General features: G+C 56.4%; 53 protein-coding genes and 2 pseudogenes (1 of these 55 only partly in view). 17 read left to right on the top strand and 38 right to left on the bottom strand.

Annotation, left to right across the window (positions count from 1 at the left end; genetic code table 11):
* From B9A24_RS05930 to B9A24_RS22010, 8 genes are all read right to left on the bottom strand, one after another.
* Positions 1-263, bottom strand: the start of a protein-coding gene (locus tag B9A24_RS05930) for an alpha/beta fold hydrolase (RefSeq protein ID WP_159451958.1). The gene continues 538 nt to the left of window position 1, outside the view; 263 of the gene's 801 nt are visible here — the first part of the coding sequence; the start codon lies at positions 261-263; the stop codon falls past the left edge of the window.
* 155 nt (positions 264-418) lie between these two features.
* Positions 419-967: a DUF502 domain-containing protein gene (locus B9A24_RS05925; RefSeq protein ID WP_084444256.1), complete on the bottom strand. Its 549-nt coding sequence runs from the start codon at positions 965-967 to the stop codon at positions 419-421.
* 82 nt (positions 968-1,049) lie between these two features.
* Complete coding sequence (locus B9A24_RS05920; protein ID WP_084444255.1) at positions 1,050-1,934, bottom strand: 4-hydroxy-3-methylbut-2-enyl diphosphate reductase; 885 nt, start codon at positions 1,932-1,934, stop codon at positions 1,050-1,052.
* Positions 1,935-2,189: 255 nt separating this feature from the next.
* Positions 2,190-2,888 carry a (d)CMP kinase gene (cmk, locus tag B9A24_RS05915; protein WP_084444254.1) on the bottom strand — a complete coding sequence of 233 codons (699 nt, stop codon included), beginning with the start codon at positions 2,886-2,888 and terminating at the stop codon, positions 2,190-2,192.
* Positions 2,885-3,295: a hypothetical protein gene (locus B9A24_RS21520; protein ID WP_143434786.1), complete on the bottom strand. Its 411-nt coding sequence runs from the start codon at positions 3,293-3,295 to the stop codon at positions 2,885-2,887. The genes cmk and B9A24_RS21520 overlap by 4 nt, the downstream gene beginning before the upstream one ends.
* A 120-nt stretch (positions 3,296-3,415) precedes the next feature.
* Complete coding sequence (locus B9A24_RS05905; RefSeq protein WP_084444252.1) at positions 3,416-3,808, bottom strand: hypothetical protein; 393 nt, start codon at positions 3,806-3,808, stop codon at positions 3,416-3,418.
* A 254-nt stretch (positions 3,809-4,062) separates the two neighbouring features.
* Positions 4,063-4,671, bottom strand: a complete 609-nt coding sequence (locus B9A24_RS05900; protein WP_143434785.1) for a hypothetical protein — start codon at positions 4,669-4,671, stop codon at positions 4,063-4,065.
* A gap of 38 nt (positions 4,672-4,709) precedes the next feature.
* A complete protein-coding gene (locus tag B9A24_RS22010; protein WP_159451957.1) occupies positions 4,710-4,862 on the bottom strand; it encodes a hypothetical protein in 153 nt (50 codons plus the stop codon).
* 105 nt (positions 4,863-4,967) lie between these two features.
* On the opposite strand from B9A24_RS22010, the gene ade reads away from it, so the two are divergent.
* Complete coding sequence (gene ade, locus B9A24_RS05895) at positions 4,968-6,635, top strand: adenine deaminase (RefSeq protein WP_084444250.1); 1,668 nt, start codon at positions 4,968-4,970, stop codon at positions 6,633-6,635.
* A gap of 195 nt (positions 6,636-6,830) precedes the next feature.
* On the opposite strand, the gene B9A24_RS05890 is transcribed toward ade, so the two are convergent.
* Both B9A24_RS05890 and B9A24_RS05885 read right to left on the bottom strand, forming a co-directional pair.
* On the bottom strand, positions 6,831-7,262 hold the full coding sequence (locus tag B9A24_RS05890; RefSeq protein ID WP_084444249.1) for a response regulator: 432 nt from the start codon (positions 7,260-7,262) through the stop codon (positions 6,831-6,833).
* A 66-nt stretch (positions 7,263-7,328) separates the two neighbouring features.
* Positions 7,329-8,303: pseudogene (locus B9A24_RS05885) on the bottom strand (PLP-dependent cysteine synthase family protein); the annotation flags it as partial.
* A gap of 257 nt (positions 8,304-8,560) precedes the next feature.
* On the opposite strand from B9A24_RS05885, the gene sucD reads away from it, so the two are divergent.
* On the top strand, positions 8,561-9,454 hold the full coding sequence (gene sucD, locus B9A24_RS05880) for a succinate--CoA ligase subunit alpha (protein ID WP_084444247.1): 894 nt from the start codon (positions 8,561-8,563) through the stop codon (positions 9,452-9,454).
* Positions 9,455-9,538: 84 nt separating this feature from the next.
* Here sucD and B9A24_RS05875 read toward each other — a convergent pair whose 3' ends face one another.
* Positions 9,539-9,820: an Imm27 family immunity protein gene (locus B9A24_RS05875; RefSeq protein WP_084444246.1), complete on the bottom strand. Its 282-nt coding sequence runs from the start codon at positions 9,818-9,820 to the stop codon at positions 9,539-9,541.
* Entirely contained in the window at positions 9,821-10,717 is an 897-nt protein-coding gene (locus tag B9A24_RS05870) for a hypothetical protein (protein WP_084444245.1), read from the bottom strand.
* A gap of 3 nt (positions 10,718-10,720) precedes the next feature.
* Between B9A24_RS05870 and B9A24_RS05865 the strand changes: the two genes are divergently transcribed.
* Positions 10,721-12,118, top strand: coding sequence for a mercuric reductase (locus B9A24_RS05865; RefSeq protein ID WP_084444244.1), 1,398 nt, complete (start codon positions 10,721-10,723; stop codon positions 12,116-12,118).
* 40 nt (positions 12,119-12,158) lie between these two features.
* On the opposite strand, the gene B9A24_RS05860 is transcribed toward B9A24_RS05865, so the two are convergent.
* The 8 genes and pseudogenes from B9A24_RS05860 to allB all read right to left on the bottom strand — a co-directional run bounded on the left by B9A24_RS05860 (position 12,159) and on the right by allB (position 21,383).
* The gene (locus B9A24_RS05860) at positions 12,159-12,857 is read right to left on the bottom strand and encodes a hypothetical protein (RefSeq protein ID WP_084444243.1); all 699 of its coding nucleotides are present in this window, start codon (positions 12,855-12,857) and stop codon (positions 12,159-12,161) included.
* 187 nt (positions 12,858-13,044) lie between these two features.
* Positions 13,045-14,913: pseudogene (locus tag B9A24_RS22590) on the bottom strand (ATP-binding protein).
* A 585-nt stretch (positions 14,914-15,498) separates the two neighbouring features.
* Complete coding sequence (locus tag B9A24_RS05850) at positions 15,499-16,938, bottom strand: DUF6986 family protein (protein ID WP_084444242.1); 1,440 nt, start codon at positions 16,936-16,938, stop codon at positions 15,499-15,501.
* Positions 16,939-16,989: 51 nt separating this feature from the next.
* Positions 16,990-17,328, bottom strand: a complete 339-nt coding sequence (gene uraH, locus B9A24_RS05845; protein WP_084444241.1) for a hydroxyisourate hydrolase — start codon at positions 17,326-17,328, stop codon at positions 16,990-16,992.
* The gene (uraD, locus tag B9A24_RS05840; protein WP_084444240.1) at positions 17,325-17,831 is read right to left on the bottom strand and encodes a 2-oxo-4-hydroxy-4-carboxy-5-ureidoimidazoline decarboxylase; all 507 of its coding nucleotides are present in this window, start codon (positions 17,829-17,831) and stop codon (positions 17,325-17,327) included. Before uraD ends, uraH begins: the two co-directional genes overlap by 4 nt.
* 173 nt (positions 17,832-18,004) lie before the next feature.
* A complete protein-coding gene (gene allE, locus B9A24_RS05835; RefSeq protein WP_084444239.1) occupies positions 18,005-18,751 on the bottom strand; it encodes a (S)-ureidoglycine aminohydrolase in 747 nt (248 codons plus the stop codon).
* A gap of 6 nt (positions 18,752-18,757) precedes the next feature.
* On the bottom strand, positions 18,758-20,002 hold the full coding sequence (locus tag B9A24_RS05830; protein ID WP_084444238.1) for a Zn-dependent hydrolase: 1,245 nt from the start codon (positions 20,000-20,002) through the stop codon (positions 18,758-18,760).
* Between the two features lie 4 nt (positions 20,003-20,006).
* Entirely contained in the window at positions 20,007-21,383 is a 1,377-nt protein-coding gene (gene allB / locus B9A24_RS05825; protein ID WP_234997017.1) for an allantoinase AllB, read from the bottom strand.
* A 57-nt stretch (positions 21,384-21,440) separates the two neighbouring features.
* Between allB and pucL the strand changes: the two genes are divergently transcribed.
* The gene (gene pucL, locus B9A24_RS05820) at positions 21,441-22,286 is read left to right on the top strand and encodes a factor-independent urate hydroxylase (protein ID WP_084444236.1); all 846 of its coding nucleotides are present in this window, start codon (positions 21,441-21,443) and stop codon (positions 22,284-22,286) included.
* 155 nt (positions 22,287-22,441) lie between these two features.
* Here pucL and B9A24_RS05815 read toward each other — a convergent pair whose 3' ends face one another.
* From B9A24_RS05815 to B9A24_RS05805, 3 genes are all read right to left on the bottom strand, one after another.
* Positions 22,442-23,368, bottom strand: coding sequence for an XdhC family protein (locus tag B9A24_RS05815; RefSeq protein WP_234997015.1), 927 nt, complete (start codon positions 23,366-23,368; stop codon positions 22,442-22,444).
* A gap of 7 nt (positions 23,369-23,375) precedes the next feature.
* Positions 23,376-25,682, bottom strand: a complete 2,307-nt coding sequence (locus B9A24_RS05810) for a xanthine dehydrogenase molybdopterin binding subunit (protein ID WP_084444234.1) — start codon at positions 25,680-25,682, stop codon at positions 23,376-23,378.
* Between the two features lie 140 nt (positions 25,683-25,822).
* On the bottom strand, positions 25,823-27,247 hold the full coding sequence (locus B9A24_RS05805; protein ID WP_084444233.1) for an FAD binding domain-containing protein: 1,425 nt from the start codon (positions 27,245-27,247) through the stop codon (positions 25,823-25,825).
* A 234-nt stretch (positions 27,248-27,481) separates the two neighbouring features.
* Here B9A24_RS05805 and bamE point away from each other — a divergent pair, with 234 nt between their 5' ends.
* Positions 27,482-27,838, top strand: coding sequence for an outer membrane protein assembly factor BamE domain-containing protein (gene bamE / locus B9A24_RS23190; protein ID WP_143434784.1), 357 nt, complete (start codon positions 27,482-27,484; stop codon positions 27,836-27,838).
* A gap of 158 nt (positions 27,839-27,996) precedes the next feature.
* Here bamE and rny read toward each other — a convergent pair whose 3' ends face one another.
* From rny to pheT, 4 genes are all read right to left on the bottom strand, one after another.
* On the bottom strand, positions 27,997-29,664 hold the full coding sequence (rny, locus tag B9A24_RS05795; protein ID WP_084444231.1) for a ribonuclease Y: 1,668 nt from the start codon (positions 29,662-29,664) through the stop codon (positions 27,997-27,999).
* A 111-nt stretch (positions 29,665-29,775) separates the two neighbouring features.
* Positions 29,776-30,066: a cell division protein ZapA gene (locus B9A24_RS05790; RefSeq protein ID WP_084444230.1), complete on the bottom strand. Its 291-nt coding sequence runs from the start codon at positions 30,064-30,066 to the stop codon at positions 29,776-29,778.
* A 28-nt stretch (positions 30,067-30,094) separates the two neighbouring features.
* The gene (locus B9A24_RS05785; protein ID WP_084444229.1) at positions 30,095-30,391 is read right to left on the bottom strand and encodes a hypothetical protein; all 297 of its coding nucleotides are present in this window, start codon (positions 30,389-30,391) and stop codon (positions 30,095-30,097) included.
* Between the two features lie 132 nt (positions 30,392-30,523).
* Positions 30,524-32,944, bottom strand: coding sequence for a phenylalanine--tRNA ligase subunit beta (pheT, locus tag B9A24_RS05780; protein ID WP_084444228.1), 2,421 nt, complete (start codon positions 32,942-32,944; stop codon positions 30,524-30,526).
* Between the two features lie 142 nt (positions 32,945-33,086).
* Here pheT and B9A24_RS05775 point away from each other — a divergent pair, with 142 nt between their 5' ends.
* Positions 33,087-33,695 (top strand): Uma2 family endonuclease, encoded by a 609-nt coding sequence (locus B9A24_RS05775; RefSeq protein ID WP_084444227.1) that lies wholly within the window; start codon positions 33,087-33,089, stop codon positions 33,693-33,695.
* Here the strand turns inward: B9A24_RS05775 and B9A24_RS05770 are convergent, their stop codons facing one another.
* Positions 33,696-34,316 carry a DUF1684 domain-containing protein gene (locus B9A24_RS05770; protein ID WP_084444226.1) on the bottom strand — a complete coding sequence of 207 codons (621 nt, stop codon included), beginning with the start codon at positions 34,314-34,316 and terminating at the stop codon, positions 33,696-33,698. It abuts the gene before it with no gap.
* Positions 34,317-34,536: 220 nt separating this feature from the next.
* Entirely contained in the window at positions 34,537-35,280 is a 744-nt protein-coding gene (radC, locus tag B9A24_RS05765; protein ID WP_084444225.1) for a RadC family protein, read from the bottom strand.
* Positions 35,281-35,404: 124 nt separating this feature from the next.
* Between radC and B9A24_RS05760 the strand changes: the two genes are divergently transcribed.
* From B9A24_RS05760 to B9A24_RS05735, 6 genes are all read left to right on the top strand, one after another.
* Positions 35,405-36,643 carry a metallophosphoesterase gene (locus B9A24_RS05760; RefSeq protein ID WP_084444224.1) on the top strand — a complete coding sequence of 413 codons (1,239 nt, stop codon included), beginning with the start codon at positions 35,405-35,407 and terminating at the stop codon, positions 36,641-36,643.
* A gap of 160 nt (positions 36,644-36,803) precedes the next feature.
* The gene (locus B9A24_RS05755; protein ID WP_084444223.1) at positions 36,804-37,412 is read left to right on the top strand and encodes a hypothetical protein; all 609 of its coding nucleotides are present in this window, start codon (positions 36,804-36,806) and stop codon (positions 37,410-37,412) included.
* A gap of 111 nt (positions 37,413-37,523) precedes the next feature.
* Complete coding sequence (locus B9A24_RS05750; RefSeq protein ID WP_084444222.1) at positions 37,524-38,204, top strand: carboxypeptidase-like regulatory domain-containing protein; 681 nt, start codon at positions 37,524-37,526, stop codon at positions 38,202-38,204.
* 186 nt (positions 38,205-38,390) lie between these two features.
* Positions 38,391-39,350 carry a cation diffusion facilitator family transporter gene (locus B9A24_RS05745; RefSeq protein ID WP_084444221.1) on the top strand — a complete coding sequence of 320 codons (960 nt, stop codon included), beginning with the start codon at positions 38,391-38,393 and terminating at the stop codon, positions 39,348-39,350.
* A 49-nt stretch (positions 39,351-39,399) separates the two neighbouring features.
* Positions 39,400-40,317, top strand: a complete 918-nt coding sequence (gene uvsE, locus B9A24_RS05740; RefSeq protein WP_084444220.1) for a UV DNA damage repair endonuclease UvsE — start codon at positions 39,400-39,402, stop codon at positions 40,315-40,317.
* 27 nt (positions 40,318-40,344) lie between these two features.
* On the top strand, positions 40,345-40,701 hold the full coding sequence (locus B9A24_RS05735) for a hypothetical protein (protein WP_084444219.1): 357 nt from the start codon (positions 40,345-40,347) through the stop codon (positions 40,699-40,701).
* An 87-nt stretch (positions 40,702-40,788) separates the two neighbouring features.
* On the opposite strand, the gene B9A24_RS05730 is transcribed toward B9A24_RS05735, so the two are convergent.
* The 6 genes from B9A24_RS05730 to B9A24_RS05700 form a co-directional block, all read right to left on the bottom strand.
* Positions 40,789-41,103, bottom strand: a complete 315-nt coding sequence (locus B9A24_RS05730) for a hypothetical protein (RefSeq protein WP_143434783.1) — start codon at positions 41,101-41,103, stop codon at positions 40,789-40,791.
* A gap of 233 nt (positions 41,104-41,336) precedes the next feature.
* Entirely contained in the window at positions 41,337-41,663 is a 327-nt protein-coding gene (locus B9A24_RS05725) for a hypothetical protein (protein ID WP_084444217.1), read from the bottom strand.
* Between the two features lie 369 nt (positions 41,664-42,032).
* The gene (locus tag B9A24_RS05720) at positions 42,033-42,749 is read right to left on the bottom strand and encodes a DUF4097 family beta strand repeat-containing protein (protein ID WP_084444216.1); all 717 of its coding nucleotides are present in this window, start codon (positions 42,747-42,749) and stop codon (positions 42,033-42,035) included.
* Between the two features lie 86 nt (positions 42,750-42,835).
* Complete coding sequence (locus tag B9A24_RS05715) at positions 42,836-43,612, bottom strand: DUF4097 family beta strand repeat-containing protein (RefSeq protein WP_084444215.1); 777 nt, start codon at positions 43,610-43,612, stop codon at positions 42,836-42,838.
* Between the two features lie 292 nt (positions 43,613-43,904).
* Entirely contained in the window at positions 43,905-44,753 is an 849-nt protein-coding gene (locus tag B9A24_RS05710) for a HEAT repeat domain-containing protein (RefSeq protein ID WP_159451955.1), read from the bottom strand.
* Between the two features lie 5 nt (positions 44,754-44,758).
* Positions 44,759-45,298, bottom strand: a complete 540-nt coding sequence (locus B9A24_RS05700) for an RNA polymerase sigma factor (protein WP_159451954.1) — start codon at positions 45,296-45,298, stop codon at positions 44,759-44,761.
* Between the two features lie 333 nt (positions 45,299-45,631).
* On the opposite strand from B9A24_RS05700, the gene B9A24_RS05695 reads away from it, so the two are divergent.
* Positions 45,632-47,770, top strand: a complete 2,139-nt coding sequence (locus B9A24_RS05695) for a carboxy terminal-processing peptidase (protein WP_084444213.1) — start codon at positions 45,632-45,634, stop codon at positions 47,768-47,770.
* A gap of 223 nt (positions 47,771-47,993) precedes the next feature.
* Here B9A24_RS05695 and B9A24_RS05690 read toward each other — a convergent pair whose 3' ends face one another.
* Positions 47,994-49,478 (bottom strand): sensor histidine kinase, encoded by a 1,485-nt coding sequence (locus tag B9A24_RS05690; RefSeq protein ID WP_084444212.1) that lies wholly within the window; start codon positions 49,476-49,478, stop codon positions 47,994-47,996.
* A 453-nt stretch (positions 49,479-49,931) separates the two neighbouring features.
* Between B9A24_RS05690 and B9A24_RS05685 the strand changes: the two genes are divergently transcribed.
* Genes B9A24_RS05685 through B9A24_RS05675 form a run of 3 tightly spaced genes read left to right on the top strand, consistent with a single transcriptional unit; the run spans position 49,932 to position 53,498 of the window.
* Complete coding sequence (locus B9A24_RS05685; protein ID WP_143434781.1) at positions 49,932-52,055, top strand: sensor histidine kinase; 2,124 nt, start codon at positions 49,932-49,934, stop codon at positions 52,053-52,055.
* On the top strand, positions 52,052-52,441 hold the full coding sequence (locus B9A24_RS05680) for a response regulator (protein WP_084444210.1): 390 nt from the start codon (positions 52,052-52,054) through the stop codon (positions 52,439-52,441). Before B9A24_RS05685 ends, B9A24_RS05680 begins: the two co-directional genes overlap by 4 nt.
* 10 nt (positions 52,442-52,451) lie before the next feature.
* Complete coding sequence (locus B9A24_RS05675) at positions 52,452-53,498, top strand: adenylate/guanylate cyclase domain-containing protein (RefSeq protein WP_084444209.1); 1,047 nt, start codon at positions 52,452-52,454, stop codon at positions 53,496-53,498.
* A 326-nt stretch (positions 53,499-53,824) separates the two neighbouring features.
* Here the strand turns inward: B9A24_RS05675 and B9A24_RS05670 are convergent, their stop codons facing one another.
* Positions 53,825-54,265 (bottom strand): hypothetical protein, encoded by a 441-nt coding sequence (locus B9A24_RS05670; RefSeq protein ID WP_084444208.1) that lies wholly within the window; start codon positions 54,263-54,265, stop codon positions 53,825-53,827.
* Between the two features lie 270 nt (positions 54,266-54,535).
* Between B9A24_RS05670 and B9A24_RS05665 the strand changes: the two genes are divergently transcribed.
* Entirely contained in the window at positions 54,536-55,444 is a 909-nt protein-coding gene (locus B9A24_RS05665) for an alpha/beta fold hydrolase (protein WP_084444207.1), read from the top strand.
* Between the two features lie 14 nt (positions 55,445-55,458).
* On the opposite strand, the gene B9A24_RS22250 is transcribed toward B9A24_RS05665, so the two are convergent.
* Positions 55,459-56,205 (bottom strand): LuxR C-terminal-related transcriptional regulator, encoded by a 747-nt coding sequence (locus tag B9A24_RS22250; protein WP_084444206.1) that lies wholly within the window; start codon positions 56,203-56,205, stop codon positions 55,459-55,461.
* Positions 56,206-56,396 lie beyond the last annotated feature (191 nt).

The following is a 56,396-nucleotide window of genomic DNA, read 5'->3' as shown; positions in this document are numbered from 1 at the left end:
GCGAGCAGGCTAAATTTTTCTATCTGATTTTCGGCAAGAAACTGCTCCAGCAACTCTCCAAGGCGCGTTTTGGTGAGCGGAGCATCAATCTTGGCAAGCCGGCTACTACCGTGATGAAACAGATCGAATGAGTAGAGGGTAGTTCTGTCGCCCAGCACGGCAGCAATGCTACGCCAGTGGCCTTCGCTTTGCCCGTAGCCGTGAAAAGCCAATACTATCCGCGGGCCGGTGCCGTAGGTCCGATAGTGCAAGGTCGTTTTCAATGGCAAATGTGAGGGCCTTTGTTAAGTCATCATGCGCCCAGCATGTAGAGACGCATACTTGCGTCTAATCGTTGCGGTTGTAATCTAGTAGCGTGCGGTTCCGGTCGTTCAATTCCAAGACGCAAATACGCATCTCTACTAGGCGTATGCTGTACTTACAGCCGCGACACGCCCCCCGATACTACGAACTTCATGACCTCGCTGCTGGGCAGTTCCAAGAAGGTAACATTCTCCTTCGGCACTAAGAATAGCTCGCCAGAAAAGTTGTAGGAGTGGGGGCAGTACACGGCCACCAGGTCGGGACGGTTGGCGGGCTCCATGGTTTCCTGCGTGACAAAGCCCATTTTGAAAATTTTGGCTTCCGGATTAATACATATGACGACGGGGCAATTAAACTTCTGATTATCACCAACGAAGGCATCGAACAGGTCCTTGAGGCTGGAGTAAATAATGCTCACCAGCGGCGTACGGTGCAGTACTCGCTCGGCGATAATCAGGAAGGGGCGCACCATAAACGATTTGGCCACGAAGCCTACAAACGTGAGCAGCACTATAGCCGTCAGCAAGCCGATGCCGGGGGGCACATTGTCCATGCGAAACAGGCTGTCCAGCCACCGGATAGTGGTGAACAGGATGTAGATGGTAAGGCCAACCGGTGCCACGATCAGGAAACCGTTGAGGAAGTAATTGAAGAGTTTGCGCATACTGCAGCAGGAGTAAACAAAAATGCCCGACCAGAAACCGGCCGGGCAAATAACGTGATGTTAAACAGAAATTCGTGCGGCGCTACGCTGCCTCTAGGGCTACCTGCTCGATGCGGTCGGCGACGCGCTGCATCAGCCACATGGGCGTGCTGGTAGCGCCACAAATGCCGACAGAACTGGCCCCCACAAACCACTCATCGTTGATGTCCTGGTCGTTTTCGACGAAGTAGCTGCGCGCATTGGTTTGGTTGACCACCGAAAACAGGGCCTTGCCATTGGAGCTTTTGCGCCCACTTACAAACACCACGACATCGTGCTCCACGGCGAACTTAGCCAGGGCCGGCTCGCGGTTGCTGACCTGCCGGCAGATACTGTCGTTGGCGTCAAAGCTGTCCAGGCTACCCCCGGCAGCGGCAATACGGTCCGCAATCAGCTGCTTCATACGGTAAAAGCCGGCGGTGCTTTTCGTCGTCTGGCTAAACAGCGTGACGGGGCGGGCAAAGTCGATCTGGTCGAGGTCAGCTTCGGTCATCACGATGAGGGCACGGTTACCGGTTTGGCCCGCCAGGCCGGTCACTTCGGCATGGCCGGGCTGCCCGTAAATGACAATCTGACCCTCGTGGCGGCGGCTGACATCATAGGCATGCTTCACGCGGTTTTGCAGCTTGAGCACTACCGGACATGAGGCATCAATCAGCTCCAGATTATTGCGCAGCGCCAGCTCATAGGTTTCTGGCGGCTCGCCGTGGGCGCGGATCAGTACTTTGCTGTCGTGTAGCTGTTGAAGCTGTTCGCGGTCGATGATGCGCAGGCCGCGCTGATGCAGACGCTCCACTTCCATACGGTTGTGCACAATATCGCCCAGGCAGTATAGGGTAGACTCGTTCTCCAACTCATCCTCAGCCATTTGAATGGCGAACTCAACGCCAAAACAATAGCCGGAATTTTTATCAATCGTGATATTCATGACAGGGGAAATATTTCGGCAGCCGTAGCTGCAACTTTAGTGCCCTAACTGGCTGTCAATGATGCCAGACCTTGTTCATTTTTTTGGCATTTACCCGTGTAACCCTCTGCGTAATACGAAGATTAGCCGAAAAAAATGCCCCCCAACAACAAGATAGCCTCCCCCGACCCGCACTCAAGGCCCCGTAGGCATTATAAACCCAACTACTTTTAGGTATGATGCATCGTGGGGGCATTTTTCGTCGTTTGGCCCTGCTTAGCCGCCAATGGCAGCCAAAGAAAACAGCGTAGCCGACACGCGCTCTAGCACGAAATCCACCTGCTCATCGATGGTAATATGCGTGGTATCGAGGAGCACGGCATCGGCGGCGCGGCGCAAGGGACTTTCGGTGCGCGTCGAGTCGATGTGGTCGCGCTTGGTGAGGTTGTCGATGATAGCTTCCACTTCTACGTGCTCGCCGTTCACAGCCAGCTCCTCCTGCCGACGCAGCGCCCGCACGCGGGTTTCGGCGGTCATAAACACTTTTACCTCCGCATCCGGGAATACGGTAGTGCCAATATCGCGGCCGTCCATTACGACGCCGCGCTTGCGGCCCATGCGCTGCTGCTGGCTGACCATGGCGTGGCGCACGGCCGGAATTACGGACACCTCGCTGACCGAGTTGGAGATGTACATCTGGCGAATCTCGTCCTCGCGGATTTCACCGTCCAGACACAACTCATTTCGCCCCGTGCGGCGGTTGCGCTTAAACGAGATGTGCAGCTCATGCAAGGCCTGCTCGATACGGGGCAGATTATCGAAAGCAATTTTGTGTTCGAGCAAATACAGGGTCACGGCCCGGTACATGGCGCCCGTGTCAATGTAGGCATACCCTAACTCGGCGGCTACGGCTTTGGCGGTGGTGCTTTTACCGCACGAAGAGTAGCCGTCGATGGCAATGACGATTTTTCTCATGAGGAAGTCGTTCGGCGCGAGGGGACGGGAATCCAGGTTCGGCGACGCGGTACGGCAGCCGCTGCTAAGCGGGTGGGCAAAGAGAGGAAGAGTACCATTACGGACTCCGCCGCGCCATGCACCAGTTGCCGCTCCACGTAGCTGAACGGATTGGTAAAGGTATAACCAGCTATTTGTACGCCGACCAGCCCGGAGGCGTCGCGGTGCCAGTGGCCGCCAAAGCTACGGATTATGCACTCTCCCAAAAAGCACCCCAGCGCATTTATTACCACGGGCCGGGCTTCATGATTCACACTAGCTCGCTCACGATCAATGAATTCGGTAAGCTTTGATACCGCTCCTCCGTTAAGAGAAGGAATGTTTAAATTTTGCTGCACGGCTTCGGCGGCGCTTCGTAGCTCTTTCATAGTAGAAAAAACGCAGCATCCGGTAACTGACGCAGGTAAGGTTCAAAATGAAAACTACCGGATTAGTTAAGTTTTAAATCTACCACAGAATAAAATAATATTTTAGGAGAAAAATAGTAATTAAATCCAATTCTTACGAGGAGCTTCAGCGGCCAATCGAGCGGGAATCCGCGTGAAAAAAGTCACCACCGATTCGGCCGTACCTTGGGTTAGTTGCTGCTCAATGCGATAAAAAGGATTGAAAAACAGTTTGTTGCGCAAGCCTACGCCCGTCGTGCCATCTGGTCCGGTGGCCCACTCGCCTTGGTAGGTTTGCACTAAGCACTCGCCCAGAAAGCAGCCCAAGGCACTTATCACACCTTCGCGGCTCGTGGCAGGCAGCCCGGCCCGTTCGGCCTCAATAAAATCGGAGAGGCGCTGCACACCGGTGGCGTCAAACGCATTAACCTGCAACTGTTGGCGCACGGCATCAGCGGCGGCGCGGAGGGATGGAAGGGGCGACTCGGGGGGCATTTTTTGGCAGGATATAGCTATTGGAGTAGATTATTTGGCGCGGCGCGGAAATTCAATTCACTACGTAGAGACGCGTATTAGCTACGCCGACCTTCGGTTCGCGTCTAATCGTTGAGTGACCGGGCCGTTCAACCAAACAACGTCAGCAATGGCCAGACGTAAATATGCGTCTCTACATGGCCCCGGCAACAATTGCTAGGATGTATTATCAACCTCTACGCGACAGCGAACAGAGGTAATCTCAGTAGGACAATCTACTTTGATAAGCCATTTTGCGTCAACACATACGTCGTCAGAATATCCGCCGCATCGGGCCACGCTCGAAACTTATTCGAGCGGAGCTGCCGCGCCAATTCCGGGTTATCGCCAACCACGGCCAGCATGGCTTTATTGAACTTGCGCCGGCCGGTGGGCAGGCGGCGGGGCAGCTCAGTATGCACACGCAAAAGCAGCTGTTGCGTCGTCCAGCCCAGGAAGGCGGATGGGTTATTGCTTTTTTGAAAGTCAAACAGCGTGTAGCCACCCGCGTTAAACAACTCTCTGGCAAAGCCCTGCGGCAGCGCACTGTAGATTTCGCTGTCGGCTGTAAAGCGGATTATTTGCTCTGGTGAATACGCCCGCGAAACACCAGTACCTACTGTGCCCAGATGTACCCGGTCGCGCTTTATCTCATACACCAGGGCCTCATGCCAGGTGCTATCGGGCAGTTGGTAGCGGCCTCCGGTTCCGTTGTCGGCCCCTTCCCGGCGTACGGTGAGGTCGTTGGGAGGCAATGGTGTGGTGGGAATCAGGAAGTTCGCGGGCTGCCGCCGTTGCGCTATTGCCGTGGCCGCGGAAGCGGTGATCAGCAAGAATACAAGCACGAATCGCCAGCTACCTATTTGCATAGCTACGGCCAGCATTAGCAGTCGTGGGTGGGGCAGGGCATGCGGCCGCCTTTGCTCTGGCGCTTGAAGGCTTTGGTTTTCTTCTGCTGGGCCGTACGCTGGGCGCAGCCGGCCATGGGGGCCAGGGTAGAGCCTGCCAGCACTGCGGCCAGCAACAAGGTCATCATCTTTCTCACGGGGCAAATTTGGCAGGGATAATTAACCAAATATAAGGTTCTTTGCCCGCCCGCTGGTCTGGGGGGCAAATTTTCAATCCTGTTCTCTCCTGCCCTATGTCTGCCGAATTTAGCCTGCGCGCCAACGTCATCAACCTGTTCTCTAACACCATAACTCCCGCTACTATTTACGTGGCCGGGGGGCAAATTCAGCGGCTCAAACCCCTACCCTCTTCCGCTCCTGATCCAGCGTTACCGTATGCGCTGCCGGGCTTCGTGGATGCCCACGTACACGTCGAAAGCTCTTTGCTGGTGCCCGCCGAGTTTGCCCGTTTGGCCGTGGTGCATGGCACGGTGGCTACCGTCTCTGATCCGCACGAAATCGGGAACGTACTGGGCACGGCGGGCGTGGAGTACATGTTGGCCAGTGGGCGCACAGTGCCGTTTAAGTTTTGCTTCGGCGCTCCTTCCTGCGTGCCGGCCACACCTTTCGAAACGGCCGGGGCAGTTATATCGGTGCAGGACATTGAGCAGCTATTTCAGAATCCCGAAATCGGCTACCTGGCCGAGATGATGAACTGGCCCGGCGTGCTCCACAACGACCCCGATGTAGCAGCCAAAATTGGGCTGGCCCAGCGCTACGGCCGCCCCGTGGATGGGCACGCGCCCGGTTTGCGTGGCGAGGCTGCCCAGCGCTACGCCGCCGCCGGCATCAGCACCGACCACGAGTGCTTCACCGCTGACGAGGCCCGCGACAAGCTGGCCGTGGGCATGAAAATCCTTATTCGAGAAGGCTCGGCGGCCCGCAATTTTGAGGCGCTGATCGACCTACTACCCGAGCACTACGAGAACATGATGTTCTGCTCCGACGACAAGCACCCGGATACGCTGGTCCTGGGCCACATCAATCAGTTGGTACAGCGGGCTGTGGCTCGCGGTCAGGACATATTAAAAGTGTTGCGCGTGGCCTGTCTGAACCCCGTGCTGCACTATAGCCTGCCCGTAGGCTTGCTGCGCGAAGGCGACTCCGCCGATTTTATCGTGGTAGATGACTTAACTGATTTCCGGGTGCGCCAAACCTACGTGGGGGGCGAATTGGTCGCTGAAAGCGGCCAAACGCTTATTCCGCCTGCTCCCGTAAGTGTGGTCAATAATTTCCACGCTCAGCCCGTAAGCCCCAAAGATTTTCAACTTTCAGTTCCGCAAAAAGCCCCCCAGACATACCAAACTGAAATCCGCGTCATCGAGTGTTTCGACGGCCAGCTCATCACCGCCCGCCACGACTTCCCAGCTAGCGTAGAAAATGGCCTCGTCGTGCCCGATGTAGCCCGCGACATATTGAAGCTCACGGTAGTTAATCGCTACCAAACCGCCCGGCCAGCCGTAGCATTTATCACCGGCTTCGGTCTGAAGCGCGGCGCGCTAGCCTCCAGTGTAGGCCATGATTCGCATAACATCACTGCCGTCGGTACTGATGATGAGAGCATCGCCAGGGCCGTAAACCTGGTTATTGCAGCGAAAGGCGGCTTGGCGGCTGTGGGGGGCAAAAACGAGGAGATTCTGCTCCCCTTGCCCGTTGCCGGTCTAATGTCCGATCAGGATGGCTACCGCGTAGCCGACGCGTACGCCGCCGTGGATGCGCTGGCCAAAGAGCTAGGCTCGCCCTTAGCCGCGCCGTTTATGACGTTGTCCTTTATGGCTCTGCTCGTGATTCCGAGCCTGAAGCTCAGCGACAAAGGCCTGTTTGACGGTGAAACATTTCAGTTCGTTGAGGCTGTAGTGTAGAAGGCCGTAAGTATGTGGTACTACGAATCGCCCAGCGGGCTTCGTAGTACCACTATCGTTGTACGACTGAGTATGGCAAACATCAACGACGATAGTGGTTACGACGAAAAAAGTCGTAGTACTACATCTTGCCTTTGTAAAAACAGAAAAGCCGCTGACATGCAGCGGCTTTTCTGTTTTAATAATAATCTAGATTTAAACCTCCGCGAAGCGCTTACTCATCAGCTTATTTAGCTTCTCCTCGGTAAGTGGCTTGGCCAGATACTCTACATCAGGATACTGCGCCACGCGGGCGGTGTCGGCGGCATGCATGGAGGTAGTGAGCACCGTCAGCACCGTGCGCGCCTTTACCTCCGCGGGCAACGCACTGTAGCGTTGCAAAAACTCAAAGCCATCCATACCCGGCATCTTCAGATCAACAAATACCAGAGCTGGAGTCTCGCTGAGCATTGGATCAACGAGGTTGCGACCTTCGCCCCAGAAAAAATCGTAAGCCTGCTGGGCACGAGTAAAAACCAGCACGTTATCGGCCACATCGAGGCGGCTGAGCAAGCGGTTATTCAGAAAACAGGTGGTTTCGTTATCATCCACCAGCACGATATTGCGCAGCTTTTTAGTCACGGTCATAGGTCTTTATATTTCGATAAGGAGAATACTAAACCGGAAGCCGGCGATAAAGATATTTTTTCTTTACAGCCAGCCTTGCTCACGCATCCAGTCGTCGTTGTAAATTTTTCCCAAGTAGCGAGTCCCATGGTCGGGCAGGATAATAACCATCGTATCATCTTCCTGCAAATGCTCACGGGCGTATTCCAGTGCTCCGTATACCGCCGATCCGCAGGACCAACCCACGAATAAGCCTTCCTCTTTGGCCAACCGGCGCGTCATCACGGCCGCGTCCTGGTCGGTTACTTTAATGAAAAGATCAATCAAGTCGAAGTCGACATTTTTGGGCAGAATATCCTCCCCGATGCCTTCGGTTTTGTAGGGATAAATCTCATTTTCATCGAAAATACCCGTCTCCTTATACTTCTTAAACACCGAGCCGTAGGTATCCAAGCCCACAGACACCAGATTCGGGTTTTGCTCCTTCAGATACTTACTGGTGCCGCAGATGGTGCCACCCGTGCCCACACCGCAGGCAAAGTGCGTGATTTTTCCATCCGTCTGGGCCCACAGCTCCGGGCCGGTGCTTTCGTAGTGCGCGGCAGTATTGGAGAGGTTGTCGTACTGATTGGGATAGAAAGAGTTGGGCGTTTCGGCCGTCAGGCGCCGCGCCACCGAGTAGTAGGAGCGCGGATCATCGGGAGCCACATCTACGGGGCAGATAACTACCTCTGCGCCCACGGCTCGCAGAATGTCCTGCTTTTCCTTGCTCTGCTTGTCGCTCATCACGAAGATGCACTTATAGCCTTTTTGAATGGCGGCCAACGCCAGGCCCATGCCGGTATTGCCGCTGGTACCCTCAATAATGGTACCGCCTGGCTTGAGTAGGCCGGCTTTTTCCGCGTCTTCTACCATGCGCACGGCCATGCGGTCCTTCACGGAGTTGCCCGGATTAAAATATTCAACCTTGGCCAGCACCGTGCCTTTGATGCCGTCAGTTACTTTATTGAGTTTGACCAAGGGAGTATTGCCGATGGCTTCAACTATGTTATTCAGATACATACAGTTGGGTACGCGGAGTAGTTGGGTGGACCGCAAAGGTACGAAATTCACCATTCGGCGCGGGCTACTATTCGCCAACTTCGGTTATGGCTAAGCTGAATTGGCAACTTAACGCGCTGGGTGGCAGCAAGGGGCTAAGGTGTAATGGGTTCTTGCCCCGGCCCTAAAAAAGCCTACTTTTGCGGACCGGTAGCCCCAACTACTATAAGAGCCGCCGTACCACCCCAACTCGTATTTTCCTCCTAACCCTTCTCCTAATGAGTGTTCTGGTCAATAAGGATTCCAAAGTGATTGTGCAGGGCTTTACGGGCTCCGAAGGCTCGTTTCATGCCCAGCAGATGATTGAGTACGGCACCAACGTGGTGGGTGGCGTGACGCCCGGCAAAGGCGGCAGCACCCACCTCGACCGCCCTGTGTTCAACACCGTAGCCGAGGCCGTAGCGCAGGCCGGCGCCGATACGAGCATCATCTTCGTGCCGCCCGCCTTCGCCGCCGATGCCATTATGGAAGCCGCCGACGCGGGCATCAAAGTCATCGTGACCATCACCGAAGGCATCCCGACCAAGGACATGATTGCGGTAAAAGAATACCTGAAAGGCCGCGACGGTCTGCGCATGATCGGGCCAAACTGCCCAGGGGTAATGACCGCCGGCGAGTGCAAAGTGGGCATCATGCCCGGTTTTATCTTTACCAAAGGCAAAATCGGTATCGTGTCGAAGTCGGGCACGCTGACCTATGAGGCCGTGGACCAGCTAACCAAAGCCGGCCTCGGCCAGACCACGGCCATCGGCATCGGCGGCGACCCCATCATCGGCACTACCACCAAGGAAGCGGTGGAGTTGCTCATGAACGACCCCGAAACCGAAGGCATCGTGATGATCGGTGAAATCGGCGGCGGCATGGAAGCGGAAGCTGCTCGCTGGATCAAAGAAACTGGCAACAAGAAGCCCGTTGTCGGCTTCATTGCCGGCCAAACTGCACCTCCCGGCCGTCGCATGGGCCACGCTGGTGCCATCGTCGGCGGTGCTGATGATACAGCCGCTGCTAAAATGGCCATCATGCGCGAGTGTGGTATCCACGTAGTGGACTCGCCCGCTGAGATTGGCGACACGATGCTGCGCGTGCTGCAAGGCGACAAGGTTACCGCGTAATCTTCGAGTGATTATATTACAAAAAAGCCCCCAGATATTTTCTGGGGGGCTTTTTATGGTGTTTACTAGTACAAAGCGTCATAATTAACGGAAGCTATATTTTAGTTTCGCTTCATCCTCAGATAAGGCCATCAATGTCTGTGGCCCTCCACCCTGCACTTCACTGTTTGGATAAATTAACTCCCAGTATCTATTGTCAGTTGGGTCTTTATAAAGTGTATTCCAACCGTTTTCATCAGTCTTTAGCTTGACAAGATAATTTGAGATTAAGAAGTGAATTCGCTTTGAGATTTGATCTTCAACAACCTGCTTGCCGTCGAATACCCAAGAGCCAACTAATGCTACCTCATCCTTCTCAATTTTCATTTACTTCCGCCCACTTTGCCCCCCAACATTCACCACCACGCCAAAATTAAACACCGAATTAGAGGCCTTCAAATACTTCTGGCTGCGCAAGCCAAACATACCGCCGCTAATCAGTTGCAGCTGCACCGGGCCGGCTACCTGCACGCGGGTGAAGGTGATAGGCTCCACGAATACGTTGTCTTCGGGCGTGGTGGCTATATTATCGACGCGTAAGTTGCTTAGCTCCAGGTAGCTCAGGCGCAACGCCGTGCCGTACGAAACCGGAAATTCATTGCCAAACAGGCGAAACGACTTCTTCTCTTTTGAGCTGTAGTTTACCTGCAGGAAATATTTGTTCAGGTTGCCTTCTACGGTGCGCGTCGTGGTTTTTATGCCGTTCTCGGTTTTGAAATCGGTGCGCTTGGTGGAGCCGGCACCCAGGCCTACGTAGGCTTCCAGGGCGCGCTTATCAGGCAGACGAGTGAAGTAGCCCCCGCCTATTTCGGCGAATCTGTGCTCTTCGGCTTTGCGCTTTTTGTCGGTCTGCAGCGTGGTAAATGTGCCCAGCACCCCGATGTGCTCACCCACGGCGTAGGCACCTTGTATGGCTAGGTTATTATCCAGATTAGTATGGATACCGCCGCTAAATTCGCCTTTCTGCGTGAGCAGGGGCACATTGGGGGGGGGCGGAAAGTACAGGGAAGTACAAGCGCCCAGCCCCGGCAGAACGGCAAGCAGGGCGAGGCGGCGCAGAAATCGGTTAGCCACAAGGCGGGAGTTATTGTTAAGAGTACCTGAGCCAACAATCCGCTTATGGGGTAGTCGGCTGGCAAGCTGAACCGTATAGGAATAGCTCTGGGGGGCAAAAATAGCATTGCCCCGCGCATTACTCGTCTTCTCGCTCTCTGATTTCCGCATTCTATGCCTGATTCCTATGATGTTGTGATAATTGGCTCCGGCCAGGCCGGCAATCCACTGGCTACTGCTCTGGCCGACGCCGGCCGGCGCGTGGTGCTGATTGAAGAGTACCTGCTGGGCGGTTCGTGTATCAACTACGGCTGCTCACCCGTCAAAACCATGCTGGCCTCCGCCGAGCGCGCCCACCAAGTGCGCACCGCCGTCGACTTCGGCGTGCTGGCTGATGCGCCGCGCGTGGATATGGCCGCCGTGGTAGCGCGCAAAGACGTGGTAATTGGGGCGATGCGGGAAGGTGTGCGCAAAAACCTCACCCAAGAGCACCCTGGCATTACCGTGCTGGCTGGTCGGGCCGTCTTTACGGGCCCGCACAGCGTACGCGTAGCCCTGGAAACTGGCCCCGAGAAAGAGCTGACCGCGCCGCTTATCTTCATCAATACCGGCACCCGCGCCGCCATTCCGGAGGTGGACGGCTTGGCCGAAACCGGCTTCCTGACCACCACCGAGCTACTCGACCTGCCAGAGCTGCCTGAGCACCTGCTGATTTTGGGCGGCGGCTACATCGGGCTGGAGTTTGGGCAGATGTACCGGCGCTTCGGCAGCCGCGTCACCATCATCGAGTCGGGCGAGCAGGTACTGGAGCACGAAGACGCGGATGTGTGCGCCACCCTGCAGGAGCTGCTGGAAGCGGAAGGGGTAGAATTTGTGCTGGGTGCCAAAGCCTACCGCGCAAGCAAAGGCGCCGGGGGGCAAATTACCGTCGCGGCCCGCACCAGCAGCGGCGAACGTCGCCTGCGCGGCACCCACCTGCTCATTGCCACCGGCCGCACGCCCAACTCCGACAAGCTCAATCTGTCTGCCGCCGGCGTGCGGGTCGATGAGCAGGGCTATATTCAGGTCAACAGCCGCCTCCAGACCAACGTGCGCGGCATCTACGCCCTCGGCGACGTGCACGGCGGCCCCCAGTTCACCCACCTCAGCTACGACGACTACCGCATCGTGCGCGACGCGCTGCTGGGGGGCAAATCACGCTCGGCCCGGCAGCGGCCCCTCCCCTACGCCGTCTTCACCGACCCGCAACTGGGCCGCATCGGCTTGTCAGAGGCGCAGGCCCGCGAAAAGAAGATTGCCTACCGCGTGGCCGTGATGCCCGTGTCCAACATCGGCCGCGCCCGCGAAACGGGCCGGCTGGGGGGCTTTTTTAAGGTCCTGGTCGATGCCAAAGACCAGATCATCGGGGCCGCCATTCTGTGCGCCGAGGGCGGCGAAATCATGACCATGCTTCAGCTGGCCATGACGGGTAGGCTGAAGTACCAGGTGTTGCAGCAGATGATTTTTGCCCACCCGCTGTGGGCCGAGGCGCTGAACAACGCCTTTGCGAAGCTGAAGGAGCCAAAGAAGTAGTACGCTGCCTTTGGTGGCAGACGGTTGGCTGTTTTTTAGCTTAATAGTCAGCGTCTCTCCTAAATCGGTGCGGATAGATGACAAAGCCCACCGACGTAAAAACGCGGGACTCTTTGATGTAGGCCCGGTGCTGCTCGATAGGTACGCTCTTCTCATAATCCGGTGACCAGGACGTGCTGAGAGCTACCTGGAATTGCCCCCACGGCAGAAAGCCCGTCCGGTTGCCGAAACGCATAAATACCATCGGCTCGCTGCGGGTCATGCGCCGCAGATCAACCGGTAAGCCATTGTTGGTCAGAGAAGCAAACCGCACCTGTGACAGCCGATACGCTGCCCCAATGGTAGCCCAATCGCCCTCGTACGCCACGAAAGCTTCGCCATAAAGCTTGTGAAACCGAGAGGCATAGTTAAACCTAATAGATGGATCGGGACCGGAATACTCAAATTCATTTATCGTGAAGCGGCGCTGGCTCTGGCCCCGGCCGTAGCCGCCCAGAGCACCAACCAGCCACTGGTCAGAAAGCGACCAGTAGGTGCCAGTTCCCACCTCAAACTGACGAATATGAAAACTAACGGAGTCCTCATTGTTAGGTGACAATCCGCCCGCCGCCCGCACGAGCACGTGCTTAGCCGGCGAGTAAGCCACCGAGCCCTCCAGCCGACCGGAGAGGTAAAAACTAGCCGCCACTTCCGACTGCCCTTTGTCGCGCAGCAGGGGCGCGCTGGGTTGCAGGGGCACATATACTGAGCAGCTTGATAAACCACCTAAAAGCAAGGCAGTCAGCGCAGTTGCGCCAGGGCGAAATAAGGCCATAATCATATCGTGCAGTTATAAAGCGTCTAATATATATTGTTTTCAACTCATAAAGATGAGCAGTTGTTTTTCACTCTTTGCTCTGGATAGATTAGGATATTTTTATTTTTTCCTACAACATCTTTACTTCTTCACCAACAGGTAAGGAAACAGTCACTTCCGTGTATTTGCCCTCCTGGCTTTCCACCGAAAGCGTACCCCCGTGGCCCTTGGTTATGATATCGTAGCTTAGTGAGAGGCCCAAACCAGTGCCTTCGCCAGCAGGCTTGGTAGTGAAAAAGGGCTAGAAGATTTTTTCCTGGATAGCGGCCGGAATGCCAATGCCGTTATCGCGCACCCGCAGCTTCACCTGCCCATTGCGGCGGCGGGTAGTTACCTGTACCTGTGGCTGATATCCATCCTCCTGGCGGGCAGCCTGTTGGCGCACCGCATAAAAGGCATTCGCGTACAGGTTCAGTAATACCCGCCCGATTTCCTGGGGCACCACCGGCACCAGCCCCAGGTCCGGGTCGAAGTTGGTAGTAAACTTGACCTCGAAGCTGGGGTCCTTAGCCCGCAGCCCGTGGTAAGCCAGCCGCAAGTGCTCATCGCACAGGACATTTAGGTCGGTCAGCTGGCGCTCGCCGGTAGAGGGGCGCGCGTGCTCCATCATCCCCTGAACAATACGCGCGGCCCGGTTGCCGTGCTCCCGGATCTTGAGCAGGTTTTGTGATAGATACGTGAGCAGATCAGTTTCCAAGGCTGCATCGCGGTGGGGGCTTTGTTGGGCTGCTCCCAGCCCGCCAACAAGTTCGGCCGACACGTCGGCGAAGTTGGTGACGAAGTTCAGCGGGTTCTGAATTTCATGGGCGACACCCGCCGTGAACTCACCCAAGCTGGCCATCTTTTCCCGCTGAATCAGCTGCGCCTGCGCGGCCTGCAATACTTCCTGCTGGCGCTGGAGCTGGGCGTTGGCCCGCTGCTTTTGTTGGTTGTTATTCCAGAGCATAACACTCAACCCGGCCACCACCGCCAAAGCAACCAGCGCCCCAACCAGCAACAGTCGCTGCTGCTGGTTCTGCTGGCGGCTTAGTTGTTCGTTGCGGGTCAGCAGCTGTATCTGCGACTGCTGCTTATCCAGCTCGTAGGTGTACTGCAGCGCAGCCGTCCGACGGATAATATCCTGGGTGCTAAGGCTGTCCTTGTAAGCCGTAAACAATGTTTGGTAACGGTAGGCATCGTCGAAGCGTCCCAGCCGGGCACTTGCCTGAGCCAGCACGTCGGCGGCATCATGTATTACTTGTTTGGTGCCACTGCGCTGGCTGGCATGTAAGCTGGCTCGGCCATAAACCAAGGCGCTGTCTGGTCGGCCTGTGTGCAGAAAAGCCCGCGCGAAAATGACTTGAATAAGGGGAATATTGCCTATGTCTTCCATTTGCTGAAGCCGCTGCAGACCGCGCCGACCGACGGCAAAAGTCTCCGCGTAGCGGCCCAAGCGTTCATTCATTTCCGCGCCGCGCAATTGACCGAGTGTAACGAGCCGCTCATTGCCCGCCTCGTGGGCCAGCGTCATTTGCTCCTCGAAATGGCGGAGTGCCTCCAACCACTGGCCTTGGGCACCAGCCAGCCTCCCCAGCCCACTCTGACAAAAGGCCGCGCCCTCCTTATCGCCTGCCTTAGTAGCCAATTTCAACCCACTTTCTAAGTATTGCCGGGCCTTCGCGTACTCCCCCACAATCACACACGCCAACCCCAACTGGCTGTTCATAAGCGTCAACCATTTCTGGTTTTTCATAGACTCAGCCAGATTTAGACCTTCGAAGCTATGGGACATAGCTTGGGTAAAATCTCCCTGCCCATAAAATACAAAGCCAAGGTTATACAGACACGAAATCTGGTTCAGGCGGTCGTCGAGTTGCCGAAATAGCCGCTGGGCCCGGCGCGTATAGGTAAGCGCCTCCTTATACTCGCCTCGAAAACGATAATAATACCCCAATCCCATCAGTGCCCGCGCTTCTCCCGATGTGTAGGCAAGCTTACGGGACAGACCTAATGCCTCCTGGTAACTCGCTAATGCTTGGCTAGTTGTCTTTTTTTGCTCCGCAAATGCTATAAGTCGGTCTACCCGAATAGTGTCGGGATGCGGGTAGTCCCGCACCGCTGCCTGCTGAGGAATGATGGCCGTATCCTGCGCGCTTATACCGCTAGAAAGTACGCTAAGGCAACAGATGAATAGGAGCTTCTTCATACAGGCCAGCGCTTCGTGGGCCAATCCGTTAAGTATCGGCACAATCCATTACAAGATATGAATTGTACCACTACTTAAAAAGACACGATTGCATTGAAGTAGATGCTAACGACATCTAAAACATCCTCTTACATCACACTCGTTGACACGCTAGTGTACGCATGGCTGGTCTTTTGCCCAAATACCCCCAGCCAATATACCTCCTCTCAGTATATGGAGCTTCGGCAACAGGAATCAGTCGCCTCCGTAGCAAGATGATCGGTGGTAGCTACAAGGCCAGAAATAGTGCTGCCACTTTCAAGTCGAGGTAGTAAATTAGTAGAGCTTGGTGATTATAATCTATTGAGTCTGCTTCTTGCGGCGCCCTTCCAGAATACGGAAGAAAGAGCGGGTATGAACCTCCTCCAGGGTCAGGCCCGTGGCGGTGATTTCCTCCTCCGTGATGGCCCCGCAGTTCAGCGCTTTCAGAAAGAAGTTGAGCAGGCCCTGGCCGGTGGCCGCATCGTCGAAAATATCACCGGTGAGGGTGGAAATAGCGGCGCGCTCCACGAAGCTTTTCAGCCGAAACAAAGCCTCCTCGTAGCTGCTCAGAAAAAAGGCGTAGGTAGCCGCGTAGCGCATGGGCAGCTGGGCCGGGTTCAGGTCCCAGCCCTGGTAGAGGCCGTTGATAAGCGAGTGCGTGGTGTGGTGAAAGCCCTGCCGCCAGGCGTTATGCACCGATTCGCGGTTTTCCTGCTGCTGCTCATACGTCAGGTTTTCGCCCCGGTGCGGACCGATGGGCATTACGTTGGTGGCCCCGTCGGAGAGGAAGATGCCGGTGCCGCCCAGCGCTACTTTGGTCATGTGGTGGGCAAAGTCGCAGACGGGGTGGGCCATGGTCTGGTAGCGGGCGGTGATGCCGGCCGAGGCCGTGTAGTCGTAAGTGCCGAAGTGGGCCGCGACGCAGCGACCTTCGCTGGCCCGGATGATGCGCATGAGCGGGTTGCGGCCTTCCTCATCCATGATAATCTGGGTGGCCTCCACCATAGTTTCCATCCGCAGAGTACCGGGGGGCAAATCGTTCGCCTTTTCCAGCAGCTCGAACAGACGCACCATCGTCGTCATCTGCTCCGGAATGGTCACCTTGGGCAGCATTACCACAAAGTTGTCGGGCAGCCGGCCGCCGGTTTGCGCCAGCAGCGTCGTCAGAAAAATATCCAGCGTCCGGACGCCGCGGTGCTTCAAGTCCTCCGTGAACGGCTTGATGCGAATACCAATAAACGGCGACAACGTGCCGTTCCGCATACCCAGTGCCGTTTCGTTGGCGGCCTGCACGGCGGTGGCATCTTCTTCAGCATCGGGGCGGTTGCCGAAGCCATCCTCGAAGTCTATTCGAAAGTCCTCGACGGGCTCGGCCTTGAGCTTGGCTATTATTTTATTGTAAACTGAGTACGCCAGCCAGGCGGGCTCTTTCTTGCGGGCTTCCGGCGTCAGGGCATCCAGCCGGGCGGTCAGCTCCGCAATGTCTTTGCCCGACCTGGGCAGGCGCTCATATCCCTTGATTTGCAGCACATTGGCCAGCTCCACGAAGTTGGGCGCGTAGGTGCGCAGGTTGTTCAAGGCAATATCGCCCATACGCACGCAGGTATCCGATTTGAACAGGTTGGCCCCGCCATACACGGTATGCACCGGCTGGCGGTCGGGCTTGTCGCCGGGATAAGTTTGCTGAAAGTTAAGGTTAGCGACGCCGAGCTGATTGAGCAATTGCTCTTTGTCGGATTCTTGTATGCTAAGCTTCATAAGCGTTGGGGGGCAAAAATGGATGGGGTGGGAACAGCCGGTTTTCCGGCTTCAGGAGCCGCGATACGTAGAGTAGCCGAAGGGGTTGAGCAGCAGCGGTATGTGGTAGTGCTCGGGCGCGGTGACGGCAAAGACAATCTCCACGAAAGGATAAAAGGTGGCAATCGTCTGCTGGTCGAAGTATTCCTGGGTAAAGAATTTCAGCTTATAAATACCCCGCGCCAGCACCTCGCCCATCGGCAGCAAATCCGCGACGCGGCCGTCCGGGTTGGTGGTGCCGCGGGCCAGTTCCTGCCACGCGTCGGCCCGCTGGCCATACAGCACGATGGTCACGCCCTGGGCGGGTTTGCCTCGGGTCGTGTCGAGAATATGGGTGGTAATCTGACTCATTCCGCTAATAGCTTTTCCAGCCGAATTTGAGTGATTTTAGCCTGCTCGCCCCTGGCCAGCTTGATTTCCGCAGCGGGCTCATTCGGCAGGCGGGCTTGCAGCAGCGCCAGCATCTGCGCCGCCGATTTGCCGGTCGCGCAGACGATGAAAATATAGCCGAATTTCTGCTCGTAGCAGGTATTTCCTTCGGCTAAAGCCTCCAGCACTGCCTGCGAAGAGTGTTGCACGGCCGCCTGCTCGCCGGCGGCCCAGGCGCTGGTGCTGGCAAATTTTTCTTTCAACGAGTTGATATCGCCAATCTTTGGATGATGCGTGAAGGCCTCACGCCAATCGTGCTCCGAAAGCCCGTACCAGATGGTGGAGGCCTGCTCAAACAAGGTTTCCAGATCGGCAACGGGAAAAACTCGGGTCATCGCCTCCACCCAAGCCGTGCTACCGCAGCATTTACGCAGGGTTTCGGTTAGCGCGGGCGTTGGTAGGGCATTGAGTTCAGCTAAGGTCATTCGTTATCAATTTATTCAATTAAACAGGCCGTCATACTCTAGGCGGTCATGCAGAGCATTCTGCGCATGAAGCAGCGACGGAGTATCTCGCTCGCGGTTGTGGGATTACTAATCCTGTTAAACACGCGAGATGCTTCGCTCTGCTCTGCATGACCGCCTCGAAAAATTATTCCTTAAACCACCGTCGGGAAGCGGTTGACGTTTTTGTAGTAGATGTACACGGCCGGCTCTTTGCCCATGGCCGTGAACCACTGCTGGCAGTAGGGCGCCATCCAGATGGAGTCGCCCTTTTTGATGGGATACCACTCGTGGTCAAGCATGTAGATGCCCTGGCCCTGGAGATAAAGCAGACCGTGTTCCATGATGTGGGTTTCGACCATAGGCAAATTGCCCCCCGTCTGGTAAGTGAAGATGTTCACGGCCATATCGAACCCCAAGTGGTCGGGCAGCAATACTTGGATGCGCAGGGCCTCATCGTTCATGTAGACGGGCGCTTTGGTGTCGTCCTTTTCGCCGAATAAAACGCCGGGTACCTCGTAGCCTGCAAGCGGCTCGTATACTTTGTGAAAAGTCAGTAGCTGGGTGCCGGCTGTGGGACCTTCAAATAGGTATTCTTTGCCAATAGGCACGTACACAAACTGGCCGGTAATGAGCGTGCGCTCCTCACCATCAACCCGAACCCGCACCTGACCTTCGACTACATAAAAGAAGATCTGCGACGCCTGGGGTTTGCCCGCTAATTGCCCCCCAGCCTGTAACGTGACGAGCGTTTGGCAAAGCCGGGCCCCCATCTGCTCGTTAATAATCACGTTCACGGTGCAGCCCGTCCAGCCCGGCACGTTGCTGTTGATGTAGCCATCGGGGCTGATGACGGCGTGGTTGCGCTTGACGACGGAGCGGGTTAAAGCGGAAATTTCCATGAAGAGTTACGAATGGTGGGTAATGAGCTGGGTTAGAAAACGCTCGGCGACTCGCAGCGCCGCGGCCAGGTCTGGCAGCTCCACGTTTTCCAAAGGGTTGTGGCTAATGCCTTTAAAGCACCGCACGAACATCATGGTAGCCGGCGCGACCTTCGAGATAGGCACCGCATCGTGGCCGGCACCGCTGACCAGCGGAATTACTTTGTAGCCGGAGTCGGCAATGGCGCGGGCCAGCAGGCTGTTCAAGTTGGCATCGCACGTCACCGGAGCCGTCTGCTGAATGAGGTTCCAGTCCAGCGTGCTATTGCGCCGCTGCGCAATGGCTTGCACATTTTCAAACAGGGCTTGGGAGGCCCAAGTTAGGTGAGCTTCATCGGCGCTGCGCACATCCAGGCTGCATACCACTTCACCGGGTATCACGTTGCTGGCCGCGTGGCGAATATCAAGCTTGCCTACTGTCGCCACCAGTGTCTGCCGGTGCTCCTGGCCAAACTGCTCAATAGCCAAAACGGCTTCCGCAGCGCAGCACAGCGCATCCTGGCGCATGTTCATGGGCACCGTACCCGCGTGGCCGGCCATACCCCGGAACACCATTTCGATGCGTTGCTGCCCGGCAATGGCCGTCACGAGGGCCACCGGAATATTCCGCTCGTACAAAACCGGCCCTTGCTCGATGTGCGCCTCAAAATAACCAAGCCAGTCGGCGGCGGGAATGGCGTCGTGCGTAAGCTGCTGGGCATCGCAGCCCATTGTAGCCAGAACCGTCGCCAGGTTTATGCCAGCCGCATCCCGTTTTTGGAGTAGGTCAGCTTCAAAAAAGCCCCCCACGACTTTGCTGCCCAGATAGGTGGTATGAAACCGGCAGCCTTCCTCATCGCTGAAAGCAATCAACTCGATGTGAAAGGGTAGCTCGACTTTCTGGTTAATAAGCTGTTCCAGCAAATCAAGCCCTAGCAATACGCCCAGGGGCCCATCAAATTTGCCGGCATTTATAACTGTGTCAATATGCGAGGCTATAACAAAGGTTTTAGCGTTGGGGTAAGTGCTGACCAGCCGGCCCCGCACATTGCCAATGCTATCGATACGGGTTTCCAGACCTGCTGCTTCCAACCAACTTTTTACCAAAGCGCTGCCAGCCAGAAAAGCTGGCGTACCGACAGTCCGCGTCACGCCATTTGAGTCTTCGCTGATGGCAGCCAGGGTATGAATGCGCTGCAGGAGTTGCTCGGCGCGGTGTAAGTAGGCATCCATGCAGCTAGCGCGTAATGATTTCACCCTGATTGAGATGAGTAAAGCTGGGATGATCGTACACCTGACGCCCCCTCAGAAACGTCTGGGTCACCAGGCCCCGTAGCTCCTGTCCAATGTAGGGCGATACTTTGTGCCGATGGTGCAGCATATCAGCCGTTACAGTGAAAACTTGCTCTGGCTCCACGACTAATAAATCGGCATCGTAGCCCTTGGCAAGCTGGCCTTTGCGGCCCTGCTGCCCGATCAGCCTGGCCGGATTGGTGCTCAACCACCGAACAAGGTCCGCCAGACCTGCGCCGCGTTTTTGGGCTGCTGTCCACAGCACGGGCAAGGCAAGCTGCAACGACGCAACACCACCCCAGGCCGTAGTAAAATCTCCGCTTTCCAACTGCTTCAAATCGGGCGGCGCGGGCGAATGGTCGGTGGCTACAAAGTCGATAATACCGTCCTGCAAAGCCCCCCAGAGCTGGTTGTTATTCAATTTTTCCCGAATCGGCGGGGCGCACTTGAACTGCGTCTGGCCGTCTGCTATGTCTTCGGCGTTGAAAAACAGGTAGTGCTGGGCGGTTTCTACGGTCAGCGGCAATCCTTTGTCTTTAGCCGCGGCAATGGGTGCAATAGAATTGCCCGACGATAAATGCACGATGTGGGTCGGGCAGTTATATTCCTCACACAGCCGAATCATTAGCGCCACGGCTTCATCCTCCCAGCTTTTGGGGCGAGAAGCGAGGTAGCACTGGTAAGAGCGCTTATCTGCTGGCTTCCACGCCTCATTGTCGGTCGTTAGCTCGCAATGTACCAGCAGCGGCAAGCCATGGCGGGCCAGAATAGGCATCACTTGCCGCAGATCCTGCTCAGTGGCATTCGGAAAATCGTCGATGCCGGAGTGGGTCAGAAAGGCTTTAAAACCCAGCACACCGTGCGCAATCAGCCCTTCTATTTCGCCAATATTGCCTGGCACGACGCCGCCCCAAAACCCACAATTCGTGTGTAGCTGACCTTCTGTTGCAGCGAGTTTTAACGCCAGATTAGCTACTGAGGTAGTCACCGGTGCCGAGTTCAGGGGCATATCCACCAGGGTCGTGAGGCCGCCGGCCAGGGCGGCGCGGGTGGCCGTGTCGAAGCCCTCCCATTCGGTGCGGCCCGGCTCATTGATGTGGACGTGCGGGTCAATCAGGCCCGGTAGCAGCGCCCTTTTTTGCACGTCATGAATTGGGCAGTCGACGGCCGTGGTGGCGGGCACCACATCCACAATGCGCCCGTCTTGCAGCAACACTAGCGCCTCCCGCACACCCTGCGGAGTTACTACGTTTTTACTTTTTATAGCTGCATCCAGCATATAAGAGAACAGAATGGGCGGTTGGCAGGATTTATCCTTCAATCTAGCAGGATAATTTTCTAGATTGGAAATCTTTCTAAGTGCAACCAACCACCACAAATGGGTATCAAACTAGGAATCAATGCCTACGGGAAAAATGCGGTCAATCTATCCAAGATCATCCGCCACGCCGATCACCATGAGTTTCGCCAGATTTCGGTGAGTGTGGCGCTGGAAGGCGATTTCGAAACCGCCCATACGCTCGGCGACAATTCCAAAATCCTGCCCACCGATACCCAGAAGAATACGGTGTATGCGCTGGCTAAAGAGCATTTCACTTCTACCATTGAAGCATTTGGTATGCATCTGGCCAATTTCTTTTTCACCCGAAATCCGCAGGTAAGCAAGGTTAAAATTGAGTTGGTGGAGCACGGCTGGCAGCGCATGTTTTTCGACGGGGAAGCGCACACGCACGCCTTTACCGGTGGCAGCACCGAGAAGCGGCGCGCTATCATAATCCAGACAGCCGATGGCGTGCAGGTTTCTGCCGGCCTCCAGGATTTGTTACTCCTAAAAACTACCGACTCAGCTTTCGAGAAGTACATCAAAGACGAGTACACCGTTTTGAAAGAAACCACCGACCGGATTCTAGCCACAAAGTGCGAAGCCACCTGGCCATACTCGGCCACCGATATTGATTTTGAGGCTACCTACCAGCGAATCCGTAATACACTGCTGCGCACGTTTGCGGGGCACAAGAGCCTGTCGGTGCAGCAAACACTTTATGCTATTGGGGAGCAAATTCTGCTGGAGAATGAAGTGGTGAAGGAAATCAGCCTCACCATGCCCAATAAGCATCACATTCCCTTCAATCTGGAGCAGTTCGGAATGGAGAACAAGAATGAAATCTTCATCGCCACCGACGAGCCTTTTGGCTACATCACTGGCACGGTGGTAAGAGAGTGATTGGCTCTATAAATACCCCCCAGACGGTCATGCAGAGCGGTAGCGAAGCATCTCGCTTGCGGTTGTGGGATTACTAACCCAGCATCAGCACGCGAGATGCTTCGCTTTGCCCTGCATGACGGTCTTGCTTGAAGTAATATTACTTAGAGGCACTTCTACTTCGCATTCTTTACTGCAATCAGTTGCGCGGCGATGCTGATGGCTATTTCCTCGGGCGTTTGACTATTGATAGGCAGGCCAACGGGCGCGTATAAGCGCTGTAATTGCTCAGGCGGAATGCCTTCTGCCTGGTAGTCATTGAGCATCTTCTCTATTTTCTTTTGGCTGCCGAGCAATCCCAAAAACCGGAGCCGCTTGCTCAGGAGGGCTCGCACGGCTACATCATCGGTGCGGTAGCCGAAGGTCATAATGACCACATACTGGTTTTCGCCTTCGGGAATTAGCGTTTGTAACTCAGCGTAGCCGGCTACCTGCGTTTTATTATGGACGTAGTTGTTGGCCAGAAAAGTATTGAGCTGTGGCCTGTCTTCGTAGAGGTGAAGGCAAAAATCGAGTGGACGAAGAAGCTGAGATAGAGCCAGCGCGCAATGGCCGCTGCCGATGATATGCAGGTGATTTTTGTAACCAATTTTCTCCTGATAAAGCCACTCATTCTCGGACTCTTGGCGGAACAGATAATCTTGCGCTGGCAGCTTGTTTGCCTCGAAAGAAATGCCCCCCGGTGCCAAGGTCAGCGTGCCGGTTTGCTCTTGTTGAAGACCCGTTAGAAGTTGCTGAATTGCCGGCGTATCTGTGGTACGCACGGGATATAGCAAAACGGTTTGCTCGCCGGAGCAAATCATGCCGCTCTGGTCCTGGGGGGCTTTTTTGTTATGAATTTGACGGTGCAAGGAGCTACTAAGTGCTAGCTGCGTGAGTTTCTCGCGGGCCAGTTGTACCAGCTTGTGCTCCATAATGCCGCCGCCGATGGAGCCTTGCATGGTGCCGTGTACATCTACGCTCATCGCGAAGCCTTGCCGCCCCGGACTACTCCCTTGGCTTTGAACCACATAAAGCAGCATAGCCGGGACTCTGTCGCGCAAACTTTCACTAAGAAGCTGCCACGTGGCGAAGGCTCTGCTCATGTACGTGTTGGGTGCCGGTAGCCGACTGCGGATATAAGCCCAGCAACACTTTCTCCGGAGTCATCGGAGCGTCGAAGGCAATGGGGGAATTGGGGTTAAAGGCTTTGATGGCGTTGCGCAGGGCGAAATAAGTGCCGATGCCATACATAAACGGCGGCTCACCCACAGCCTTGGAGCGGAAGATAGCGAGGTTGTCCTGCTCTGTTTGCAGGGGCTCAATGGCAATTTCCTTCGGTACTGAGTAGATATCGGGTATTTTGTAAGTAGAAAGTGTATTGGAGCGAAGCCGGCCCGCTGAGTCATAAAGTAGTTCTTCCAACGTCATCCAGCCTATACCCTGCACAATACCGCCTTCAATCTGGCCCCGGTCGACGGCTGGATTCATACTACGGCCGAAGTCGTGCACCACTCTTACCGCGTCCACCTGGTAGGTGCCACGCACACAATCCACCGTTACGGTTGTAATGGCCGTGCCATAGACGTGGTAGGCGAATGGATGCCCCTTTTCGGTGGCTTTATCGAAGTGCACATCCGGCGTGGCGTAGTGGGCGTGCTCCGACAAGCTTACCCGTTTCAGGAAAGCTGCCGTTACCAGCTTCTTCCAGTCAAGCTCGGTTTCCTGGCCGTTGAGCAGCACCTGTTCATCCTGTAGCTCAATGGCTGTTTCCGGCGCTTGTAGCACCTGGGCTGCAACCTCTTTAAGTCGCTTTATTATTGCCTGACAAGCCAACTGAACAGCTTTGCCGTTGAGGTCGGCGGTGGCGCTGGCAGCGGATGGCGACGTATTGGCAATGCGGTTAGTGCTGGTGGTTTGCACGCGCACCTTGGCGGGGCTGATAGAAAGCGTTTGAGCGGCTACCTGCAGCATTTTGGTATTTACCCCCTGACCCATTTCAACGGCCCCCGTACTCACCCGCACGCTCCCATCATAGTAGACGTGGACCAAGGCCCGCGCTTGGTTCATGGAGGTGTTGGTGAACGAGATACCAAAGCAGATGGGCATCAGTGCTAATCCTTTTTTATACAAAGTGCTTGTCGCGTTGAAGGCATCCACCTCCTGTCGCAGCTTTTCCACGTCGTACAACTCTTCCGCCTTATGCCAGCAGGCCTGCGCCTCGCTCACGGCTTTCTGTCCGAATGGAAATTCGTCGCCCGTCTGGTTCAGGTTCTTTTTCTGAATAAGACAGGCATCAATGCCGAGCTTTTCGGCGGCGGTGGCAATAGCGGATTCCATTACGAACTTAGCCTGTGGGCCACCGAAGCCCCGAAAAGCTGTATTGGGGGGCAAATGGGTGCGGCAGCTAAAGGCCGTGGCCCGCACATTGGGAATGAAGTAGGTGCTGGTGGTGTGAAACAGCGTCCGCTCCATAATGGCCGGCGAGAGGTCGGCGGCGGCCCCGGCATTTTGGTAAAAGTCTACTTCGTAAGCAACGATTTTGAGGTCTTTATCCAGTCCGATTTTGAAGTCAGAGGAATATGGGTGGCGCTTGCCGGTCATGGCCATGTCTTCGAGCCGGTGTAGCACGTACTTTACCGGCCGGCGCAGGTGGTGCGCGGCCAGCGCGCACAGGGCCACCCAGGCATTGGCCTGATCCTCTTTTCCCCCAAAACCGCCTCCCAGCCGAATAACATCTACTTCCAGCTGATGCATAGGCACACCCAGAACCCGCGCCGCTGTGCGCTGCCCGGCCGTGGGGCTTTGGGTAGAAGAGTAGATCTTCAGCTCACCGTTTTCCTGCGGAATGGCGTAGGCACACTGCGTTTCGATATACAGGTGCTCCTGCCCGTTGGTGTCGGCTGTGCCTTCAAACACATATTCGCACTGCTCCCAAGCCAGCTCGGTATTACCAAGGCGGAAGGTACGCGGCGGCACAATCAGCTTGCTCTGGGCATGGGCTACGCGTGGGTCGGTAATTACGGGCAGCGGCGTGATATCGACCTTAATTTTCTTCACCGCCGCCCGCGCCGCCTCATCCGACATAGCCACGACGAAGGCAATTGGCATTCCACAAAAATCCACCTCGTGCTCGGCCAGCAAAGGCTCGTCCGGAATGATGCCGCCAATCTGATTTTCGCCGGTAATATCCTGGTGGGTGAAAATGCGCACCACGCCGGGATGCTGAGCTGCCTCAGCAAGGTAGAGCTGCTCAATATGCCCATGCGCGACCGGGGAGCTGAACACAGCTCCAAACAGCGTTCCGGCCACCAACGGAATGTCATCCAGGTAGACCGACTGGCCTTTCGTGTGGTTGCCGGAATCTATGTTTTTCATGATAGTAGTTAGGGATTATAGGTACTCGGGCATAAGTAACCGCACACTAAAAAGGCGGTCATGCTGAGCGAAGTCGAAGCATCTCTACCGCTTCGTTGCAATGCTATTCAGACGAAGCGGTAGAGATGCTTCGACTTCGCTCAGCATGACAACCGACGCAGCAATTCCCGCGCATTCAGCCGCGGAAACAGTGCCAGGAAATGCGCTTTGATCAACTGATTTAAGAGGAGACGCTTATATGTCTCGGTGCCGCGGACGTCGCTGATGGGCGAAATTTCGGTCTGCGCTATTTCCAGTGCTTTCTGAATAAGTCCTTCCGAAACTTCTTTACCGATCAGATACTCCGAAGCTTTGGGCAGCAGCATCGGGACAGGGCCTACACCCCCGGCAGAAATTCCAGCTTTCACAATAAAGCCGTCCTGAACAGTGAAGCAGCAGGCCGAGTTGACACTGGCAATATCCAGATGGGTGCGCTTACTGACTTTCTCGAAGTGGAAGCAGCTGGCCGCGTCGGGCAACTCAAACCAGATAGCCGTGACATTCTCCTGGGGGGCTTTTTCTAATACTTTATAGCCCAGGTAAAACTGGCGCAACGGAATTTCGCGCGCCGTATGACCGTCGCTGAGTACCAGCTGCGCGTCCAGCGCCAGAAACATAATAGTCAGGTCGCCGATGGGGGAAGCGTTGACGAAGTTGCCCGCCACGGTAGCCATGTTGCGGATTGGCGTCGATGACACCAGTCGCAGAAAGGGGCGAAACGCCGGAAAAAATTCCTGCATCACCGCCGACTCGGCGAGGTCGCTTACCGTGGCCGCGCCACCGATTACGCAGCGGTTTTCCTGCCGGACAATACCCTGTAAATCAGCTTGATTGAAGAGAAAGCGAGTAGCCAGCTCACGCATCTGGTCGTGCTTCTGCACGTACAGATCCGTGCCCCCGCCTACAAATTGCAGCGTGCCGCTGAGGACATGCCCATTGGGCGAAGTATCCACCGCCAGTGCCCGCAGCCGGCTTTTAATGGAGGTAAAGTATTCGGGCAGAATCTGCTGCTCAGCAACATAAGTTGCCGGATCCTGGCCCTCCCCTGCTTCCAATAGTTGCGCCACTCTGGCGGCGGCCCGCTCAATGGATTTGTAGCCCGTGCAGCGGCAGATATTACCATCCACGGCAGCCACGGCATTTTGAGCCGTTGGCTTTTTCCCGCTCAGGCAGAAGCCGGCCAATGATACCACGAAGCCCGGCGTACAGAACCCGCACTGCGTCGCCGACTCGTCTACCATGGCCTGCTGAATCGGGTTGAGCTGTTCCATGTTAATCCCTTCCACCGTCACCACATGCTTGCCCTGCACATTGCCGAGCGGTGTGAGGCAGGAAGTAAAGGAGCGGTAGCGCACTTGGTCACCGGCAAGCTCGCCCACTAGTACCGTACACGCGCCGCAATCGCCCTCCCGGCACCCGATTTTAGTACCCGGTAGGTGCTGATTATAGCGCACATAGTCCAGCAGCACCGTACCCGCCGGCAAGTCCGTACTTACTTCATTGTTGTTGAGAATAAACTTCAGCACGGGAAAGGCATTTGAGGGGTTTGCGGAAGTTACTTGATTTGAGTGATATAACAGCGGCTGACCGAGTCCCAGGCATCTATGGGCATTGATCTGGCCTATTTCCTTGAGCTTTTTCCAAGAAGACCAGAATACAGAACTCGTAATATCAAACCTGATTTAGTCAATCAGCGCTGTCCTTAATTTGTAGCTTCTTTGTTCTCTTTGCTTACATACTACTTTCGTTTTCCAATCATTATGACTCCTTCACGCGATTGGGCGCTTAATCTTCTTTGGCTTGGTGCCGGAATGGTACTGGGTATTCTGGCCGTCGCCGGCTTTATCTATTATACCCTGACCACTGGTCCGCAAGTATACGAGGGTATGCACAACAGCGAAAAGCTACGACAAGTTAAGATTGGTATGACGCGGCAACAGGCTATAACCATCATGGGCCCGCCCCTATCCAAACGCGTACTGCTACCAGGGCTTGGCGGGGCTTATAATACCCCCGTAACCATTTACAACTATAGAACTTCTCCACTTGCTTCCGATGCAATCGCTTTTGTTCTAGACCCAGACAGTATAGTAGTCGGCACCAGCCATGGTAAATAAAAATTGCTGATAAACTTGGAGCTACAAGTTTATAGAATTTGACATTGCAATAGCTGTTCATTTATCAATATGATAGGACTGCTCGACACAAGAGTAAAAGGTAAAAAAGCCCCCCAGCACAAGTGCTGGGGGGCTTTTTTGACGTTTGAACAGAAGATCTACTTGGCATACGCTACGGCCCGCATCTCCCGAATGACGGTAATCTTGATCTGGCCCGGATACTGCATCTCCTTCTCGATCTTCTGGGAGATTTCGTAGCTCAGCTCCTGGGCCCGCTCGTCACTCACGTTCTCCGCATTCACCATCACGCGCAGCTCGCGGCCGGCCTGGATGGCGTAGCACTGCAGCACGCCGTCGAAGCCCACGGCCGTTTCTTCCAGCTGCTTGAGGCGCTTGATGTAGCTTTCCATCATCTCGCGGCGGGCGCCGGGGCGCGAGCCGCTGATGGCGTCACAGGCCTGCACCAGGGGCGAGACCATGGCAGTCATCTCAATCTCGTCGTGGTGAGCGCCGATGGCGTTGATAACGTCGGGATGCTCTTTGTACTTTTTGGCCAGCTCCATGCCCAGAATGGCATGGGGCAGCTCAGGCTCCTCGGTGCTTACTTTGCCAATGTCGTGCAGAAGGCCGGCGCGCTTGGCGTGCTTTACGTTCAGGCCCAGCTCGGCGGCCATGGTGGCGCAGAGGTTGGCTACTTCGCGCGAGTGCTGAAGCAGGTTTTGGCCGTAGCTGGAGCGGAAACGCATCCGGCCGACCATCTTGATCAGCTCGGGGTGCAGGCCGTGAATGCCGAGGTCGATAATAGTCCGCTCCCCGATTTCCACGATTTCCTCGTCGATGTTCTTACGGGTTTTAGCCACAATTTCCTCAATGCGGGCGGGATGGATACGACCATCCTTCACCAGCAAGTGCAACGACAAGCGCGCCACTTCGCGGCGCACGGGGTCGAAGCCGGAAATGATAATGGCCTCAGGCGTATCATCCACGATGATTTCCACGCCCGTAGCGGCTTCCAGCGCCCGGATGTTGCGGCCCTCGCGGCCAATGATCTTGCCTTTTACGTCGTCCGACTCGATGTTGAAAATCGACACGCAGTTCTCGATGGCGTGCTCGGCGGCCGTGCGCTGAATAGTTTCCAGCACCACTTTCTTGGCGTCTTTGGTTGCCGAAAGCTTAGCCTGGGCTACTACGTCTTTAATATAAGATGAAGCCTGAATCTGGGCCTCATTCTTCAGCGACTCCACCAGCTGCTCGCGGGCTTCGGCAGCGGAAAGGTTAGCGATGGTTTCGAGCTGGTGCTGCACGTCGTGGACGCGGGCGTCGAGGTCCTGCTCCTTCTGCTGGAGCTTGGCTTGCTGGGTTTCGAGGGTGAGGCGGCGCTTTTCTTCCTGGCTATCGAGGCGCTCGCGCTGCTGCTGGGCCTCCATTTGGAGCTTTTCGCGCAGGTTGTCAAGGTCTTGTTCTTTACGCTGGAGCTGTTCGAGCTGCTTTTGGGTAGTTTCGGTGAGACGCTTGATGCTTTGCTCCTGCTCTACTACCGTGGCCCGGCGCTCGGTTAACTCTTGTTCCAGAGCTTGCTTTTGACGCTTGCTTTCCTGCTCAAACTCGTTTTTGAGGGTTCGAAACTTGTCTTTGGACTGCTGAATCCGCTCGTCGCGGGTGCGGTTGGCCTGGGCTTCGGCTTCCTGCAGCAGTTGTTGGGCGCGGGCCTGGGCCTGGGCCTCATGGTCGTGCCGGGCCTTGCCGGCCAGACGGCGTCCCAGCAGGACGCCGGCCACGAGGGCAACGACGGCGGCCAGAACGATATAGATTATGTAGTTGGGCATGAGTTATGGTTTTTAGGGGTACTAACAAACCATAACAAAAAAGGCTGCCCAACAGTCACCGGGCGACGGAGCGCGAGCCCCGCCCGGTCGGGCAAAAAACTGCGCCAGTGCTCAGCTGAGCACCAGCGACGAAAGCAGCGCATCCAGGCGCGTAAGGCGCTCAGTGAGAGCGGCATCAGTGCCATCCTTTTCCTTGCTGACCTTCAGGCCGTCAGCCATGGTAGACAAGGCAATCATGGCCAGCAGGTCTTGCTTGTCCTGAATGCCGTACTGCTCGCGAAATTCCTTGATCCGCTCGTTGAGCTGCCGTCCGGCCAGGCGCAGGCGCTCCTCTTCCGGGGGACTCACCCGCATGGGGTAGTCGCGGTCGGCAATACGAATTTTAATGGATAAGTCACTCATCAGCAGGCGACTGGATGTTCGATGATCGTTATTCCCTCAAATAAGCGAGGCACTTGTCAATCTCGCGGATATATTCGTTTAGGCGCAGTTTAAGCTCGTTGACGTTGGCAGGTTCTTCTGCTATGGTATGGACAAGTTTAGCGATATTCTCCTGATTCTGGAAATCCTTGAGCTGCCGTTCCCGGTCGCGCACGTCGGCGTGGAGCTGCTGGATGGTGGTCTGAGCATCGGCTAGGTCCTCGCGCAACTGCTGATAGGCAGCCACTAAGCTGGTTACCTGCCGCTCCAGGCGGTCGAGTTGAGCAAGCTGCTGGGAGGAGGCCATGCGGGAGAATTATTTTTAGCGAATGTAAAGATGTAGCGCGGAAATCCGTTGCGCGTCGAGCAGCGGGCGAGAAGTTAGTATTGCGCTCACGCGTGATTTCTCGCTGCGCTCGACGCGGAATGGATTTCCGCGCTACCGGCGAATTACGGCGCCAGCCTGCTTCTCAAACTGCTGCATCAGGCGCTGCATTACGCCATCAATTGCCTGGTCAGTAAGCGTTTGGGTGAGGTCTTGCAGGCTGAAGCTGACGGAGTACGACTTCTTGCCTTCCGGCAGCTTGTCTCCTTCGTAGACGTCGAATACGTTCACACCGTGCAGCAGCTTGCGCTCGGCGCGCTGGGCAATCTGGCGCAGCTGGTCGAAGGTCACGGCTTTGTCCACTACCAGCGACAAGTCGCGGCGTACCTCCGGAAACTTGGGCAGTTCGCGGGCCACAAGGGCATTCTTGTATTTCTTCACCAGCCAGTCCCAGTCCAGCTCGGCGTACCACACGGGCTGATTTACGTCAAGGCGCTTGAGCACTACGCCAGAAATGCCCCCCAGGTGAGCAACCGGTTGGTTGTGAGCCAACAGTGTCAGGCCCCCAGCCAGATACAGGTGCTGTACGGGTTGGGAAGTGGGCGCGGCGTGGCCCAAGGCCGTCAGTACTTGCTGCACGGCACCGGCCAAGTGGTGGAAGGTTGTTTTTTCGGCTTTGTGCTGCCAGGTTTCGGCGGTGGCGTTGCCGGTGAGCAGGATTATCAGATGGTTTTTCTCCGCGTACTGGCCGTCGGCCTGGCGGTGGTAGGTCTTGCCGAACTCGTACAGCTTCAGGTCGCGCTGACGACGATTGAGGTTGTAGCGGACTACTTCCAGGGCGCTGTGCAGCACGGTGGGGCGCAGCACGTTCAGGTCAGCGCTGTTGTAGTTCAGCACGCGCACCAGGGCCTCGTTGGTTTCGCCTTCGGCCTCGAAGTAGCGGGCGTTGGTGATGGAGTTGGTGATGATTTCCGAAAAGCCCTGGCCGCTGAGCAGGCGGGCCGTGTTCTGGCGCAGAATCTCCGGGTCAGGGTTCGGGAACTTGGCCAGGAAAGAAGCCGCGTTGTGCGGGCGCAAAGCCACATTGTTGTAGCCGTAGATGCGCAGTATCTCTTCGATAACGTCGGCTTCACGGGTCACGTCCACTTTGAAGGAGGGTACGGTCAGCCACCAGTCATCGCCGTTTTCGGCGTGGATTACGATTTCTAAATCACTTAAAATCTGACGAATCTGCTCGGTGGCGATGTGCTGGCCCACCAGGCGCTCCACCCGCGAGAGGCGCAGTCGCACGGTGGCAGGCAGCATATGCTTGGGGTACTCATCCACGACTGGCGCGGCGATACGCGCGCCGGCCACTTCCTGAAGCAGCAGGGCCGCCCGCTGCAAGGCGACCAGCACTATGTGCGGATCGGTGCCGCGCTCGAAGCGGAAGGAAGCGTCGGTCTTGAGCTGGTGGGTTTGGCTGGTGCGGCGCACCACGGCGGGCGTGAAGTAGGCACTTTCCAGAAACACGCGTTTGGTGGCGGCACTCACGCCGGAATTTTGCCCCCCGAATACGCCGGCTAAGGCCATCGGCTCCCCGCCCCCACCGGCAATCACCAGGTCTTCGGCGCGCAGGGTGCGCTCGGTGCCATCCAGGGTCATGAACTTCTCGCCCTCAGCGGCGCGCTTCACCCGAATTTGCCCCCCAGCAATCTGGTCGGCGTCGAAGGCGTGCAGGGGCTGGCCCAGCTCGTGCAGCACGAAGTTGGTCACGTCTACCACATTATTAATCGGCGATAGGCCAATGCTGCGCAAGCGCCGCTGCAGCCACTCCGGCGATGGGCCGATCCGCACGTTTTCCAGCAGCAAACCAGCGTAGCGCGGGCAGGCTTCTTCGTCCTCGATAACAACCTGAATATTTTGCGCAGCCGCCGTGGGGGGCAAAAACGCGCTGACATCGGGCAGGTGGCAGGGCTGACGCAATAGGGCACGCAATTCGCGGGCCACGCCGTAGTGGGAGGCCGCGTCGGCACGGTTAGGCGTCAGGCCGATTTCCAGCACAGCATCGGAACCCAGCCCGAAATAGTCAGCGGCGGGCGTGCCGTTGGGCAAGCTCGTGTCGAGGACGATGATACCGGCGTGGGAAGTGCCCAGGCCGATTTCGTCCTCGGCGCAGATCATACCCTCGGAGGCGGCGCCCCGAATCTTGGACTTCTTGATTTTGAATGGCTCGCCCTGGGTTGGGTGCAGGGTAGCGCCTTCCAGGGCTACTACTACCTTCTGGCCGGCGGCTACGTTGGCAGCCCCGCACACGATCTGGCGGGGGGTGGCGTCGCCCACGGCTACGGTGGTCAGGCTCAGCTTATCGGCGTCGGGGTGCTTTTCGCAGGTCAGCACTTCGCCGATTACGAGGCCGCGCAGGCCGCCGGGAATGCTTTCCAGCTCTTCCACGCCTTCCACTTCCAGACCCGAGCCCGTGAGCAGAGCCGCCAGCTCAGTGGCCGATTTATCGGTGGGAATGAGCGTACGAAGCCAGTCGAGGGAGATTTTCATAAATAATAGTCGTTGTCAGGGGCCGGCTGACGGCGTTTTACCATCAGCCGGGCAAGCAAAGGTAGGAATTTGCGGAGCGGGCCAAAAAGCCCCCCAGCCCGGAGAGTTTTGCGTATCTTCGAAAAAAGCTATCAACCGCGTTATGACCAGCCGACCCACTATTTCGGAAGAAGCCGTTATCCTGCGTGGCCCCCTCATCACGGGCTTCAGCGACGAGGAGTTTTTCCAGTTCTGCCAGGATAAGCCCGATTTGCGCGTGGAGCGCACCTCCGACCACGAAATCGTTTTTATGTCGCCCGCCGGCTTTCTTTCCAGCGCCCACAGCGGCGAAGTATTTTTTCAACTCTCCCTTTGGAACAAGCAAACCCGCTTAGGCCGCGTGGGCAAGTCGTCGGCCGCCTTCGTTTTACCTGACAAAGCCACTCTTTCGCCCGATGCGTCGTGGCTCAGCAATGCTACTTGGGCGAAGGTGCCCGTGGAGCAGCGCAACAAGTTCCTGCCCGTGTGCCCGGAGTTTGTGGTGGAAGTAAAGTCCCCCTCCGACCGCCTGACGACCTTGCACACCAAGATGGAGCAGTGGCTGCGTAATGGCGTACAGCTCGGTTTTCTGCTCAACACAGAAGACGGAACCGCCCACGTATACCGTCCTGGCCAGCCCCCGATTGAAGTGCATGGCTTTGATAATGAGCTCAGTGGCGAACCTGTGCTGCCCGGCTTTGTGCTGGATTTGCGGCCGTTGCGCGAGGAGTAGTTAGTCCTTGTGAAAGGTCTTCTCCCCGGCCTTTATATACACCGATAAGATATTTTCAGCCGGCGGCACGGGGCAGGCAAACGACGCACTATAAGCGCAGAAGGGATTATACGCCGTGTTAAAATCGAGCACGATTTCGTCGTCGCCTTCTGCTACCGGCTCGGCATCGAGGTAACGGCCACCGCCGTAGGTATCGAAGCCGTTGGTTTTGTCGGTGAAGGGGATGAAGAGCGTGGTATCGGGGCCGTTGGCTTTGCGGAACACGGTAAGGCGCTGGGCTTCCTTTTGCCACTCAAACGCGGCGCGGCCCCAGCGCAGATACTTCTCATCTTTCCCGTCAGTGAGGCGCATGGCGATGGTGTCGCGCACGGGAAAGGGCTCGAACTGGGCCGTGAGGCGGTAGGTTTTGTTGGGCGCGAAGTAGTTAAGGCTGTCGAACTCCTGGCGCTGCTCGGCCGAGAGCGGTGAGCCTTGCACCCGCCGAAACTCGTCGTTTTTGGCGTGGCGGGCCTTCCCGATGCGGGCTACGTACTGCTCGTCGTTCAGCACGAGGTCTTGCAGAAAATAGCCGAGCACGAGGAGCAGGCCGAGAAAGATAAAGAGCTTGGGATTGAGGCGCATGGTAGCGGCAAAGATACCGGGGCGCGGCGGCTCTTGCTAGGTTTGAATCAGAAAAGCCCCCCAGCGGCGCTGGGGGGCTTTTTTAAATGTAGAGACACGTACCTATGTCTCCTCGTTGAACAATCACAGCGCTTGATTAAACAACATCAGCAATGATGAGACACAAATATGTGTCTCTACACGCAGCAATGGCCGCTTACGTGCAGTAACCCGCTTAGCATTACAGCACACCCTCATCGGCGAAGCTGTAGTAGCCGTGGTCGGTGTAGATGAGGTGGTCCAGGATGGGCAGGTCGAGGAACTGGCCGGCTTCTTTGAGCTTGCGGGTGAGGGCGATGTCGGCAGCGCTGGGCTTGAGGTTGCCGCTGGGATGATTGTGGACCAGGATGATGGAGCTGGCCAGCTGCTCCAGGGCGTGCTTGAAAATCATCTTCGGGTCGGCGACGGTGCCGGCCACGCCCCCGCTGCTGATGGGCTGCTTGCGCATGACCACGTTGGCTCTATTCAGTAGAATCACCCAGAACTCCTCGTGGGGCAAATCCTGAAGATTGGGGCGGATGAGCTGGTAGATATCGCGCGAGCAGGTGATGGTGGTGCGGGCCGCGGCGGCGGTTTCCTTGCGGCGGCGGCCCAGCTCCAGGGCGGCTATGATGGTAATGGCTTTCGCCTCGCCGATGCCTTTGTGGCGCATCAACTCCTTGACCGACAATTTGGCTAGCTCATTCAAATCGTTTTCTACCGCGCTCAGAATCAGCCGGGCCACGTCCACGGCCGAGAGCCGGGCAGTGCCCGAGCCGAGTAGAATCCCCATCAGCTCGGCGTCGGAGAGAGCGGAGCGGCCTTTTTGCAGCAGCTTTTCGCGGGGCCGGTCTTTTTCGGCCCAGCTCTTGATGCCGAAAGAAGTCGGGGCTTCGTAGCGGATGAGCGCGGCCGATTCTTCCGCCAGATTGTCAAACGATTCCATGCTGCATCATTGTTGCGGGGAGCGGGCGTTTAAAGTAAACTTCGCATTCCGCCGTCTATCCTATTTTACTACGGTTGTTTCAATAACTAAACCAAAGCCGCCGGAATCCTCCTTACCCACCTGCATGTCACGAATTCTGAGTTTTCCCTTCATTCTATTGCTCATCTTAGCCGAATGGTACGGCTACCAGGCTATAAAAACTCTACTTCCAGCCAGCTCACTGAGAGGGCGGCGGCTCGCGGCGGCTATTTACTGGGTCGTTACGGTCCTAGCCTGGAGCTTGGCTGTCTGGGCCATTAGCACCCGTCATAGCGGACCGGCTCCTTACAAAACCTATTTATCCAGCGCTCTGGTTGGCTTGCTGCTGGCCAAGATTGTGGTGGTACTCTTTTTACTTCCCGAAGACCTGGTTCGGATGGGACGCTGGGTAGTGCGCCAGTTTACCCAACGTGCTACTGCCGCCTCGGGCTCGCCGATTACCCGTAGTCAATTTTTGAGCGGCTTGGCGCTGGTGGTGGCCGGCATTCCGTTCGTGGCCTTTATCTGGGGTATGCTGCGCGGCGCTACCGACTACCAGGTGAAGCGCGTGACGCTGCGCTTTCCCAACCTGCCGGCCGCGTTCGATGGCTTCAAGGTGCTCCAGATTTCGGACCTGCACACGGGCAGCTTCAACTCGAGCGAGCCGCTGGCGCGGGCCGTCCGGCTGATTAACAAGCAGCAGGCTGACCTCATTTTCATGACTGGCGACCTGGTAAATAACGTGGCCACGGAGGTGGAAGCGCATATTGATACGCTGGCTCAGATTCAAAGCCAGCTGCCCAAGCTCTCCATTCTCGGCAACCACGACTACGGCGACTACGTGGAATGGCCTTCGCCGGAGGCCAAGCACGAAAACCTGGCCCGCCTGGCCCGGAACCACGCCAAAATCGGGTGGCGCCTGCTGCTGGATGAAAGCCACACCATCGAGCGCGACGGCGAGAAAATAGCCGTGCTGGGCGTACAGAACTGGGGCGCCCAGATGCGCTTTCCCAAGTATGGCAACCTGCCCAAAGCCCACGCCGCCAGCGGCGACGCACCCTTCAAAATCCTGCTTTCCCATGACCCCTCGCACTGGGAAGGCGAGGTGCTGAGCTACCCCGACATCGACCTTACCCTCTCTGGCCACACTCACGGCATGCAGTTTGGCGTGAATCTGCCGTTTTTCAAGTGGAGCCCGGTGCAGTACGTGTACAAGCAGTGGGCGGGGCTCTACCAGCAGGGCCAGCAGTATCTGTACGTGAATACCGGCCTGGGCTACCTCGGCTATCCGGGCCGGGTGGGCTTCCTGCCCGAAATCACCGTGTTTGAGCTGCGGCGTGCTTAATCAGCCGTATTACTTGGATATAAAAAAGCCCCCCCAGCACCAACGCTGGGGGGCTTTTTTATATCTAATAATTCAATTTAACAACTGTAAAAAAGCTGAACCGTATAGCGGCCGTGGTCTGATTCTCGGACTGCTACTTTCTCCCTCCTAACTCTTTGTCATGAAAAAGACCTTCTTATTATTCTCCTGCGCCGGCGCACTGGCATTGGCGTCCTGCTCGCAGGAAAAAGCGGCCGAAACTACGACCACAACCACGACTACCGAGACGGTCAGCACGCCCGCTACGGAGGCTACATACCGTACCCGCGCTAACCGCATTGCCACGCGTATGGCTACCGACCTGAAAATAACGGATACGACTGTGGTGGCCCGCGCTGAGGATATATATTTCAACCGTTCGCGCCGCCTTGCCGAGCTGGAAGCGCAGTACACCACTGATACCACCGGCATGTATACGGCCATGCAAGCCATCAATATCGAAACCGATAGGGAGTTCAAAACCGTTTTCTCCGATCCAGCTCAGTACGAGGCGTATGTGGCCAACCGTATGAACTACGCCGAGGAAATGTACGTGGCTGAAGCTGCTACACAAACGGCTTCGGCTGACCAGGGCGTAACCAAAGTGGAAGCCGATGGCGACACCAAAACCAAGTATGCCGACGGCACCAAGGTTAAAACGGAGTCGGACGGTGAGATGAAAATAAAGGCTGCCGACGGCTCCAAAGCAAAAGTGGACGACGACGGCGAAATCAAGATGAAGGAGGAATAACGAACCCCTTCGTCTGTTTTATGGTTTTAAAAAGCCCGCGCCTGCAACGGTGCGGGCTTTTTTTGACTCTGTAGTTGGCTACCTTGCAGTTTGGTTGCGTTAGTATAGTTAATGATCTTTCTGCTTCGTCTACTACCCCTATTCTGGAATAAAGCGGCCCTGCTGCTGGCGCTGGGCCTGTTGCTGGCTTTGTCGGCGTCGGCGCAGCTGCGCGTGTCGGGCACGATTACCAATGCCGCCGACGGCACGCCTGTACCCGGCACCACGGTACGCATCAAGGGCAGCAAGGCTGGCGTAATAGCCAATAACGACGGCGACTTTCGCATCGACGTGGCGTATACCGACACGTTGGAGTTTATTTCGCTGGGCTTCCAGACCAAGCGGCTGGCCCTGGGCCGTTCGGGGCTTTCCCAGCTCATTGTGCAAGTAAAGCTGGACCGCGCCAGCATACAGCTGGGCGAGGTGCGGGTGCAGGAAGGCCGCCCGGCTGATGCGCAGATAAAAAAGGCCCTGCGCAATGTGCGTCGCCCCACGCCGCCCGCCAACGCCGTAAAACGCCCCCCAGCGCCCAAGCCCCTGTTTCCCGTCGACTCCACGGCTCCGAAAGCCCCCGTGGCTACCCTGGAAAACCCCGCCAGCCTGCTCTACGACGCCCTGTCGCGGGAGGGCAAAGAGCGGCGTAAGCTGGAGGAATTGCAGCAGCAGGAGGCCCTGAAGAAGAAACTGGAGCAGGCCCGTCGCGACCGGGAGCGCTACAATCGCAATTTCAAGGATAACCGGGGGTATGAGTAAAGGCATTCGGTAGTGATTAGGACAATTGCTAACCCTGACGCCCATACCGGCGTTTGTGTGGGTATACTACCCGCCCAAGTGTACTTGCGCTTCGCTGGCCAGATTTCTCTCGATGGGGGCATCCGACAAGGCATAAGTGGTGGATAAAGGCTACGGCAATACGTAGCGCTCCTAACATCTCTGCTTATGGCCAACTCTTCCAAAACTGGTATTTACGCCGCCATCGGGGCCAATCTGGCTATTGCCGTTTTAAAGTTTGTGGCGGCCAGCTTCACGGGCTCCTCGGCCATGCTCTCGGAAGGCATTCACTCGGTAGTGGATACGGGCAACGGCCTGCTGCTGCTACTGGGTATTCGGCGCAGCAAAAAAGCCCCCGACGACGACCACCCGTTTGGCCACGGCAAAGAGTTGTATTTCTGGTCCCTGATCGTGGCCATTCTAATTTTCTCTATTGGCGGCGGTATGTCGTTTTACGAAGGCATTTCCCATATCCGTAACCCCGCCCCGCTTTCTGACCCTACCTGGAACTACGTGGTGCTGGGGTTAGCCGCCGCTTTTGAAGGAGCCGCACTGTTTCTGGCCCTGAAAAACTTCAACGCCACCCGCGGCGACAAACCCTTTTGGTTTGCGCTCCGGGCCAGCAAGGACCCCGGCAACTTCGCCATCATCTTCGAGGACACGGCCGCCCTGCTGGGCTTGGTAGTGGCAGCTCTGGGCGTGTTCCTGGGTCATGCCCTGAACAATCCTTACCTCGATGGCGTGGCCTCCATTGTTATCGGCTGCATTCTGGCTTTGACAGCCATATTTCTGGCGTATGAAAGCAAAGGGCTGCTCATTGGCGAAGGTGCCGACCCGGCGGTCATACAGAGTATCCGGGCGCTGGTGCAGGCCGATGCGGCTATTCTCAATGCCAAGCGCCCGCTGAGTATGCACTTTGGGCCGAACGACGTCTTTCTGGCTTTGGATGTAAACTTTCAGCCGGGCTTGTCGGCGGCGGAAGTAGAAGAATCGGTGGACCGCTTGGAAAAAGGCATTCGCCAGCTGCACCCCGACGTGCAGCGAATTTTCATTGAGGCGCGGGCCGTGTCGAAAGAGCGGACGAACAAGGCCCAGCGGGAGGAAACCGGTATTCCGTTAGCCCGCTGATCAGCGCCTAGGCACAACAGGCGGCGCGCGACGCACGTAAGCCTAAGCTATGAAAATTGGGTATCCCTGCGTAAATGAAACGCTCGACTGCAGTGCCGCCACCACGTTTCGGCTGGCTTCCTACAACGATGAGCGTCTGGTAACCACCGTCACCAATAATCTGACTTGTTTGCAGCGCATTCTGGAGTATAACGTGCAGCATGGTCTGCTCTTCTTCCGGATTGGCTCGGGCATAGTGCCCTTCGGCTCCCATACCGTGAACACCTACCCCTGGCAGACTGAATTTGCCCCCCAGTTCCGGGCCATTGGCGACTACATCAAGACTGAGCAGATGCGCGTGTCCTTTCACCCCGATCAGTTCGTGGTGCTCAACTCGCTCGACCCCGGCATTGTGGAGCGTAGCATCGCCGAGTTGGTGTATCAGGGCTCCATGTTGGATCTGATGGGCCTGGACAGCACCGCCAAGCTGCAAATTCACGTCGGGGGCCTGTATGGCGACCGGGATGTGGCCATTGAGCGCTTTATTACAACGTATCGCACGCTGCCCGAAGCGGTGCAAGTGCGCCTGGTAGTTGAGAACGACGACCGTTTGTTTAGTCTGCGCGACTGCCTTCGGGTGCACGAGGCCGTGGGCATTCCCATTCTGTTCGACAACTTCCACCACGAGTGTCTGAACCACGAGGAGCCGATGCGGGAAGCCCTACGGCTGGCCGCCGGCACCTGGCACCCCACCCACGACGGCGTGCTGATGATGGACTACAGCTCCCAACAGCTTGGCGAGCGCAAAGGCAAACACACCTTCTCGCTGGATGAGAATCGGTTTCGAGAGTTCCTGACCCACCTCAACGGTCTCGATGTGGATATGATGCTCGAAATCAAGGACAAAGAAGCCAGCGCATTGCGGGCAGTAGCTATTTTGCGCGAGCTAGGGCTGGCAGCGCCAGTTCCGCTGGCTACCTCGGTTTAGCGTATACTCTTCTTCATTCCCTTTCTTATGAAACAACCAAATGCCCCCCAGTCCGGTGCCGACCTGCTTGCCGGCACCGTACACGCCCTGCAAGGCGGCCTTACCTCTCTGCCCTTGAGCACGGCTCATACCAACATCGACACCTGGCAGGAAACGCTCCAACAGAGCGGCATCCCGGAGCTGCAGGACATCGACCGGGAGCTGGGCAATTTGCAGTCGTTGCTTAGCGATGCCAACGGCATTGATGGTGAAGCCGTGGGTCAATCATTGGATATACTGGGCACCCAAACCCTGCAAGCCGCCGCCCACGCCACCCCCGACGCGCAAACGGCCCTCCGCGCCCTCGGCGACTTGCTGCTACAACACGGCGCAAAGTTGAAATAGCGGGCCTTTTTTAAAATTTCAGATGCACGAAAAAGCCCCCCAACGCTACGGATGGGGGGCTTTTTCGCGGGTACTTGTTTCTCTTGCCTATTGCGGCGGGCCGGTAGATTCCGGGGCGCGGGCCGGGCGCGGCTTTTTAGCCTTCGTCCGCCTAGAGCGCTGCTTATCCGTGTTTTCCACGCCCGGCGAAGCCTTGCCATCCATTACCGTTTGGCGTTTGCGCACGCGTTCCTGGGTCGGCTGCTGGGTAGGTGGGGGGCTTTGATCAATGGTGCCGATGGGCTTGATTTTTGGATCGGTGGGCGAAGGCATAGCAGACGCCGGCGAGGTCGTGGTGGGTGTTGTTTGAGCTTGCGCCGCACCGCCTAGCAGCAGGGCCGCAACTATAAGTCTATTTTTCATATTTAACGGCGTAAGTACGTAAATAATCATCCAGCGCGTTGGGGTGACTTCAGTGTGTACGCACAAATACTTTACGTAGCTATTGTATATAATTACGGCAAATTTTTAAATCATTTTAAGTGCTGATAAAAAACACTTTCTTAGAACATAAACATGCTGGAAACAAAAAACAAAATCCCGCCTTACTCTCGTAAGGCGGGATTTTGTTTAAGCTGCTAAACAAGCAGGAAGACTTATTTCGAAGGATCAACCTTCATTTTAGATTTCTTCTTTTTGCCTTTTACTTTCACGTCAGCGTCTTTCCGCGTGGTGGCAGGAGCGGCGGGGGCAACAGTGGTGCTTTGCGTCTCTACGGTTGTGCTAGTCTGAGCGGGCACGGTCGTAGTGGTATTGATAGTGGCGTCGGTGGCCGGAGTAGTCTGCGTTTGAGTGGTCGTGCTCTGGGTGGCAGCCGGAGTCGTGGTCTGCGTGGTCGTCGTGCTCTGACCCGTGGTAGTTTGGGCATTAGCGGCAGAAATTCCGGCAACCAACAAAGCGACTAAAATCAGGGACTTTTTCATATAGGCAGTACTAAGTTAATCATATAGGCAGTACTAAGTTAAAAAGAGATTTAAAGAGTCAAAAGCAAGTGCTAACGCACTAGCGCTATCTGTCAGAAGATAATCGCAAGCCCTCAACGACAACAGGAACAAATAAGTTACAAGGCTTCGTGTTTATATAAAATAAAAACTCCATTCAATCTATTTAATACTCGCCTACTACATTCACGAAGCATATTTTACGAGGTATGAATGGAATTAAAAACACGTATTGTTTTTAATTCACAACCATCATTTTAGCCAAACCAAATAGCCCTCGCCTGCCACCTCACAACGCTCATGTATCAGGCAATTTGCCCCCCGGCCGGGGCTTAGCCGGCGCGGCGCTGTTTAGTTCTGCTTGCGGAAGAACACGTCGCCGCTGATGGATTCGAGGTGAATAGTGGGGCCGCTGCTGCCCAGCGTGCCGCGCACCTGGTAGCCCACGGGAGAGTTGTTCTTGCGGCCAGTAAAAGCAATATCCTGATTGGTGTACACCTCGCCGGAGATGGTTTTGAGGGCTACGTCCGCGCCTTTTGCCGGGGGCCAGCTTACATCCACGAAGCCACTGATGGATTTGGCTTCCAGCGGCCCATTCAGGCCTTTTACCTCAATGTTGCCGCTAATAGTATTGACTTTAACCGTAGCGCCGGCGGGCACTTCAATCACGTAGTCGATGCGGGCGCAGAGGCGGTACGAGCCCTTGCCATTAGCGCCCGTATCGTTCCAGGTGCTGTAGCCCTCGCTATCGGGGCAGTCGGCTTCCTGGCTGGCGCCCAGCAGCTTTTTGTCGAACGCCGACTTCACTTTTACCTCGTCGCCTTCCGTGTTCAGGGTCAGCAGCAGGGCGTCGTTGAGCTTATTTCGGTTGATGGTAACCGTGGCACGCACGGCCACTTCCTTGCCGCTGCCGCCTTTGATCTGAATGCTGGAAGCTTGTTGTAAATCCAGCACAAGCCGCTGCCGGGCGCTCAGGGGGGCTTTTTTCTCAATTATTTTCTGGGCTTCGGCGGGGTTTGTACCCAGGAGCAGGGCACCCACGGCCCCAAGTAGCAGGAATAGTTTCATGATGCGGTGAAGTGGTGAAAGGGTGAGGTGATGAAGTGGTGAGGTGATGAAGGGTGAAGTGGACAGATATTCACCATCTCACCATCTTACTTGGCTTTGCGAACGAACACGTCGCCGCTCACCGATTGCAGGGAGATCTTGGTACCACCGCCGTTCACGGTGCCTTCCACAGTTTGGCCACCCACGCGGCGCATATCGTCATTCTCATTGCCCTTACCCATGTTGATGTCGAAGTCGGTGTAGACCTCGCCCGAGATGGTGCGCAGCTGCAGCGTAGTTTTGCTGCTGGCCGGCATCGTGACATCTACCGCCCCGCTGACGCTGGAAATAGCGCTGGGAGACTTGCCCATCCCGGAGTAGCGCACCACAATGTCGCTGCTGATGCTGTTGGCTACCACGCCGCCGCCCATATTCAGGAGTTGGGCATCGCCATCTTTCATATTCACTTCCAGGTCGCCCTGCAGGTCCGTTACTTTCAAGTTGCCGCTGCCAAACTGGGTTTGGGTGAACACCACCGACGTTTGGCGCGGCACCCGGATCACGTAGTCGGTATCCTTGCGGGAGGCCTGCACCACGCGCACCGTATTGTCCTTTTCGGTAACCGCGAGGCCGATGCGGGTATTATCCACGGCGGAGTTATACACGGCGCGCAGCCCCTCGGCGCGCTTCGGTGTCGGCTCGAAGCCGTTGCCCCGAATGATGAGCTCATCGCCGTTATAGCCTTCCAGCGTTACGTCGCTGCCGTGCATGTCCAGCACGATTTTGCGGGCTTTGCCGCCGAGCTTGAGCTTATATTCCTGGGCCCACGAGGCAGTGCTGGCCGCCAGCAAGAAAAGTAAAGTGAGAAACAGCGTCTTTTTCATGACAATGAGAAGAGGAGTAAAAAGAAGTGTCGAACGCACCCGCAACCGCGACTTCCGGGGGGCTTTTTTCAAGCCCGGTTCGTTGGGAAAAATGAATTGAAATTTTTGTGTGCTTATTTCTATTAAGCTGTCATGCCGAGCTTGTCGAAGCATCTCTGCCGCTTCGTTGAGCAACGATTGGGAATACTTCTCGGTAGAGATGCTTCGACAGGCTCAGCATGACCACCTTTTTATTAACAGTTGGCATTACAACGACCGCACATGCGATACTGCACTCGCATGACGTTGCGCTTTATATCTGTATCAATTGCCCCAGTCCCGACTCGGCCTGCTGCCGCACGATGGGTAAAGCGTCACGCCGTTGAGACAAACGCTCCAGCTCAGGCACCGCGCGCCGCTCACGCAGGGCTACCAGCAGCTCAATAAGCATGATCTGCACGTTGGGATCAGTCTGGATGGTGAGGGACTGCACGAAGGCCTCCCCTACTCGTGGGTCGTCGCGGAGGCGATATAGTGCCTGCCCGGCGGCCAGCCGCACGTTAGTATTTGGGTCGAAGTTGAGCGTGTTGATGAGCGCCTGCACCGTTGGGTCGCTAATGCCTTCCGCATCAACGGCCATCTCGTTTACCAGTTGAATCCGGTCGCTGGCCGAGAGCGAAGGCGCCGTAGGGTTTACCTTGAGTGCACGAAAGCGTGGGTCGGAAGTAGTAGCAGTCGTTACGCCAGCAACATCAGTTCCCGCTGGCCGCCACAGGTTACCCAGCAGAACACCCGTGGCCAGTAGCAGAAGGCTGGCAGCGATGCGCAGCCACCACATACCCGTCGGGTCCGAAGCGGCAGGCTCCATACGCACTATTTTCGCTTCGCCCGCTACCGATTCTGGCTTAGCCAGCGCCGCTTTTTCCCGCTCAAGGGCGGCCATAAAGTTGACACGCAGCGCTGGCGGCGGGTTTACGGGCTCAGCTGCCTCAAATTTGCCCCCCAGCTCCCGCAGCTGCGCTACCCGCTGCTGGCAGCGGGGACAGTGGGCTAGGTGCGCAGCAATCCGGGCCGTTTGCTCCGGGGGCAGACTGTGCTCGGCGTAGTCAACCAGCAGGTCGGCTACGTTGAGGCATTCGGAGGAGTATTGCGTGCTATTCATGGTAGTTAGTCGAAATAAATGGTGCGCAGGGCTTGCAAGGCCCGATGCGCTTTTACTTTGGCCGCGCCCGCCGTGCATCCCAGCATCTCCGCGATTTCCTCGTAGCTAAAGCCCTGGAAGCGGTGCAGCACCAGGATTTCGTGCTGAGCGGGCGATAGTAATGCCATGGCTTCGTGCAAATCCTGCTCGCGGTCCACGGCGGCCGTGTGGCGGAAGGCGGCTCCACCCAATGCCCCCTGGCGCTCCACTTCCACCACGTCGGTGGTGCGCAGGTATTGGCGGCGCTGCCAGTGGTCGGTGTGGGCATTGCGGGCTAGTTGGTAGGCCCAGGCCCGGAAGGGCTGACCGGGCCGGTAGCTGGCCCGGTACTTTAACAGGCGCTCAAACACGGTTTGCGTGAGGTCCTGGCTGGCTTCGTAGTCGTTGGTGAGACGGTAGAGGAAGTTGAACAGCGGCCCCTGGTAGCGCTCGAACAACGGCACCACCTGGTCGAGGTCGTCGGCCTGCACGGCTGCCATTAGTTCTTCGTCGCTTCTGGTTTCCACCGGGTAGGGAGTAGGAGTTGGTTTGCAGCGAGTACCGAAAGTTTGGGCAATCGTTACAAGCGAAGGGCATTTTTTTTTGTGAAATAGGAAAAAGCCCCCCAGACGCGTCATTAGCGGCTATCCGCCAGCCACTGCGGTAGTGCTACGCTATCTAAAGACATAAGAAAGAAGACCGGGCAAATAATTATTCGCCGCCGAACAACTTGCTAGCGGATTAGTCATCTTTGCCTTATTCCATTTCAGCCGGGCAACTCTGGAACATTGCTTGCTTTGCCAGCGAAGAGCCGGCACCGTGGCCGCCCTGCCTTTTGCCTTTCACTTACGCTGTCTGCCATGCTTTCCTCCCGTGCTATTGCCACCTACGGCACCGTTCTGCTCCTCGGTATTTCAGGATTAACGGCCTTCAATTCCCCTCCTTCCTGGCTCAGGACGAGCGGTGTGAAGTTGGAGAATCCGAAGGATGAAGTGCTACTGAAAACGCTGGTACAGGGCTTGAGCGAAGCACACTACCAGCCCCAGCCCATCGACGATCAGTTCTCGCAGCGGGTATTTGAGCTGTATCTAAAGCGCCTCGATTCGGGCCACCGCTTTCTGCTGCAAGCCGATGTGCAGCAACTCCGCAAGTATCAAAAAGCGCTCGACGATGAGTTGAAGAAAGGCGACCATCCTTTTCTGGACCTGAGCACTAGGCTGATTGAGCAGCGCATTGGCGAAACCCAGGCCATGTACCGGGAGCTGCTGGCCAATCCGTTTGATCTGACCGTAGCCGAGACGTTTGAAACGGACCCCGACAAGCTCGACTACCCAGTCGACGCCGCCGCGCGCCGCGACTACTGGCGGCGGCTGCTAAAGTATCAAACACTGGTGCAGGTATCCGAAATGATGGACGAGCAAGCCAAAAAAGCCGAAAAGCCATTGGCGTCTAAGCAAGCTGGCCCCATAACCAAGCGCACCCCCGCTGAGCTGGAAGCAGATGCTCGAAAGCGCGTATTAAAATATTATGACGAGTGGTTCAATGATATAAAGCAAACTGACGCCGCCGACCGCCTGGCCCTGTACGCCTCCTCCCTCGCGAATGCCTTCGACCCGCACACCGAGTATTTTGCCCCTCAGGACAAAGACAACTTTGATATTGCGCTCACGGGCCGCCTTGAAGGCACTGGGGCTTTACTCAATGAGAAAGACGGTCAGATTTCGGTAGCGGATATTGTGCCGGGCAGCGCGGCCTATCGGCAGGGCGAGCTCAAAACCGGCGACATCATCCTGCGTGTGGGGCAAGGCGATGCGGAACCCGTAAATATAAGCGGCATACGCCGGGATAAAGTGGTGAAGCTGATTCGGGGCAAGAAAGGCACGGAAGTGCGCCTGACGGTGCGCAAGCCCGATGCCAGCACCCACGTTATCAGCATTATCCGCGATGTGGTCATTATCGAGGATACCTATGCTCAGTCGGCCGTTGTGAATGAAGGTGGCCGCAAAATCGGTTACATTTTTCTGCCCAGCTTCTATGCCGATTTCAACCACAACGGCGGCCGCAGCTCGGCCAACGATGTAAAGAACGAATTAGAAAAGCTCAAAAAAGCGGGTGTACAAGGCGTCGTACTCGATTTGCGCTTTAATGGCGGCGGCTCTTTGCAGGATGCGGTAGAAATGGCGGGCTTATTCGTGAAAAGCGGCCCGATGGTGCAGATAAAGAGCCGCCAGCGCCCGGCCCAGATTATCGCCGACCCCGACGCCAGCTTGCAGTACGAAGGGCCGCTGGTAGTGCTGGTAAACAAGTACAGCGCTTCGGCCTCCGAGATTCTGGCCGCAGCCATTCAGGATTATCAGCGGGGGCTTATTCTGGGTAACACCACCTACGGCAAAGGCACCGTGCAGCAGATATTCGACCTGGATCAGGTGCTGCCCAGCACCTTCGACAACCTGAAGCCATTCGGCTCGCTCAAGCTGACGGTGCAGAAGTACTACCGCATCAATGGCGGCTCCACCCAGTTCAAGGGCGTGACGCCGGACGTGGTGGTGCCAGACGCGTACAGCACGCTCGGCGACGGGGAAAAAGATACCGAGTATCCATTGCCCTGGGACGAAATCGCGCCGGCCTCTTACAAGCTGTGGTCGGGGGCAGCGGCTCTGAAGCAGCTGGTGGCTGCCAGCAACAACCGCGTGGCCACCAGCGCGGGCCTCAAACTCATCACCGAATCGGTGCAGCGGATGCAGAAGCGCAAGAACGACACCCAGGTTTCGCTGAATCTGGCGGGCTACCGGGCCGAGCAGGAGCTGACGCGCGCCGCCGCCAACAAGTATACGGAGTCGCAAAAGCTGGTGCCGCCCCTGGAAATTTCCCTGCTCAGCGCCACTGCCACTACCGCCGACACCACCCAAGTAAACCGGGCAGCTCGCTTTGTGAAGCCTTTGCGTAAGGATTTGGCCTTACGCGAAGCCGTGACCGTGATTAAGAATGCCGCCCTCTAGGGGGCTTTTAGTTGGCCCTGCGGATGCCGTGGCTGCCATTCAGCGACTTTATCATACTCGCTCGGTGTTCCCCGTTGGTGTTGCCGCGGCTCTGGTCGTCGGTGCTCACGCGGCAGGTTCGGATTTCAGCTTCAGCGCAGCCTCGCCGTTGAAAAAAGCCCCCGGCAATGTGTACGACTGACGCTGGGGGGCTTTTTTTGAGCTCAGTTGCCGTAGGCCGGACTTAAGGCACGCGCGACTCGGGTAGCCATATCGTAAACTCGCTGTACTCACCGGCCCCCGAGTTCACGGTGAGGGTGCCGCCGTGGCCTTTGGTGATGATGTCGTAGCTGAGCGAAAGACCCAGGCCTGTGCCTTCGCCGGGGGGCTTGGTGGTGAAGAAGGGATGAAAAATCTTGTCAATCACCTCCAGCGGAATGCCGGTGCCATTGTCGCGCACCCGCAGCAGCACGCCCTTCACCGCCCGCTGCGTACTCACCGACACGGTGGGTTTGTACGCGCTGGGCGGCAGCTGGGAGGCTTTTTTATGAATCGCGTAGAAGGCATTCGTAAATAAATTCAACAGCACCCGGCTGATATCTTCGACCACCACGGTTACCGGGCCTAATTGCAGGTCGAAGTCGGTCGTGAGGGTGGCGTTGAAGTCTTTGTGTTTGGCGCGCAGGCCATGGTAGGCCAGACGCAGATACTCGTCGGCCAGGGCGTTCAGATCCGTGGGCTGCCGCTCCCCCCGACTGGTGCGCGAATGCAGGAGCATACCCCGCACGATGTTGCCGGCGCGGTCGGCGTGCTCATTCACCTTTTTTTGGCTTTGGGCCAGATCATCCAGAAGCACTGTTATTATATGCCGGCGCTTCTCCGAAATTGGCTCGCGGGCCAGCTCTTCGCGCAGCTCTTCTACCAGCTCCATCCCTACCTCCGAGAAGTTGTCGACGAAGTTCAGGGGGTTTTGAATCTCGTGGGCAATGCCGGCCGTGAGGGCCCCCAGGGAGGCCAGCTTTTCCTGCTGCACCAACTGAGCCTGCGTGTTCTGCAAATGTTCCAGCGACTGGCCCAAGGTTTCATTTTTCTGGCTGAGCAGCTGTTCCTGCCGGAAGTTTTCCGCGCGAAAATAAGACACCACGAAAAACAGCGTCATGAAGAACAACAGCACGTTGGCGTTGTAGAAATACGCGCTATCCTGCACATACAGAAAGGGTTTCACGTACTGCATGGCGTAGCGCACCGCAAAATAGGCAGCCACGTTCAGCAAAAACAGAAGGAGAATTTTCCAGAACCGGCGGAAGAACAGCATGGCTACAATGCTGTTGGAAATCAGGTAATACTCTACGCCGTTGTATCTGCGGGCAACGGCAATAAAGGAGCACAGCAGCGTGACACTCAGAACGCAGTAATAAGCCGAGGCATCGTAGCGACGGTAATAATTGAGAACCAGGGGGGGCAAATTTAGGAACACGCCCGCGAGGCAGATCCGAAACGTCAGCCAGTCGGGGGAATTGAAGAACACGACAACATAGCCGGCATAAATGGCAATCGTCACACTGCTGATACCATTCAGCAGCCGCACGCGCTTCCCTTGCCATTCCGTGAGTTCCTGGTGCACCCCAATATTGACGAGGCGCTTCCACGATTCCTGCAAGGGCGAAACCAACTTAGCCAGTAGGCCAGCCGAAGCACCATCCCCTGCCGACTTGTGAAGTGTGAGCATAGCAGTACTAAACTAACCAAGGATAGAATAGCGCGAAAGCCACCGGAAAGACAAGCGCGCTTCGCTACCGTTGCTTATGGCTTATGATTGAAACACACAGGCTGAATGGTTAAGAATGAGTAATTTAGTTGAAATGGATTCATTTATAATTGTTCCATTTATAATCATACTATATTTAGTAATAATCATCTTGTCTCTGAGGCCTTAAGCAAACAGGGTATAGTGCCTATGCTACTGCCTCAGCCTTCCACCCGACCCAAGCATAAGAATTTCACTATACAATGAGCATACCCAGCCGTTGGGGCTGGAATTTCCGCCACCGCATCAGAAGCAATCCTGCCTGTTATGCACTGCTATCTGCCCATAAAAGCGCTTATGCTACTGGCACTGGTTTGTGCCATACGGGCAGGAATGGCACAACCAGGCACCAGCAAGGCGGTCTATCTCGATAAAATGCCCCCCGCTGGAATCGTGCTTGATAACGGCTGGAAATTCCAGGCCGGCGACGATGAGCAGTGGGCGCGTCCGAACATCAATGACCGAAACTGGCAACCGATTAACCCCACCCTCCCCCCCCGGCAGCTTCCGCAAGTGCGGCAGGCGGGTATCGGGTGGCTGCGGCTACGGTTCCGGGTAGGCCCTGAGCTTCAGCGCCACGCCCTGATCCTGAGCATTTTCCAATACGCCGCTTCTGAGGTGTACCTGAATGGGCAGCTGCTGCGTCAGTACGGAGTAGTCAGCACCATCCCCGTCCTGGTAAGGGCCTATTGGCCTAATGGAGAGCCCATCGAGCTGCCGCTGGCGGATGAGGGCGAGCAGGTATTGGCCGTGCGGGTTGCCTACTGGCCACCCCTTTCCGCCTTCAACGAGTTTTTTGCCCCCACTTTCTTTCAGCCGCGCCTGAACGGACTACAGCAGATGGAGCAGAATTTTAAGCAGGAAGCCAAGTATAAAGTGGCCGATATGCTTCTTTTTGGAGCCCTACTGCTGCTGAGCACGCTGCACATCGCGTTCTACGCCTACAACCCAAACCAGCAGGCTAACTTTTACTTTGCGCTCTATACGTTGGCCGAAGCCTGCGCCTTTTTCTGTACCGGCTTTCTGGATGATGTAGGCCGCCATGGGCTGCGGCTTGGTATGGATATCGTATCCTACGCGAGTCTGCAGATTGGGAGCGTATTGGCCGTGCGGGCGCTCTACAGCTTTTTTTATATGCGGGTCGGGCGCATCTACTATGCCCTCTGGATAGCTAATATTTTCAGCCTGCTGCTGTTGATGTTTGGGCAAGGGCTCAGCTGGTATCCTACCGTCGGCTTTATGCTGCTGGTCACGGCAGAGCAGCTGCGTATTACGCTGGGCGCCCTTCGGCAGGCGAAGCGGGCGGCGGGCATCATCGCCCTGGGGTTTGGCATTGCCTTCGTACTGCTCCTCACGTTTGCTACTCTGTCGGCGCTCCGGTCGGAAATCCTTCACCAGGAAGTGCTGGGCATTCCGCTGCACACCATGCTCACGTTCTCCGCTTTTCTGAGTCCTGTGCTGGCTATTTCGTTATTTCTGGCCTGCCGCTTCGCTCTGGATAGCCGCCTGCTCATGATTAAGCTGGCCCAGGTGCGACGGCTTTCGGCCCAGGCTACTGCCCAGCAGGAGGAGAAGCAGCAGTTGCTGGCGCAGCAGAATGAGTTGCTGGAGCAGCAGGTACAGCAGCGCACCGCCGCTTTGCAGCAAACCCTGAGCAACCTGCAAGCCACGCAGCAACAGCTTATTCAGAGCGAGAAAATGGCCTCACTGGGCGAGCTGACCGCTGGCATCGCCCACGAGATTCAAAACCCCCTGAACTTCGTCAATAACTTCGCCGAGGTAGGAGTCGATCTGCTGACGGAGCTGAAAGCTGGCCCCCTACTCAGCCTGGCTGACAGAGAGCGCAAATCGGCCGAGGAGCTGGTTGATGACCTCTCGCAAAACCTGGAGAAGATAACGTATCACGGGAAGCGGGCCGACAGCATCGTGAAGGGCATGCTGGAGCATTCGCGCGCCAGTCGGGGGGAGCGGCAGCCCACGGATCTGAACGCCTTAGCCGACGAATACCTGCGCCTGGCCTACCACGGCCTGCGTGCCAAACACAAAGACTTCAACGCCACCCTCACGACCGATTTCGACAAGAATCTGGGCCTGGTAGAGCTTGTGCCGCAGGAAATAGGCCGGGTCCTGCTCAATCTGATCAACAACGCTTTTTATGCCGTGCAACAGCGGCAACGGCTGGGCCAGCCTGGCTACCGGCCGGAGGTGTGGGTGGCCACGAAGCGCCTTACCAACGGGCAAGTAGTTGTCTGGGTGAAGGATAACGGCATGGGCATTCCGGACGTCATCCGGCAGAAAATATTTCACCCCTTTTTCACCACCAAGCCGCCGGGCGAAGGTACGGGCCTGGGCCTCTCGCTCAGCTACGACATCATCACCAAAGGCCACGGCGGCACTATCACGGTCAGGACTAAGCCGGGTGAATACACGGAGTTTGCGGTATCTCTACCAGTAAGTCAGGAACACGTACAGGCACAAACGCTAAGTTATTCTATATGAGAAAGATCTTGGTTGTAGACGATGAGGCCGATGTACGGCTCCTGTTTGAGCAGCGCTTCCGCCGGGAAATCCGTGAGGGAATATTTTCTTTTTCCTTCACCTTTTCCGGCGAGGAGGCGTTAGCGTACTTAGAACAGGAGCCGCATTATTCGGAAGTGGTGCTGATTTTGTCCGACATTAACATGCCGGGCATGAGTGGCCTGGAGCTGCTTCGCCTGATCAAGAAAGATCATCCGATTCCGCCGCCCTTGGTGATGATGATTACAGCGTATGCCGATGCCGGGAGCTACGACACGGCTATGAAGCTGGGAGCCAATGATTTTTTATCAAAGCCGCTTGATTTTGCTACGTTAAGACAAAAGCTGCTTCTCCTGAATACTACCTGAAAGCCACGCTATGAAAACCAAGATACTGGTGGTAGATGATGAGGCTGATTTAGAGTTGCTGATCAAGCAGAAGTTCCGACGCAAGATTCGCGAAGGCACCTATGAGTTTCGGTTTGCCCACGATGGGCAGCAGGCACTGGATAAGCTCAAGGAGCAGCCCGATGTCGATATTGTGCTCTCTGATATCAATATGCCCGTGATGGATGGGCTGACCCTGCTTACCAAGCTACCCGAGGTAAATCCGACCCTGAAAACCGTGATAGTTTCGGCCTACGGCGATATGCAGAACATCCGCACGGCTATGAACCGCGGAGCCTTCGACTTCGTGTGCAAGCCGGTGGATTTCGCAGACCTGGAAGTGACGCTGGAGAAGACAATCGGGCAGGTAAAGCAGCTGCGCGAGACAATCCGGGCTATTCAGGAAAACAACATCCTGAAGATGTACGTGGACGAAACGGTGCTCAATTTCATGGCGCGACCAGGCCTGGAAAACCGTCTGATGGCGAGTGAAAGCATTGAGGCCACCGTCATTTTTATTGATATCTGCGGCTTCACGGCGCTGGCTGAGAAGCTGCCCGCTGATGCCCTGGTACGTTTGCTGAATATGTACTTCGATCAGATGGTGAAGGAAATCATTGCCCAGGGCGGCTACGTCGATAAGTTTATGGGCGATGCCGTCATGGCTGTTTTCCGGGGCACGTATCATCTGGACCGCGCCATCGATGCGGCCCTGTCGGTGCGGACCTTACTGCAAACCAACTCTGAGCCGCTGCCTGATGGCGTTACCTACCGGCCAGATGTAGCCATTGGCATCAGTACGGGGGAAGTGGTATCCGGCAATATCGGTTCGGCCTCGCTGAAGCGTCTGGATTATACTATCATTGGGGACACCGTAAATCTGGGGCAGCGCCTGCAGTCAGTAGCGCAGCCGGGGCAAATTCTGGTTACCGAAGCTACATACCAAAAGGTCAAAGAGTCGTTTCAGTGCCAGCCCGTGCAGGAGTTTACCTTAAAGAACAAGGCCCATCCCGTGATGACGTACGAAGTAGTGTCGTAGGCAGTCTGTCGTTGAACCAATAGGAAATATGTCCAACTCGAGTGTGCTCTCGCTTGGCTTTTCGCTTTAACACGTCATCAAACAGCGTCTTGCCCACATTCTACATCAGAACTGATGCAGTTGCTGTTGCGAAACCACTTTGCCCGCACCTGGGGGGCTTTTTTACGTTGCCGCAGCCACTTTTGGGCCTTCGACCGCTGATTGGCTTTCCAGGATTTTTGCTTCGAGTGCGTAACTTCTGGATTAATCGTGCCGCGCCCTGGACCAGGTGAATCACATGATCCAAAGCGTATCAGAACACGCCCTGAGTTAGTTCGGGGCGCAGCTTAGCGCTTGGTAAACGTGTAGGTGTAGCGCTTGTCGGCAATCGTTTGGGCAAAAGTTAAGGTATTCGCGCTCAGCTCAATCACCTGGTGCGCGCCGTTGTGGCCGTTGCTGATGCCCATGCCGAGTATCATTTTCCCGTCGTCCACCCACCGAACTCCCTTTATCCGTTGTGGAGATGCAGCCGAACACTTGGAGGCTCCCTCGTCGTAGAACATCTCCTGCGCCTCTTCAAAGCGCATATAGTCATCCTTGTCGCAGGCACTTAGCGTGGCGTGCGTATCAGTAGTAACGCCATTGACCGTTATTGTGCTGCCCGTACGCATCCAGTCTTTACCGGTCAGGAGCTCAACTTTCAGGGCGGGTTCCGGCTCGGCGTTTTCTTTGGTGTAAGCCGCTATGAAAGGGACAGCGAGGAGGGCGAGGAAGAATAAATTTTTCATATAAAAGTTAGCAGGAGAGATATAGAAAGACGAAGCAGTTGGGAAGGGTACGCGGCAGGCAGTGTGGGCGCTCAGGCGGCTCCCGATGCTTTTTATCCCGTAAGATGTGCCACCGCTAACCAGTAAGGAGACGGAGTAAAGTGGCTGTAAAGTACCTTACTACCTCCACTGCCTGCAATACCCCTTTTTAGGTATTATTCTATTTTTTGGTAGTATTATACCTTCCTATATATTCTTGCTAAACTGTGTTCCCTTGGTCGAATAAATGCTATGCCTTCCCCTCCGTTAGCCCCTTCTGCACACTCACACTTTCCAGCACTGGCCGGCCTGGCACTGGAGACAGCAATGCGGCCTGTTTTCCTGGCTTTGCCGGAGCTCTCGCTGCGTGTCGCCACCTACGAAGGTGGTAACCCCATGGGGCCCCCACTATTATTTGTACACGGCAATTCGCTGGCAGCCAGTACTTTTCAGCGACAATGGACGGCACCCGAGCTCCAGGCCTTTCGCCTTGTGGCCCTGAATCTGCCCGGCCACGGCCAGTCGCCTGATGCTCCCGAGTGGTATTCGCCACCGCGTCTCCGGCAGGTGCTGGTAGCCGCTATTCGGGCCCTGCGCTGCGAGCAGGCCCTGATCGTGGGTCACTCCTACGGGGGCCATCTGCTGCTCGATGCCCTACCGGAGCTATCTCACCTGCGGGGCCTGCTCACGGTGGGCACCCCACCCGTGAGCACCCCTACGGACTTAGCTGCCGCCTTTCGCCTGAGCGAAACGGGGGGGCTATTCTATGCCCCTTCTCTTACGGCTGACCAAGTCACTGCTTTGGCGCGCTACTGCCTGCGCCCTACTAGTCCCGATGACGAGGTGGCCCTGCTGGCAGCTGCCCTGGGCCGGGCCGATGGGCGGATGCGTACGGCTCTGGCCGCCAGTATCGCCGCAAGTGAGCTTGCCGATGAAGTCGGGCTGGTCCGCGCTACCTCCGTGCCGCTGGCTTTTATTCTGGGTGAGAAAGAAGCGATGCTCGCTCCTGACTACTTTGCCTCTCTGCTTATGCCTACCTGCTGGGGTGAAGCGGTGCAAATCGTGCCGCGGGCGGGGCATCTACCCTTTCTGGAAAATCCGACTGCTTTCAACGCCCTGCTGCTGGCCTTCGCCGCACACACCTCCCCTGCCTCCCACTAGCGCCTAGCCTAAAGTCAGGTATCCAAGTGGCTCAACAGGTGGCTCAGGTCGCGGTTTCCCAGCTTGCGCCCGATATTGCGGCGGTGCGTGCTGATGGTATGGCTGCTCACGTACAGCTGCTCGGCAATCTGCTGGGAGGTATAGCCCCGCAGTACCAGACCCAGCACGGCCTGTTCCCGCGGACTCAGCGTATCGGCTTCTGGGGGTGCGGCGGTCCGTACCCAGGCAGCAAAGCCAGGATGGGAAAAATGAAAGCGGATGTCCGTCGTGACCTTGTGGTGAGTAATATCAGTGTAGATGCTGCCCACCAGCACGAGTTTGCCGTCCTCATCCAGGCGGACGGGAAAGTTTTGGCGCAGCACGCGTACCCAGTGCCCGTCCTGGTGACGCAGGCGATAATCTATAGAGAATACGTGCCCCTGAAGCTCGTGGCGGCAATGGTCGGCAAAGCGGGCGGAGAGGGCCGTTGCTTCGGCAACGAGCGGTCCGTCGTCGGGATGCATGCGGGCATAGAGCCACTCGAAGCTGAACTCCGCCGGCGGGCACCCCAGCAGCGTCTCCACGCCGGGGCTGCAGAAGTGAACCTGCAGTTCCGGCAACTGGGTCACGAGCATAAACTGCGTGCGGAGCAAGTGTTGGCCGAGCGCCTCCACCGCCTCGCGGACCGTCTCGGCGGGAGGTAAGGCGATCAATTCTTCGGTGTGCAGCTGTTGCCAGGTACGCCGTATAAGCGCCAAAGTAGAAGGAACATCAGGGCCCATAAGCGGTAAGTTCACTTTTTTTGCTTCCGCGGGCAAGTGAGCACCACCTCAAGATCCAGCGGGGGTGGTTTTCGGTCATGAGCACCAGAAGGCAAGACTTGTCCCTGTCTGTTTCAATCAGATCATTTCACAGGAAAACCCGCTTTGGCATCCTACCAGAAGTAAAACATGGCCGCGCTGGCTACCAGCGC

The organism is Hymenobacter roseosalivarius DSM 11622 (assembly GCF_900176135.1).
Taxonomy (GTDB): Bacteria; Bacteroidota; Bacteroidia; order Cytophagales; family Hymenobacteraceae; genus Hymenobacter; species Hymenobacter roseosalivarius.
Note: the sequence above shows the minus strand (reverse complement) of the source record. Positions and strands in the feature narration are given on the sequence as shown.

Bases quoted from the DNA above. Each gene is read 5' to 3' on its own strand.
- B9A24_RS05925 (WP_084444256.1), bottom strand. From the start codon at position 967: ATGCGCAAACTCTTCAATTACTTCCTCAACGGTTTCCTGATCGTGGCA.
- B9A24_RS05920 (WP_084444255.1), bottom strand. From the start codon at position 1,934: ATGAATATCACGATTGATAAAAATTCCGGCTATTGTTTTGGCGTTGAG.
- cmk (WP_084444254.1), bottom strand. From the start codon at position 2,888: ATGAGAAAAATCGTCATTGCCATCGACGGCTACTCTTCGTGCGGTAAA.
- B9A24_RS21520 (WP_143434786.1), bottom strand. From the start codon at position 3,295: ATGAAAGAGCTACGAAGCGCCGCCGAAGCCGTGCAGCAAAATTTAAAC.
- B9A24_RS05905 (WP_084444252.1), bottom strand. From the start codon at position 3,808: ATGCCCCCCGAGTCGCCCCTTCCATCCCTCCGCGCCGCCGCTGATGCC.
- B9A24_RS22010 (WP_159451957.1), bottom strand. From the start codon at position 4,862: ATGATGACCTTGTTGCTGGCCGCAGTGCTGGCAGGCTCTACCCTGGCC.
- ade (WP_084444250.1), top strand. From the start codon at position 4,968: ATGTCTGCCGAATTTAGCCTGCGCGCCAACGTCATCAACCTGTTCTCT.
- B9A24_RS05890 (WP_084444249.1), bottom strand. From the start codon at position 7,262: ATGACCGTGACTAAAAAGCTGCGCAATATCGTGCTGGTGGATGATAAC.
- sucD (WP_084444247.1), top strand. From the start codon at position 8,561: ATGAGTGTTCTGGTCAATAAGGATTCCAAAGTGATTGTGCAGGGCTTT.
- B9A24_RS05875 (WP_084444246.1), bottom strand. From the start codon at position 9,820: ATGAAAATTGAGAAGGATGAGGTAGCATTAGTTGGCTCTTGGGTATTC.
- B9A24_RS05870 (WP_084444245.1), bottom strand. From the start codon at position 10,717: ATGCGGAAATCAGAGAGCGAGAAGACGAGTAATGCGCGGGGCAATGCT.
- B9A24_RS05865 (WP_084444244.1), top strand. From the start codon at position 10,721: ATGCCTGATTCCTATGATGTTGTGATAATTGGCTCCGGCCAGGCCGGC.
- B9A24_RS05850 (WP_084444242.1), bottom strand. From the start codon at position 16,938: ATGAAGCTTAGCATACAAGAATCCGACAAAGAGCAATTGCTCAATCAG.
- uraH (WP_084444241.1), bottom strand. From the start codon at position 17,328: ATGAGTCAGATTACCACCCATATTCTCGACACGACCCGAGGCAAACCC.
- uraD (WP_084444240.1), bottom strand. From the start codon at position 17,831: ATGACCTTAGCTGAACTCAATGCCCTACCAACGCCCGCGCTAACCGAA.
- allE (WP_084444239.1), bottom strand. From the start codon at position 18,751: ATGGAAATTTCCGCTTTAACCCGCTCCGTCGTCAAGCGCAACCACGCC.
- B9A24_RS05830 (WP_084444238.1), bottom strand. From the start codon at position 20,002: ATGGATGCCTACTTACACCGCGCCGAGCAACTCCTGCAGCGCATTCAT.
- pucL (WP_084444236.1), top strand. From the start codon at position 21,441: ATGGGTATCAAACTAGGAATCAATGCCTACGGGAAAAATGCGGTCAAT.
- B9A24_RS05810 (WP_084444234.1), bottom strand. From the start codon at position 25,682: ATGAAAAACATAGATTCCGGCAACCACACGAAAGGCCAGTCGGTCTAC.
- bamE (WP_143434784.1), top strand. From the start codon at position 27,482: ATGACTCCTTCACGCGATTGGGCGCTTAATCTTCTTTGGCTTGGTGCC.
- rny (WP_084444231.1), bottom strand. From the start codon at position 29,664: ATGCCCAACTACATAATCTATATCGTTCTGGCCGCCGTCGTTGCCCTC.
- B9A24_RS05790 (WP_084444230.1), bottom strand. From the start codon at position 30,066: ATGAGTGACTTATCCATTAAAATTCGTATTGCCGACCGCGACTACCCC.
- B9A24_RS05785 (WP_084444229.1), bottom strand. From the start codon at position 30,391: ATGGCCTCCTCCCAGCAGCTTGCTCAACTCGACCGCCTGGAGCGGCAG.
- pheT (WP_084444228.1), bottom strand. From the start codon at position 32,944: ATGAAAATCTCCCTCGACTGGCTTCGTACGCTCATTCCCACCGATAAA.
- B9A24_RS05775 (WP_084444227.1), top strand. From the start codon at position 33,087: ATGACCAGCCGACCCACTATTTCGGAAGAAGCCGTTATCCTGCGTGGC.
- B9A24_RS05770 (WP_084444226.1), bottom strand. From the start codon at position 34,316: ATGCGCCTCAATCCCAAGCTCTTTATCTTTCTCGGCCTGCTCCTCGTG.
- radC (WP_084444225.1), bottom strand. From the start codon at position 35,280: ATGGAATCGTTTGACAATCTGGCGGAAGAATCGGCCGCGCTCATCCGC.
- B9A24_RS05760 (WP_084444224.1), top strand. From the start codon at position 35,405: ATGTCACGAATTCTGAGTTTTCCCTTCATTCTATTGCTCATCTTAGCC.
- B9A24_RS05755 (WP_084444223.1), top strand. From the start codon at position 36,804: ATGAAAAAGACCTTCTTATTATTCTCCTGCGCCGGCGCACTGGCATTG.
- B9A24_RS05750 (WP_084444222.1), top strand. From the start codon at position 37,524: ATGATCTTTCTGCTTCGTCTACTACCCCTATTCTGGAATAAAGCGGCC.
- B9A24_RS05745 (WP_084444221.1), top strand. From the start codon at position 38,391: ATGGCCAACTCTTCCAAAACTGGTATTTACGCCGCCATCGGGGCCAAT.
- uvsE (WP_084444220.1), top strand. From the start codon at position 39,400: ATGAAAATTGGGTATCCCTGCGTAAATGAAACGCTCGACTGCAGTGCC.
- B9A24_RS05735 (WP_084444219.1), top strand. From the start codon at position 40,345: ATGAAACAACCAAATGCCCCCCAGTCCGGTGCCGACCTGCTTGCCGGC.
- B9A24_RS05730 (WP_143434783.1), bottom strand. From the start codon at position 41,103: ATGAAAAATAGACTTATAGTTGCGGCCCTGCTGCTAGGCGGTGCGGCG.
- B9A24_RS05725 (WP_084444217.1), bottom strand. From the start codon at position 41,663: ATGAAAAAGTCCCTGATTTTAGTCGCTTTGTTGGTTGCCGGAATTTCT.
- B9A24_RS05720 (WP_084444216.1), bottom strand. From the start codon at position 42,749: ATGAAACTATTCCTGCTACTTGGGGCCGTGGGTGCCCTGCTCCTGGGT.
- B9A24_RS05715 (WP_084444215.1), bottom strand. From the start codon at position 43,612: ATGAAAAAGACGCTGTTTCTCACTTTACTTTTCTTGCTGGCGGCCAGC.
- B9A24_RS05710 (WP_159451955.1), bottom strand. From the start codon at position 44,753: ATGAATAGCACGCAATACTCCTCCGAATGCCTCAACGTAGCCGACCTG.
- B9A24_RS05695 (WP_084444213.1), top strand. From the start codon at position 45,632: ATGCTTTCCTCCCGTGCTATTGCCACCTACGGCACCGTTCTGCTCCTC.
- B9A24_RS05690 (WP_084444212.1), bottom strand. From the start codon at position 49,478: ATGCTCACACTTCACAAGTCGGCAGGGGATGGTGCTTCGGCTGGCCTA.
- B9A24_RS05685 (WP_143434781.1), top strand. From the start codon at position 49,932: ATGCCCCCCGCTGGAATCGTGCTTGATAACGGCTGGAAATTCCAGGCC.
- B9A24_RS05680 (WP_084444210.1), top strand. From the start codon at position 52,052: ATGAGAAAGATCTTGGTTGTAGACGATGAGGCCGATGTACGGCTCCTG.
- B9A24_RS05675 (WP_084444209.1), top strand. From the start codon at position 52,452: ATGAAAACCAAGATACTGGTGGTAGATGATGAGGCTGATTTAGAGTTG.
- B9A24_RS05670 (WP_084444208.1), bottom strand. From the start codon at position 54,265: ATGAAAAATTTATTCTTCCTCGCCCTCCTCGCTGTCCCTTTCATAGCG.
- B9A24_RS05665 (WP_084444207.1), top strand. From the start codon at position 54,536: ATGCCTTCCCCTCCGTTAGCCCCTTCTGCACACTCACACTTTCCAGCA.
- B9A24_RS22250 (WP_084444206.1), bottom strand. From the start codon at position 56,205: ATGGGCCCTGATGTTCCTTCTACTTTGGCGCTTATACGGCGTACCTGG.